A 57,671-nucleotide genomic window follows, 5' to 3' on the forward strand; every position below is an offset into this window, starting at 1 on the left:
ATTATAAAACTAAGCTTACAAAAATTATAGATTTGCAGGCTTATTTGTCATACTTTCGTTTAAAAATAAATCGACACAATTTTAATTAAGTCGTTAAATTATACAAAATAATAAAGCAAAACATACGATGATGCTTGACTTTACGTAGAAAAAATGCATCACAAAACCCGTCCTTGCAACTAATGCAAGGGCGGGTTCTATTGTGTCTAATAATTAATTTTTCTTATCTTCTTTTTTCAATTGGTCAGCCAAGTTAAGAATGTATTTACGTAAAGCATCCTTAGTTTCAGGGTGGGTTAAACCATATTCAATCGAAGTTTCAAGGTAACCTTCCTTGTTACCAACGTCATGACGCTCACCAGTGAAGACGTGGGCAAAGACGCGTTGAGTCTTGTTCAAAGTATCAATGGCATCAGTTAATTGAACTTCACCACCACGACCTGGTTTTTGGGTTTCCAAAATCCCGAAAATTTCAGGTGTTAATAAATAGCGGCCAATAATTGCTAAATCACTTGGTGCCTTATCAATGTCAGGCTTTTCTACAAATGACTTAACGTTATAAAGGTTAGGTGAGATTTGACTTTCTGGATCAATGACCCCGTACTTAGAAACTTCCTTGTGAGGAACCTTCATTACTGAGATCGTTGAAGCATGTGTCTTATCGTAATCGTTGATTAACTGCTTAGTCAACGGAATCTCGTCCTTCATCAAGTCGTCACCTAACATAACGACAAATGGTTCGTTAGCTACAAAGCTACGTGCTCGATAAATCGCATCCCCTAAACCAGCTGGGTGTGGTTGACGAGTGTAGTAAAGGTTAACTCCTAAGTCAGTGATATCTTGCGTTAACTTAAGTAGCTTAGTCTTACCAGTCTGCTTCAAGTCTTGTTCAAGTTCTGGGTTAGCGTCGAAGTGGTCTTCAATTGACCGCTTGGCCTTCCCCGTTACGATTAAGATGTCTTCAATTCCAGACTTCTTAGCTTCTTCAACGATAAATTGAATAGTTGGTTTATCAACGATTGGTAACATTTCCTTTGGCATAGCCTTAGTTGCAGGCAAAAAACGTGTACCTAAACCAGCTGCAGGAATAACTGCTTTTCTAACTTTCATTTATATATTTACTCTTTCCCATTTCAAAAATAACTTTAAACCCATTATACCAGATCATGGCCCGGATTATTTGAAAGAAATTTTAATTGGACTATTGTGCTACTCTGTCTTGCTTTCACAGAATTTTCATGAAGATTAGCTTTTGGTAAAAATAATTGTTTAGTTATCAGATAATTCGCTTATCTGAATGTGAGATGTTAGAATGAAAGTGTTGAAACCGGTTTACTTATTTTCTTAGGGAGAAGGATTTCGCAATGAAGAAAATTATTAATAATCCGCATGATGTCGTGCCAGAAATGGTTAACGGGATGGTTAGATCATATCCGCAAATTATTGAAAAAATTCCTGGTACTGAAGCCGTCGTTCGGGCTGACAAGGAATCAATGAAAGGTAAAGTTGGCATTGTTAGTGGTGGTGGCTCAGGCCATGAGCCCACTCACGCTGGTTATGTTGGTAAAGGGATGCTGAGCGCCGCTGTTTGTGGTCAAGTTTTCACTTCCCCAACTCCTGACCAAATTTACGCTGCAATTAAGGCAGTTGATCAAGGAAAAGGTGTGTTCTTAGTAGTGAAGAATTATTCTGGGGATGTCATGAACTTTGACATGGCCAAGGATTTAGCTGCGATGGACAATATTGAAGTCAAGAACATTGTTGTTGACGATGATATTGCTGTTGAAAATAGTACTTTCACGCAAGGTCGTCGCGGAGTAGCAGGCACCATCTTTATGCATAAGATTTTAGGTGCTGCTGCCCAAGAAGGAGCTAGCCTTGATGAAATCGATGCTTTAGCTAAAAAAGTTTTGCCAAATATCAAAACGATTGCGGTTGCTTTATCAGCTGCCACTAATCCAGAAGTAGGTAAGCCAGGCTTTGTCTTAAAAGAAGACGAAATTGAATATGGTGTAGGTATTCACTCAGAACCAGGTTATCGCCGTGAAAAGATCAAACCTTCTAAGGAACTAGTTGAAGAATTAGTTGGTAAATTAAATGACGAAATGCATCTTGATGGCAATAAGAAGTACGCCTGCCTAGTTAACGGCATGGGTGCTACGCCACTTATGGAGCAATATATTTTTGCCAACGATGTTTTGAATAAGTTGGACGAATTTAAGATTACGCCTGCCTTTATGAAGGTTGGCAACTACATGACTTCAATTGATATGGCCGGAATTTCTTTAACTTTGTTTGAGATCCAAGACGATAAGTGGCTCGACTATTTGAATTATCCAGTAACCACCATTGGTTGGTAGAAAGGATTTAAGCGATGACATTAACAGTTGATACATTAACAGTTTGGATGGATAAATTTGGTAATAAAATTGGTGAAAACAAGCAATATTTGAGTGACTTGGACACGCCAATTGGTGACGGTGACCACGGTTTTAACATGGATCGTGGGATGACGGCCGTTAAAGAAAAGTTAAGTAGCAAGCCTGAGAATGTGACTGATGGTTTGAAGAATATCGCCATGGCTTTAATTTCAACCGTTGGTGGTGCTTCAGGTCCACTTTATGGGACAGCTTTTTTGGAAATGGCCAAAAAGAGTAGTTCAACCACTGATCTAGGTGAATTATTAGACGCTGCCTTAAAAGGAATTGAAATGCGTGGCGGCGCTAATCCAGGTGACAAGACGATGGTCGATGTCTGGGATAAATTAGTTCCAGAAGTTAAGGATGGGACTTTAACTGAGGATAAAATTACGGCAGCCGTGGAAGCAACTAAAGATATGGTGGCTAAAAAAGGTCGGGCATCGTACTTAGGTGAACGTTCTAAAGGTCATATTGACCCAGGTTCACAATCAAGTGGCTACTTATTTGAAGCAATGCTGGAAACGGAGGGCTTATTATGAGCTACGGCCTAACGATCGTTTCTCATGTCCCAGAGATTGCGGAAGGCTTGCCTAAATTATTAAAGCAAGTGGCGAAGGATGTGCCAATGACCACCGCTGGTGGCACTAATGATGGCGAAATTGGGACTAGCATGGAAAAAATCATGAAAGCCTTTGAAGATAATGCCGCTAATGAAATTTTGGCTTTTTATGATCTAGGCAGTGCCAAAATGAATCTTGAAATGGCGATGGAAATGAGCACTAAAAAAGTGCACTTATATGACACGGCTTTAATTGAAGGAGTCTATACTGCTGCTTCTCTTCTACAAGCTGGCGTTGGCCTAGATGAAGTTGAAGCGCAACTGAAACCATTAACAATTAAGGATTAACTAGAAAGAGGTTTACAATGTCTGGTTTTATTGGTGAATTTTTCGGCACCATGGTGTTGATTGTCCTAGGAGTAGGCTGCGGTGCAGCAATTAATTTGAAAAAGTCTTACGCTAAAGGCTCTAACTGGATGTTTGTGGCTTTAGCTTGGGGTATGGCAGTTACCTTTGGGGTATATGTGGCTGCTCACTTAGGTTCAGAAGGTCACTTGAACCCTGCTGTAACTTTAGGCTTTGCCTGCTTTGGCTTTTTCCCTTGGCAAGAAGTCTTGCCTTATTTACTTGGGCAATTCTTGGGTGCTTTTGTGGGAGCAGCGATTGTGATTGTGCAATACTACCCACACTTTAGAGTAACGACTCCCCCTGAAGAAGGTAATCAAGTAGGAATTTTTGCGACTGAACCGGCAATTAGAAATGGTGTCTTTAACTTCTTAAGTGAAATGATTGCCACCTTTATCTTTGTATTTACTTTACTTAACTTAGGCGACTTTGATAAAGGGCTAAAACCAATTGCTGTTGGATTATTAATTATGGTTGTTGGTCAAGCTCTCGGTGGCACAACTGGCTTTGCTTTGAACCCAGCTCGTGACTGGTCACCACGGTTGGCTTACACAATTTTGCCAGTACCTAATAAGTCAGGTGCTGACTGGGCTTATGCTTGGGTACCAATGGTAGGACCAATTGTCGGCGGCATTTTAGCTGGTGGTTTGCAAAGATTGTTACTATAAAAATAAGCGAATAAAAATCGTCCAGAACGTTCTTGTTCTGGACTTTTTCAATATACAAAATTGAGCAAAATAGCCTGTAAAAGCTTATCATTAAACAATCAAAGAAAAAGAAAGATAAGCATGAAAGAAAGAGTTACTATAAAATCATTTGATTTTGTTAAAAAAGTACGAAGTTTGATTTTTTACATGGCATTCTTCCGAATAGTGAAACTACAGACAACAGTTTGGATCTTTACGATACCTTGGTAGGAGAAAATACGCAAAGTATTTTTTATCTATATGCTCAAGCAGATTATTCAGCAGCCTCTAGACAATTAGCAACTCTAAGTAATTTATTGTTAGATGAGCTTTATAATTGTGATCCAATTTTACGCTTGACTCAGAAAGATTGGCTAACTTGGAATCAATTAGATTATCGCTTAAAGGTGCAAACTTTGGCGAAGTGGAATTTAGTTGATGCTGGGATGCAGGAAAAATTATTAAATGAAGGACGCAGTGACTTATATACTGAGCGCGGAGTAGCCCGAAAAATTGTTGATTTTTATCATTTGTTACGCAGTTTTACTCGGCGCTATGATCCGGATGCTTTGCCGGTTAGGAAAACGGGTAATTTTTTCAAGAATAAGAAGTTAACTGCCGAATTAGTGCAAAGTGATTGGCAACTGCCACAAGAAAATCAGCAAGATTATGAGCAATTGTTAGCGCAATTTCAAACAGTCCATTATCAAAATCGGTGGCATTTTTTCTGGCCAGAATATTTAAGTGCCCTGGTGATCTTTTTACTGTTGGCGTGGCTGATTCAGATTCCTATTCATTACCAAATATTGGGTGTGCTAGCTGAAGTGATCGTGATGGGAATTGATAGTGGTTATCAGTGGTATCGACAGCGACAGATTGGTAAACAGCAAAGAGCTTTGAAGCAGCAGCAACAAAAGTTAGTTACAGATTACCAAGCTTTAACTAAGCAAAAAGAAAAAATACTACAAGAAATTAATGGCCAGCAATATCCGTACCCGTTTTATCCGCATGGCTTGCAGAAGTTTCAGTTAGAAAAGACTAACAATGGTCCAATTGTTGTTCGGCGCTTGTATCAATGGCAAGTGCTGCGGGAGCAGTTAGTTTATGATGAAACCAGACGTTTAATGCGTCGGGATGAATTCTCTTCAGTGGCGCCAATTAGGTTGATGATTGATAAGCAGCAGCAGCGTTTTCTTTTGTTAGCTGGTGAAAAAATCCCAGTAGCTGATTATCAAGCAAGTTGAGCAGCAAGTTTTTGACGTGCAAAAACGGCTGCAGCAGCTGATGAAAGAAATCAAGCGCCTGCAATATTTGCCAATTTCACCGTGGTTTAAACCGGAAGTTTTGCGTGATGATGTGGCCTTAGCTATGATTCAGACGGTCAATTGAATGAAGCACTGTTTGAAACGATTGATTCACTGAAAGAAGTGACTATTTTTGCTGGTAAAACAAAGCATCACGCCTTTTTACAATTAGGCAAACGCCTAATTGCTGGAGCAGAATTGATCAAAAAGAGTGTTTCATTAACAGAAAAGAAGAGTTTAATTGAAGTTAAACATGAAGAACGTCGACGAAATCATTACCGAAAACGCCAAGCTAATCGACCAGCAACATCAGACAATAAAAAACGCGCAGATTCAGCTTAAGCAAGAAAAAGCTGAATTTGAGCAGCAAATGGCTAATTTAAAAGGTGAAAAGCGCGGCCGGTTGTTGCGAATGATGGTCATTTTAATGGTGGGGTTAGTAGTCGCAGTTATCAGCTGGTATTTTGGTAATTAAGAGTTGCTTTTTTAGCTAGAATTGGTAGGCTAAATGAAAAGAAAAGGATAGGGTGAAATCATGGCCAAAAAGAAAATGCCAAAAAGGCATCATAAATGGGAATTTATCTTATTACTAGTAATTGCACTGGGCGCTTTTTATACTTGGGGCAAACTCCACTATCAACGTGACCACCAAATTAACCGCATGGTGGCAGAATTGCAACAACCTAAGGCTGATATTACTAGTTATATTGTGCCAAGTAATCCTGATATTGAGGTAAATCGTAAGACTTTAGAGCCATTGCAAGCTTATTTTAAAGAAAATAAAACCGTCGCTAAGCGTTTGGCACGGGATTTAAAAGCGCATAATGGTAACGGGCAAATTGGCTTAATCCGGTCAGGGCGTTACTTTTTACTTTTTCCAAAATATCAATTGCGCGTTGAAGTCTACCATCCTCAAGTTAAGAGTAACCACCTTCATTCACAATTAACGGTTAATGGTAAAAATTTAGGCAAGATGGATGGGGCTGATAATGACTTTTATCAAGATCTAGGTTTGGTTTTCCCTGGGCGGTATCATTTGGCAGTTAAGACGAAAGTGCAAGGTCGTAAGTTAACGGCAGATTCCATCACTAATATTTGGTCGAACCGCACCGTCAACATGATGATTAAGACGGGAACTTTCCAGATTCGTAGTGTGCCAAAGGGAATAGTTTATATTAATGATCATCGAGCTAAAAAACTAGATGACAATGGTCAAGCTACTTTTAAGAATTATCCTTTGGCTAAGGGGATGGAATTATTTATTCAAACTTCTTATGCTGGGCGCAAGATTCGTTCTGAGAAGGTCAAGAACCTGGCTACAGCTATCAATCCTTCATTTAGTCGCAGTGATGATAATGTGAGTGATTATGGCAATGCGCCAGCTTATAATGGAAATGAAAAGGATGCAGTCTATCAAGATGTGGAAGGTGACTACATCGTTAACCCCCACTGGCCCGGCTTGGTTGATCAAGCTGAAGCTGCTAAAATTTTGGCGGCAAATTATTTAAAGGCTGATCATGATAGCTTTGAAAAGGGCAAGGATAATGACAGTTTTAAGCTCTTGAAAAAGCAGAATAAAGTGTTTGCCAAAGGCAAAAAGAAGTTAAAGGTAAAAGTCAAAATTACGCAGATTTTACCGGCAGGCAAGAACTATAGCTTGGTTAATCATCAAGTAATTTATCGCTATCGCGGCCATCATCATAAAAGAGTGAAGAAGACTGTGCAATATAAAAATGCAATGTTCCATCAGGTAAAGGATCAGGGTCAGTTAATTGAAAAGTTAGGAACCAAAATTGTAGGGAGAAGATAGGTTTAATAAAATAGTGAGTATCTAAACGTTCAGTAATTTTTCATCATGTCTTAAAACACCTCTTTGTAATACATTTTGGCAAAAGTTACATAAAGAAAAATGGCTTCATTGAAGAAGCCATTTTTTAGTACTTAAATATTTTTTTGATGCGGCTAACCAAGCCGCGTTTTTTCTTTTTATTAGCAAGTAGTTGTTTGGCCTGCATGACATTTTCTTCATTGGCAGTTTGAGCTTTATTTTTAACTGGTCTAAAGCGACCAGTTTTATTTTCCAAAGCTTCCATCATCATATCAGGTCGCAAGTAGTGTAAATGTTTGTCTTCATAAGAATTAATGAGGAAAACAAGGATGTCATTTACTGCGCATAGAACATGCCAAGCTTGCTCTTTAGTGAAGTGATAATGAATATCATGTACAGCTTCGTTACCCATGCGGCGCACTTCGTCAATCAAGTTAAAGATGCTCAATGGATAATTCAGATTCTCTCTGAGGAAGTTACTATCACTGCGCAAATTTCGATGGTCACCATTGTGCAGAGGATAGTAGCGATTCAAATTTTCCCATTTAAAAATTGCTTTAACGACTGTTTCAATTAACAAACGTGCATTGATCACGACATCCCGATAATCGTCAATTTCATAGAGCTTAGCCAGTCTAGCAGCGCTATCATACTGCTCTTTTAATAAAGAATCATCTTTTAAAAAATCAAAATTTATTTTAATCATAGTTGAGATTTTCTATAAATGCATCTTGTTGTAAGCAGTAACCTTCATTTCACCCGTACTGTTCATAGTCATAATAGTGATAGAAGCATTTTTGGGACCAGGAACAAGGGGAATGTTATCTCCAAAACGAGACCAAATACTACGAATAGTAAAGCCGTGTATTACTAATAAAATATTTTCAGCTCCATCTAATTCGCTGATCAGGTTAAAACCTTTATTCAAACGATCCCAATATTCCTTAGCATCTTCGGCATCATGATACGGATCAGCTTCTTTAATCCAATCTTTAATTGTATCGATTTTTTCTTGGGCAAACATTTCTTGGCGGGTATTATAGCCGTGCGCTCCACCAATCATTCGCCAGGCCATTTCTGAATCTAAACCTTCAAAGTAACCATAGAATTGTTCCCTGAAAAATGGTGAAGCTAAATGTTGTATTTCATTATGGTTGGTATTGTGCTTAATAATGATGTCACAAGTTTCGCTAGCTCGCTTTAAGTCACTAGATAGAGCAATGTCAAAAGGAACGTCTTTTAAAGCTTTACCAGCTTCTTTTGCGCCTGTGATTCCAGCTTCAGTTAATGGGGTGTCGCACCAGCCTTGCATTTTATTGTAACGATTAATATAAGTTTGCCCATGGCGGACAATGTAAATTCTCTTCATTTCTTTATTATTACTCCCTACTTGTCAAAAATACATCACTCTCATTTTAACTAAAAAATCCTTATTTTTATATAGCTTAATCTTCATTGTAAAGTTTTTTAACTGCTTCAATATCAATGGGTTGAATTGTATAAAATGAGCCTTTGGGATACATAACTGAGACACCATTGTTATGGCTCAAACCAATTGCATGTCCTAGTTCATGCTCTGCTGTGTTAACAACGCGATTATAGCTGTAACCATAGAAGACGTTTTGTAAATAAAAACGATTTAGATTAACTGTAGCTTTTAATAAGTGACCTGTTGCTAGATTATAGCTAGTTGAAGTTTCACCAGCAGCACTTGTATTACTTTCATCGACAGCTTTGACTATAATTTGAGCAGCTTTTGCATTATTAACTTGTTTAAAAGTAAAAGCTCCAGTTCGATTCCATAGACTAATTGCATCAAGAGTAGCTGAACGCAAAAGATGGTTATTGTTTAAATCAACATAGATTGTTGCCTCTGGCTTAGACCATCTGTCTGTTACTGCTTTTTTTCCAGTTGTAGCTTGGTCAGTTTGGTCAGGATCACTTAACTTGGGTGGGGCTAAATTCCCAGTTGTGACAATTTGGGACAGTCGTTGATGCAAAGTTTGAAGTGAATCATTTGTAGCTATACGTACATTGGGACTGGTTTGATAAAACCAAATACCAAAGAAAATAATTCCCAGAAAAATAATATTTTGTAGAAAATGGAAAAAGTGTTTCATTTAAATTATCAACTCCACGTTCAAAATTATAAGCATCTTCTCTAAAGAATGCATGAATTTTAGCTTAATTTTTGTTAGCGCAAAGTCCCTAAATTGTAACCGCTATCGAATTCGTGCTAAAATAGTAGGCAGCTTTTTTAGAAAATAGGTGACTTAGATGATAAAAGCGACCGAAGAAAAACAAGAAGAACAAAAACATCTTGATCATGTTATGAATTTGATCAAGACGAAAGAAAAAGACTTAAAAAAATCAATTAAAACCGTTGAAGGTGAAGCACGAGAATTAAATTCTCACTTCTTTGATGATGTGAAGCTCGACTATGATGGCTATTCAACTTCTATGGAAACCGCGCTTTCCATTCACCAGCAACAACAATTATTAAGTGAGCGTGAACACGACTGGCAACACTCAGTGAAGCAATTAGCAACGATTGAACGTTTAGAGAAGAGTCCATATTTTGCCCGAGTTGATTTTAAAGAAAATGATCAAGCAGAACCGGAGACCATTTATATTGGTTTAGGCTCTTTTGCAGATGAAAATGATCACTTCTTAATTTACGATTGGCGGGCACCAATTTCTTCGATTTATTATGATGGAAAACTAGGTGAGGTTTCTTACAATTCTCCTGAGGGTAAAATTACCGTTGACATGACCAAGAAGCGGCAATTTATGATTAAAGATGGTAAGATCGTGAACATGTTTGATACCAACGAATCCATCGGTGATCAAATGCTGCTAGAAGTTTTATCTGAAAAATCCAGTACCCAAATGAAGTCGATCGTGACGACGATCCAGCAAGAGCAGAATAAGATTATCCGTAATACTAGTGCGGAATTACTCTTCGTTCAAGGGGCTGCCGGTTCTGGTAAGACGAGTGCAATCTTACAACGAATTGCTTTCTTGCTTTATCGTTATCGTGGTAATTTGACTTCAAGCGATGTGATCATGTTCAGTCCGAACCAATTGTTTAATGACTATATCAAGAATGTTCTGCCTGAAATGGGCGAACAGAATATGGTACAAATGACTTATTGGCAATTTGTTTCTCGGCGTCTGCCAGGGATGCAAGTTGAAAACTTATTTAAGCAATTCGAGGATCAAACGGCAGATACGGCTACTAGTCAATTTAAGGATTCGGTCAATTTCTTCAACTTGGTGACGCGTTATGCCAAGCATTTAAATCAGCGTGGAGTAATTTTTAAAAATATTTATTTCCGGGACAAGAAGAAACCATATTTTGCTAAGGATAAAATCCAAGAAATTTATTATTCTTTCAATCAAAATTATAAGTTGGCTAATCGAATTGATGCTACTCGTGAAGAATTAATCAAGATGCTTAACCGTAAGATTGCGCCAGAAGTACGAAAGAGTTGGGTTTCTCAAGCTATTGAAAGTTTAAGTAAAAAGCAATTGAATGAATTGTATGATCGTCCTGATCAGGAATTTGCTTCAGAAGCAGAAGAAGAGAAATTCCTAGGGCGCAAGATCGTTTTCAAGGCCTTGCAACCAGTCTTTGAAAAGATTCGCCACAATAACTTTATTAATATGCGGGCACAATATTTGAGTTTCTTACGCGCAGTTCCTAAGATGACTGATTTAAGTAAGTGGCAGATTGATGAAACTACTTGGGCTAAGCATGTGGAAGAAGTGAAAGATAGCTTTAGAAATCACGATATCCATATGAATGATGTTTCTGCTTACCTTTACTTGTATGATCTTTTAACCGGTCGGCGGGCAAACTTTGAAATGCGCTATGTCTTTATTGATGAAATCCAGGATTATACGCCATTCCAACTCGCTTATTTAAAATATAATTTCCCACGGGCCAAATTCACGATGCTCGGTGACTTAAACCAAGCAATTTTTACTAAAGACGAAAGTCGCAGCTTGCTTAAGCAGATTTCGAGTTTGTTTGATCCGAAAAAGACTGACGTGGTGCAATTGACCAAGTCTTATCGTTCAACTAAGGAAATCACTGATTTTACCAAGCAGATTTTGCGGCAGGGAGAAAAGATCGAGGCTTTCAACCGTCAAGGTCCTAAGCCTGCTATTTGGGGCCGGGAAAATGATAGTGAGGCAATTAAAGCCTTGCAAGGAATTTTGCAAAATAATGATCAACAGAAATTCACTACCGCGATTATTACTAAAGATTTAGCTAGTGCCAAGTTTGTTCATGAGGAATTAGCTAAGATGGGGCAAAAGACTAATTTGATTGCTACTGCTAATCAGCGTTTAGTTGCTGGTGACTTGGTTGTGCCTTCATATTTAGCTAAAGGACTTGAATTTGATGCAGTTATTATGTGGGATGCTTCTAAGAAGACTTACCACAAGCTGGATGAAACGCAATTGGTTTACACGATTACTTCAAGAGCGATGTATAAGCTAGATTTGGTTTACACTGGTGAAAAGAGTCCACTTTTACCAAGTGATGGTAAAACTTATGACGAAAAGTAAGTGTAAAAAGATTGACACAAATTTAAACTCAAGCTATTATTAAATCAATGTGATCAACAACTTAGAACAGAAGAAGTAGCCTAAGCGCAATTAATAGAGAGTCTTTGTTGGTGGAAATAAGATAATCGCTTAAGTGAAAACACGTCTGTGAGTTGGCTCCTTGAAATTAGTAGAGAGGTCCGGGGTGAGCCCGTTATAGCTGAAGGTTTATTAACAAACTTAGTAAGATAGTTAATGTGAGTTAACTATGAACATGAGGTGGAACCGCGGATCTTCATATTCGCCCTCTTAGGCCCAATTGGTCTAGGAGGGCTTTTATTTTTGTTAATAAACCTCATGAGGTAGTAGTTCGTGAGGATTACTATGAGATTGAGGTGGAACCACGTTGAGGCGTCCTCTTGAGTGAAAACTCAAGCAGGGCGCCTTTTTGATAAAAAAAGCAGGTGAACTAATGGAATACGTAGGACAAATTATGCCAGCATTACTTGCTGGAACATGGATGACAGTGCGCATTTTCTTTTGGACATTAATTCTAGCCTTACCGCTAGGGATGTTAGTTTCCTTAGGAGAAATGAGCAAAATTAAGCCTTTGAAATGGTTGGTCGAATTTTATGTGTGGATTATGCGGGGCACGCCGTTACTATTGCAATTGATTTTTGTTTTTTATGGCTTGCCCATTTTACATATCGTTTTTCCGCGTTATCAAGCAGCGCTGTTAGCTTTTGTCTTAAACTATGCGGCATATTTTGCGGAGATTTTCCGTGGAGGTTTACAGTCAATCAGTGAAGGACAATATGAAGCTGCCTTAGTCTTGCGTTTAAGCCGCTGGCAGACGATGAGTAAAATTATTATTCCACAAGTGGTTAAAATCGTTTTACCATCAATCTTCAACGAAGTGATTAATTTGATTAAGGATTCATCATTAGTGTATGTTATCGGCTTAGGTGATTTATTGCGGGCTGGTAATGTTGCCATGGCGCGAGATGTAACCTTAGTGCCGCTCTTATTAGTCGGTGTGATTTATTTAGCAATGATTAGTCTTTGTGCCTTAGCGCAAAAGAAGATTGAAAAACACTATAGCTATTACAGATAGAGGTGGAGAAGAATGCTAGAAGTTAAAAAGTTAGCTAAAGCCTTTAATGGCAGACAAATTTTAAAGAACATTTCTTTTACCTTAAATGATGGCGATATTTTGACAATTGTGGGCCCATCTGGTGCTGGAAAAACCACTTTATTGCGCATTATTGCTGGCTTAGAAACAAAAAGCTCTGGTGAAATCTTAATTGATGGTAAGGAGCCAACTTCTGGACAAGTGGGAGTTGTTTTTCAGGACTTCAATTTATTTCTTAATTTAAGTGTTTTAGCCAATATTACTTTAGCGCCACAATTAGTGCTAAAAGAAAGTGACCGGGAAGCTAAAAAGCAGGCCTTAGACTTATTAAAACAACTGCAAATGACAGGTCATGAAGCGCAATATCCTTACCAACTATCTGGGGGACAAAAACAACGGGTCGCAATTGCGCGAGCCTTGGCGATGAAACCGAAAATTTTATGCTACGATGAGCCGACTAGTGCCTTAGATCCAGAATTACGCCAAGAAGTAGAGAAAATGATTTTAGGTTTGAAAAAAACCGGCTTAACGCAATTAATCATTACCCATGATTTAACTTTTGCAGAAAATGTTGCCGATCAAGTATTGCGGGTTAAGCCACTAAGTGAGGGCTAATTATGAAGAAAAAAGTAAGCCTTTTAGCCATCTTATTGTTGGTAGTATTAACTGTTACTGCTTGCCAAAATCGAACTCAAAATAATACTTGGCAAAGAGTAGAGCAGAAGAAGGAAATTGTTGTCGGACTAGATGATTCTTTTGTGCCGATGGGTTTTGTCAAAAAGAATGGCCAGTTAACGGGTTATGACATTGATTTAGCTCGTGAAGTATTTAAGCAATATGGAATTAAAGTCAATTTTCAAACAATTGATTGGTCAATGAATGCGACCGAATTACGCAATGGCACAATTGATTTAATTTGGAATGGTTATAGTATTACTAAACAGCGCCAGCGTAAAGTTGCCTTCAGTATTCCTTACTTGCGCAACGGTCAGGTATTAGTAGTTAAAAAACAAAGTCAGATTCATTCTTTTAAGCAAATGAAGAATAGAATTTTAGGAATGCAGACTGGATCAACGGCTGAGCAATGGTATGAAGGAAAGCAGAAAGTATTACATGCCAAGCAGACTATTTTGTATGATCAAATTCCGAATGCTTTTTTAGATTTGAATGCCAACCGGATACAAGGAATTTTGCTTGATGAAGTTTATGCCAACTATTATATTAAGCATATGGCGCATCAAGAAGATTATGTTGTGTTAACGAATCCTAAGGTTCCCGCTGACTTATTTGCTGTCGGGATGCGCAAAGGTGATCATGAATTAAAAGAAAAAATTGACCAAGCCTTGCGTCACTTGCAAGCGGATGGTCAATTAAGACGACTAAATGAAAAATGGTTTGGCCGTAATAGTAATTATTTGGGGAAATAATGTGGAAAAAGTTGGACAATTTTTAATTAAAACAGTTGATGAAATGACTGGCCGGGAAGTTTTCTGTGTCGAACGACTGCGTTCTGAGGTCTTTGTCAGTGAACAGAAGATAACTTTACCGGAATTAGACGATATTGATTTACACGCTTGGCAGGTCTTTTTATTAAATGAAGAAAAGACTGATGCTCTGTCAACTTGCCGGATTTTTCAAGATCAAAAGTTAGGCTGGATGCTTGGGCGGGTAGCTGTTAATAAGACTACTCGTGGACAGCATTTAGGCAGTCAAATGTTGCAAGCTGTGCATAAGCTGTTGATAAGTCGTAATGTTGAGACTCTTTCATGTCATGCACAAATATCAGCCAAGCCATTTTATGATCAACTCGGTTATCAAGTTGTGGGTGACGTCTTTGATGAAGGCGGCGTTGAGCATGTAATGATGACGAAGAAGTTAGGCTAAGCCTAGCTTTTTTAATTTGGTTAGAATTACTGGAGTAAGCAAATCTAGTAGTAATTGATTGCCGCAATCGGTGAGGTGGAGGTTATCTTCTTGATAAATTTGGTCAAGTACCTGCTTATTTTTACCGTTAGTGATTTGGCTTAAATTTACAAATGGACAATGATTTTCTTGGGCTAAGTTTTGGGCAATGTGGATATTGTTGTTGATAGTTTGAAAATCGAAGAAATTATTCGCTTCTTTGGGATGCCAAGGACCAACAATAATGCATTTTTCTGGGGTAAAAAAGTGGATCATGGTGGATAAATTCTGGCGATAACTCTCAGAGCTGATGCCCCAAGCAGAGGAATCGTTGGTGCCGTATTCAATAACTACTAAGTCAGAATTAGGGTCGACTTGGTCAAGCAGATCAAGTCCTTCAACAGTCGTGGCTCCACTTCTTGAAATGTTTTCCACTTGTGCATAAGAAGCTAGGCGTGCTTGCAGGCCGTCAGTAATTAAAGTGGTATTGCATCGTTTACGAAAGCCATTAAAAAGGGAATCACCGAATAAGGTTATCTTGGTCATAAATTTTCTCCTTGTAGTATATAATGAGAATACAGAGTGAATTTGAAAAGGATAGATCGATGAAAAATTACTTTAATTTTACCCGTGATGAATGGGCCGCAATTAGGCCAGTTGATCACAAGCCGGACATTACCAAAGAAGAACTCGCCCAAGTTAAATCAGTGGGGGATGTAATTGATTTAAATGATGTCCATGAAATTTATACCACTTTGATTAATTATTTGCACTTAATGTATAAGGCTAAGAGAACCGTCCAAGCTGCCCAGATTAATTTTTTACAGCAAAAGCATAAAGTGGCCCCTTTTATTATTGGGATTTCTGGTTCAGTAGCAGTGGGTAAATCAACCACTGCGCGCTTGTTGCAGCTTTTATTGAGTCGGACTTATCCAGAGTTAAAGGTGCAACTGATGACGACTGACGGTTTTCTTTATCCGAATGATGTTTTAAAACGGAAAAACTTGATGTCGCGCAAAGGCTTCCCTGAAAGCTATGATATGCAATTAATTAGTAACTTTTTGGTTGATGTTTTAAGTGGCAAAGAAGATATTGTTTATCCGCTATATTCACAAGAATTAAGTGATATTGTGCCTAATAAATTTGGACATGTAAAACGGCCAGATATTTTAATTATTGAAGGAATTAATACCCTGCAATTACCGGAAAGCGGACAAGTAGTAACTAGTGATTTCTTTGATTTTTCAATTTATATTGATGCACCAGAAGACTTGATTGAAAAATGGTACATGCAGCGTTTTGAAAAAATTATGGAGATTAACAAAAATAAGCCGGAAAACTTTTATTATGATTTGGCTAATGGTCCCCGGGATGCTGCATTGCAGTTAGCAGAGGAAACTTGGCAGATGGTGAACTTAGTTAATTTGCGGGAGTACATTGCCCCAACAAGGACGCGGGCCAGTTTGATTTTGCACAAGACCGATGGGCATTTGATTGATCAAATTTATCTGAAGAAGTTCTAGTTTGGTATACTAGATTTAGTAAAGGAGAAAAAACTGAATGGTAGAAGCAATTAAATTAAAAAAGGGTATGGTCTTTACCAAAGATGGTAAGTTAATTAAAGTGCTAAAGGCTAACCACCACAAGCCTGGTAAGGGTAACACCGTTATGCAAATGGATTTGCGTGATGTTAAGAGTGGCGCGGTTGTGCACAAGACAATGCGTCCAACTGAAAAGGTGGACTTAGTTGATTTAACTAAGAAGAGTGCACACTATCTTTATAGTGAAGGTGACCTTTACACCTTTATGGATTCGGAAACTTATGAACAATATGAAGTTCCTGCCGATGAAATTGGCGATGACAAGTATTACTTAATGCCTAATATTGAAGTACAGCTGGAATTTGCGGATGGCACTGACTTGATCGGGATTGAATTACCATCAACAGTTGCGATGACCGTTAAGGAAACTCAACCAGAAATTAAAGGTGCCACAGTAGCCGGTGGTGGTAAGCCAGCTACAATGGAAACTGGTTTAGTTGTGCAAGTGCCTGACTTCATTAAGGAAGGCGAAAAGTTAATTATCGGTACGGAAAATGGGGACTACAAGTCACGTGCTGATAGTCAACCTAGATAAAAAATAAAAAAATCCTGGAAAGCTTGGCTTTCCAGGATTTTTCATTTATCTAAAATTTCTTTTGTGACCGCATTAATGCGGAGCGTTTGAACTTCATTATCTTTAACAAGCGTGACTGTCCAAATTGGTTCATCATAATTAGTATCATATTCTAATTGCCATTCTTGCGCTTGTCCACCATTTGCGGCTTTAACTGCTAATTGACTAGCTGTTTGCCGAGAAATAAGTTTCTTTAAGTTTAATTCATTAATATCATCATTGAGGTATTCTAGGCGCAAAGTCGATTGACCAATAATTTTGTCATTAGTCGCATCAATGCGGATATTGCAATCCTTTTGTTCATCAAAGCCAGAAATCTCGTAAATGTAACTATTATTTTCGATTTTTAAACTAATGGCAGTTAATTTTGCTTGGCTATAAAGACGGTGAAAATAGGTAATTGCCTTAGTTTGACTAATTTTAAGGGCAGGAGTGTTGGTCGCAGCCAGTGGCGTAGCAGGTTCAGAATTATTTTTCTTGCTGAAGGAAAAATGCTGAACAGGTTTATTTTTGTGCATTAGGTAAATACTACTGCTACTGCCCAGCCCAATTCCTACTAGTAAAACGCCAGTGTACGTAATTATCTTTTTCATTGCTTTATCTATATCTTTCTATTGTATTTTTACAGTCAATTATATGGATAAAGTCTGATAAAAGATATTTTTATGCTTTTTAGTTAAAAGAACAATAAAATTAGAGCTATCAAGGCAGGTGCCAGTTGAATTAGTAAAATCTTTTTGGTAGCAGTAATTCCGCCAAAGATAGCCACGATCATAATGTAAATCATTAATAAACGTAAGACAATTACTAGGGCAACAGGATGCGGAAAGAGTAAAAAGATGCACGCGAAAATTAAAATGCCCAGCATCAAATTGTAAATTCCTTGGTTGGCTAAAGCTGTTTTAGCCGGTGCTTGACTAGTGAAAGAGCGTGGCATATCAAAAGCCTTTGCTTGTCTGTCGTCGCGACCGAAAATTTCAAATAGCCCAATACCAATGTGCTCAAGAGCAACGATAATAACGACAATTAAACTAATTAAATCTAAACCTAAAATTGGATTTGCTTCCATAATCTTCCTCCAAAAAATAATAATGGTTAATTATAAGCGAGAAAAATTATTTGTAAAGTTATGTTGCGTTTGCAACAATAATCACTATAATTTTGTCTATGAGGTGAATCATGAAGGAAGATGTATTACGCCAGATTGGCACAATTGCTCGGGCACTAGATTCGATTGCTAATATTGAGTTTAAAGATTTGGCTCTTAATCGGGGGCAATATTTATACCTAGTACGTATTTCAGAAAATCCGGACATTATTTCAGATCATTTAGCTAGAATGCTCAGTGTCGATCGCTCAACGGCAGCCCGGAGTATCCAAAAATTGATTAAGCATGGTTTGATCCGAAAAGAGAGTGATCTTGAGAATAAAAAAATTCGCCACTTATTTTTAACGGCCAAAGGCGAAACTTTGGCAGACGTGATTGAACATGAAAATCGTTACTCTAACCAAATGGCATTAAGTGGTTTAAATGAAAAAGAGCAACTAATGTTAAAAGAGTTGCTACAAAAAGTCGAAAATAATGTGAGTGAAAATTGGCTGTTTGTCAAAAATGGTGGAAAGAGGGAATACTAATGGATTATACGATTAAACAAGTTAAACCAGCAGATGTAGCTGAATTACAAAAGATTAGTCGGGAGACTTTTAAAACAACCTTTGATGAATATACCGCTCCTGATGATATGGCCCGTTTTTTGAAAGAAGATTATGAAACTGCAAAATTGCTGCGGGAGATCAATAATCCTAATAGTCGTTTCTTTTTCTTAATGGTGCAAGGTGAAGTGGCAGGGTATTTGAAGTTAAATATCGGGGCTGCACAGACCGAAGATTTAAAGCCAAATGCCTTAGAAGTTGAACGAATTTATTTGCGCCAGAGGTTCCAACATCAAGGCTTGGGATTAGTATTGATTAAACTAGCTGAAAAAATTGCCCGGGAAGAACATTACGATTATATGTGGCTGGGCGTATATGAACATAATCTGGTGGCACAGAAATTTTATGCTAAAGACGGTTTTAAGCGAGTGAGTGAGCACACTTTCCAAGTGGGCAGTGATCCGCAGACTGATTTTTTATTGGTAAAAAAGTTATAACAAAAAACCTGGGAAAAATATTTTTCCCAGGCTTTTTTACCTAATTTACTTAATCGTCGTCATCATCATGTTCAGTTTCAACGACTTGCTTAGAATGTGCATCAATTTTAACATCATGTGACTTAGTCCCATCAGAAACTTTGACGTCCCAGTAAGTTTTGCCGTTGTCTTCTTCTAGGTTCCATTCCTTGCTAGTACCATGAGCATGTTTTTCCGCAATTTTACTTGCTTCTTGCCGGCTGATTACACCATTTAAGTCGATGCCTTTTTCATGACGATCGTCTAAGTCTAAGTGCTCAGAATGAGAGTGGGTGATTTTGCCAGTGTGAGCGTCAATTTCAGCAGTATGCTCTTGCTCTTTACTAAAGCCATCAATTTCGTAAACGTAGCTGTTGCCATATGGCTTTAAGTCGATGCTCTTGATTTGGATTTTGCCAAATTTTTGTTCAAACTTGTTTAAAGCTTCAGTTTGACTTACCTTAATATCAACCGTCTTTAACTTAGTTTTGTTTTCGCCAACCACTTTATCAGTCCGCTTTTCAGCACTTGATTGTTTGCTGGATTGGGTGGTTGTTTCATGGCTACTTTCTTTATTAGAACAAGCAGTTGCTCCTAAGCAAAGCATTGCAGCTAAAGCAGCAGTACTAACTAGTTTAATCGTCTTGGTCTTTTTCATATCTATATCTCAGTCTTTCTTAAAAAATTAGTCGTCAACTTCAACTTTAATTACTTTTTTAGTTAAAGCATTAACTTGGACTTCGTATTCTTTGTGACCCTTCTTAAGGGTAATGTCCCAAACACTCTTATTGCCTTCACGGTCTAAAGTCCATTCAGTTGCTTTGGCACCCTTAGCCCGTTTTTGGGCAATTTTAGTTGCGGTTGAACGAGAAATGGTCTTCTTTAAGTTTAAGCTCTTCTTGTGATCGTCTAACTTTTCACTTTCGGTCCGAATTACTTTCCCAGAGCTGGCGTTAATTTTCATTGAATGTTCTTTACTTTTAGTAAAGCCATCAATTTCGTAAACGTAGCGGCCATTTTCTTTTTCTAAGCTAATTGATTCAATCTTAGCATCCTTGAACTTCTTGGTGAATTTCTTAACTACCGCACTTTGAGAAACTTTAATGCTAGTTGCTTGAACAGTAATAGCAGGACTTTGAGCAATTACTGCACCAGTTCCACCAAGTCCTAATAAGACAACACCAGTAGCGGCAAGCCGCTTAATCATTGATTTTTGCATCTATATCACCTTTCTTAAATAGAAAAATCTGTCATAAATTGATAACTATATTATAACAAAATTGCACACTTTACTAACAAAAAAATAGTTTAAGATGCGTGATCTTAAACTATTCATAATAATTATATTCACCTTTAAAAGTGCCATTTTCAACTTCACGAATGAAGTCAGCTAAGTGCTTGTAGTACACAGCTGGGTTATCGACCATGTGGTGGTGACCGCCATCTGGTGTAGTTACTAAGCGTGAGTTTGGAATTTCCTTTTGCATGATCTTAGCAGTAGAAATCGGCATCGTTTCATTTTCACCGAAGGTCAGCAAAGTAGGAACCTTGATATTCTTCAATTGATCTCTGAAGTGCCAATCCTTTAACTTACCAGTGATAACAAATTCATTGTCACCTTGGAAGGCGTGGTAAACAGCGCTGCCACCAATATCCTTCAAGTGGTAAAGTTTAGAAGGTTGCTTGCGGTCGACAAAGTTGATGTTCAAAATTTGCACGTCATCTTGGTAACGCTTGTTGTCATAATCGTTGTTCTTTTCACATTCGTGCATGAAGTCGATCTCAGTCTGTGGCAGAACTTCTTGTCTTCTTCTATTAACTGAAGCAACGTATTCATCGATTTCATCGACCATTGATGAAATGATTGCACCCTTTAAGTGTTGACCATATTTAACGGCATATTCTTGAACTAAGAGTCCACCCCAAGATTGACCGATGAGATAGAAATTATCAAGGCCGAGTTTTTCACGAACTTCGTCAACTTCATCTAAAAAGTATTCGTAAGTCAAATATTTCTTAGCAACTTCAGGGTCAGAGTAGTCAGGTTGGTCTGAATAAAGAGAACCCAGTTGGTCGTACATCGTAACTTGGACATTAAGCCCCTGCTTTTTAAGTTGTTCTGCTGTGTCTTCCCAGTATTCATGGTTACCGCCAGGACCACCGTGAAGAGCGAGTAAATGAATGTCACCTTCACCTTGGGTGTTAGTCCAAAGATGGTAACTGTTGTCTAAAGTAATGATTTTAGTTCCAGTTTTCATTATTTATTCCTTTCATGATTAAAAAATCAAGGTTAAGTTAATTTTACCACCAGCGTTGAAATTTAGAAAAAGTTAAAATTCTCTTCAAATTTTTAATTAAAGTTTGAGAAATGCAGGATCTTACGCGTATAATGGGAAAAAATACCATGGGGGACGAGAATGAGTTTAAAGTACGCCAAAAAAAGCCGAGTTATCATTTTTGCAATCTTAGCGGCTATTAAAGCCTGCAATGTTGTATTTGTGGCTTATATGATTCAGATCATGTTAAATGTCGCTTCTTCAGGATCACATGATTATTGGCATTTGATTAGACTAGCTCTCTTGACTGCAGTTGGACAGCTAGGTTTTATGACGAGTAATTTTATTTATGAAACTGTGAAAATGGGGATTATTCGTGATGTCAATGTGACTTTTAAAAAGGCAAATTTAACTTATTTGGTTGATCAAGGCGCAAGTGATATCAAGAATGGTCTTTCACTGATGACCAATGATTTGAAGCAGATTGAAACTAATCGAGTTAATGCCCAGCTAGATATGATTCTGCAGGGGCTGACTTTTGTTGGCTCATTAGCTTTTGCTTTTTATTCTTCTTGGCAAATGACTATTGTTTTTATCGTGGCAATGATTGCTCCAGCATTTGTTCAAATTATTACCAGTCCAATTATTACGCGCAAGTCTAATATTTGGGCTAATACCAATGCAGTTTATACGCAAAACGTTTCGGATTCTTTAAATGGGGCTCAATCAGCTAAACTTTATAATGTTCGTTCCAATATTGTGACTAGAGCCGTAGGGGCAGCTCAACGAATGGAAACGGCCTTACGGAATATGTCCTTAACACAAGCCTGGTCACTTGAATTAATCTATTCTGCCGCAGAATTATTCTGCTTCATCGTGCCATGTACAATTGGCGGAATTTTAATGATGCAGGGTCAGCTTAAAGTGGGGACTTTAGTCATGATGGTTGATTTAGCAATGAACTTTATTACGCCAGTTGTGACTTTGTTTAACGAGTTTAACCAAGTTAAATCAACAGTCCCAATGTGGCAAAAGACAGTTAAGGCGCTTAATTATCATGCTCAATATAAGAAGGCTAAGATTGGCGAATTTAGCGGAATGGAAATTAAGGGTTTAACTTATGTTACTCATCATGATCACAAGAAGATCTTTGAAGATGTCAGTTTAACTGTTAAGCCTGGAGAAAAGGTATTGTTAATGGCACCTAGTGGTTGGGGCAAGACCACTTTGCTTAAGCTCATTTTAGGATTGAAAAAGCCCAAAACAGGACAAATTCTTTTAAATGGGAATGAAGTCACTGGAAATTGGGAAGCTGCCCATAATTACTATTCGTATGTTAATCAAAAACCATTTATGTTCGATGATACCTTACGCTTTAATATCACTTTAGGCCGGCAAGTGACTGATGAAAAATTAAAGGAAGTCATTCATGAAGCTGGGCTAGAAGAATTAGTAGCCGAGCAAGGTTTAGATCGCAATATTGGTGAAGATGGAAATGGCCTGTCAGGTGGACAAATTCAGCGAGTGGAAATTGCCCGAGCTCTCTTATCTGGGCGGCCAATTTTATTAGCTGATGAAGCAACTAGTGCACTTGATCCTAGTTTGTCACTAGCCATTCATGAGACCTTACTCAAGAATCCCAAGATTGCGGTGATTGAAGTAGCGCACAAAATTTCACCTGAAGAAAAAGCAATGTTCAATAAGATTGTTCATCTTGATAAACGGACAATTGAAACTAATATGAATTAAAAGAAAAGAAGCAAAGATAAGTTTTTGCTTCTTTTTATATAAATAAATATATTGATTTATAATAAATAGTATTAAAAATAATATATTTTTGCTTGCCGTAAAAGCGTTTTCAGAGTATAATAATATCTGTTGAGACATTGAGTTAATTCAAATCGAGGGAGAGATTCTTATGGCAGAACCAAAATGGTTACAAGAAATGAACCGTGACGAATACATTAAAGAAGATTTCGATGCAGCTGGTAAGTCAGTTGCTGGTACAACTGTTGATGGCATCGACAAGAATGATCCAGATTGGCTTGATAAGGCAGCCAAGAAAGTTAACGCTGCAGAAGGTGATGACTACGTTAAGCTTGATTCAGGTTTGTTAACCGTTAACCAACTTAACTGGATGTTACAAAATACCATTGGTGAATTGACTTTTGTTGATGATAATAACCAATTCTTGTGGTACAACCGTCCAAAGGATCCAAATGCTAAGATGAAAGCTAAGCGGACTCCAGACCAAGTTGGGGACACAATGAAGGCCATTCACCCAGATGTCCGTGATGTTATTCCTAATGCTAAGAAGGTTGTGCACACTCTTCGCACTAAAGAAGGCGGCCACGATGAAGTTTACATGCCAGTGCCAACCGGTAACTTGAAGGAATTAGTTCTTCACTACTACAAGCGGGTTGAAGACGACAAGGGCAATTACATTGGGATTTATGAATGGGTCCAAGACCTTTACCCACTTGTTAAGTACTTCTGCGAAACAACTGGTCAAAAGTTAGTAGTTGATGAAGACGCAACTACTGGTGCAACTTACCGTCGTAATTCTGATCCAGATGCAGCAACTGGTGCTTCAACTAAGGCAGCAGCTGCTGAAGAAGAAAAGAAGGAAGAAAAGCCAGATACCACTACTGGTGCTTCTCACCATTAATATTGAATCGAAAAAATAATTAAAAAAGAAGTTCCTGAAATCAGTTTTCAGGAACTTTTTTCTTCTATTATGCTTAGTTAAGGACAACATAACCTTTTTCTAAATGAAGTCAATTATAAATAATAGTAGTTTTATCATGTTCCTTATTACACTGTGTTTTGGTAAAGCGTAGTATAATTAACTTATTATGCAAGCGTTTTTGAGTAAGGGGGCTTTTATTAATGAAATATGCAGAAAAATCACCAGCCTTATGGCAAGCAATTGACAATGAAGAAAAAAGACAAGAAGAAACCATTGAATTAATTGCTTCAGAAAATATCGTGTCTGACGCTGTCCGCGCAGCTCAAGGATCCATCTTAACTAATAAATATGCGGAAGGTTATCCTGGCAAGCGTTACTACGGTGGTTGTCAATATATTGATCAAGTTGAACAATTGGCGATCGATTACGCTAAAAAATTGTTTAACTGTAATACGCTAACGTCCAACCCCACTCTGGTTCACAAGCTAACATGGCCGTTTATAATGCTCTACTGAAACCAGGTGATAAAATTTTAGGCATGGGTATGGATGCCGGTGGTCACTTGACTCACGGAGCTAAAGTTAACTTTTCAGGGAAAGTTTTCCGTTCATACAGCTATGATCTGAACCCAGATACTGAAGAATTAGATTACGACGCTATTCGCAAGACTGCAGAAGAAATCAAGCCACAATTAATCATTGCTGGGGCTTCTGCTTACAGCCGAGTGATTGACTGGGAGGCCTTCAGAGCAATTGCTGATGACGTAGGTGCTTATTTAATGGTGGATATGGCGCACATTGCCGGTTTAGTGGCAACTGGGGCTCACCCAACACCTTTGCCATATGCCGGATGTGGTGACAACTACAACTCATAAGACTTTAAGAGGTCCACGAGGCGGGATGATTTTATCGAACAACTTAGAATTAGGTAAGAAGATCAATTCTGCTGTTTTCCCTGGTACACAAGGTGGTCCTTTGGAACACGTAATTGCCGCTAAGGCCCAAGCTTTCTATGAAGATTTACAACCACAATTTACAACTTATATTGCCCAAGTGGTGAAGAATGCGGCAGCCATGGCTGATGAATTTACCAAAGAAGATAACAATATTCGTGGCGTTTCTGGCGGAACCGATAATCACTTAATGATCATTGACTTAACAGCAACTGACATTACTGGTAAAGAAGGGCAGAACTTGCTTGATTCCGTGAACATTACCACGAATAAGGAATCAATTCCAGGTGATAAGCGCAGTCCGTTTATTACTAGTGGCTTACGGTTGGGAACGCCAGCCATTACTAGTCGCGGCTTTGATGAAAATGATTGTCGCAAGATCGCTCAAATTATCAGCAACGTTTTGAATCATGCAGATGACCCAACGGCTTTAGAGAAAGCTAAAAAAGAGGTCGCAGCTTTGACGAAAAAGCATCCAATTGAATAAATAGTAAGTGGAAGCTTGGAAAAAATTTCCAAGCTTTTTTCTTAGCTTCTGAACACTTATTTTACTTTTGTTATAATAGGTTAAGTTTATTGAAGGAATGAGAAGAAAAGATGAAACAGAAAAAACTACATCAGATTGGGCTTTTTTCTGCCGTAATGTTGGCCTTGAATTCGCTGATTGGTTCAGGCTGGTTATTTGGCTCCGGCTCAGCTGCTAAAATTGCTGGTCCAGCAGCCATTATTTCATGGATCATTGGGGCGGTAATTATTATTGTCATTGCGCTTAATTATATTGAACTAGGAACCATGTTCCCTGAAAGTGGTGGGATGAGCCGCTATGCGCAATATAGTCATGGCCCCTTACTCGGCTTTATTGCAGCTTGGGCAAATTGGATTTCGTTAATTACTTTAGTGCCGATGGAAGCTGTAGCAGCTGTACAATATATGTCTTCTTGGCCCTGGAAGTGGGCAAATTGGACAAAGAATTTAATGCATGACGGAAATATCACTAATCAAGGTTTACTTACCGTCTTTATCTTTATGCTAATTTTCACGCTGATCAATTATTGGTCGGTCAAACTGATGACGCACTTTACGAACCTGATCTCCGTTTTTAAAATTTTATTGCCAACTTTAACGATCATTACTTTGATCTGTAGTGGTTTTCATGTTAAAAATTTTGGCAGTAACTTACATGAATTCATGCCTTACGGTACGCGATCAATTTTTGAAGCAACTTCAATTTCCGGGATCATCATGTCCTATGATGCTTTCCAAACAATTATTAACATGGGTGGGGAACTGAAGAATCCGCGTAAGAATATTGTTCGTGGCGTGTTAATTTCGATGCTTATTACCGCAGCAATTTATATTTTATTGCAAGTAACCTTCATCGGGGCCATTGAACCAAGTCAACTGGCTAAAGTAGGCTGGCGCGGAATTGACTTTAACTCACCATTTGCAGATATTGCTATTATTTTAGGCATTAATTGGTTAGTAATTTTGCTTTATCTGGATGCCTTTGTCTCTCCATTTGGAACCGGTGTAGCTTTTGTGGCGACTGCTTCACGGGCCTTAGCAGCGATGACGCATACTAAGCGCTTACCGCAGTGGCTTGGTCGATTAAATCAAAAGTACTTGATTCCGCGTTTTGCGATGGTGGTGGACTTTTTCTTAGCAGTCATCTTAGTTAGTGTCTTCCGCAATTGGAACTTACTGGCAACGGTCATTGCAGCTGCGACTTTAATTGCTTATTTGACTGGCCCAGTGACCGTTATTGCTTTAAGAAAAACTAATCCTAAACTTAAGCGGCCTTTTGGTCCAGGCTATATGAAAGTTTTAGCGCCAGTGTCTTTTGTGTTAACCAGTCTAGCAATTTACTGGTCGATGTGGCCAACGACGGTGCAAGTGATTTTAGTTATTGCTTTAGGCTTACCTGTTTATCTTTATTATGAAATTAAGTATCAAAATTCCAATTTAAAAGAGCAACTGCAGCATGCTTGGTGGCTGATTATTTATCTGGTCTTTATGACAGTTATTTCTTATTGCGGCAGCCGCGGCTTTGGCGGACAAGATTGGCTCAAATACCCTTGGGATTTCGTGGTAATTACGATTTGTTCCTTGCTTTTTTTCTACTGGGGAATTAAATCTAGCTTAAAAGAGGTCGATCCCTATGCGGCCAAGGTGAATAGTCGAGTAAGTGATTAAAAACAACTTGAAAAATTCCCTTGAAGATGGTATTCTAATTAACGTTAATCGATTAATCTATGATCTGAAAGATGATCATGGCAAAAGGAGAAATAGATTATGAAACAAGGTATTCATCCAGACTATCAAAAAGTTGTATTCATGGACTCAGCAACTGGTGCTAAGTTCTTGGCAGGTTCAACTATGAAGTCAAACGAAACTGTAGATTACGAAGGTAACACTTACCCATTAATCCGTGTTGAAGTTACTTCAGATTCTCACCCATTCTACACTGGCAAGCAAAAGTTTGCTCAAGCAGATGGTCGAATCGAAAAGTTCAACAAGAAGTACGGCTTGAACAAGTAATACCAACGAATCTAGTGGAAGCAGTCCCATTGGGGCTGCTTCTTTTTGTATTGATCCATTGGCAGATGAAGACAAAGAACGTATAATGGTTGCTGGATAAATTTTGTTTATGGGAGCAAAGAATAAATGAAAATGCAATTGGCTGAAATTGCTAAAGCTTTAGATACTACATGTGAAGGCAATGACAAGATTGAAATTACATCGGTAGCTTTTGATTCACGTAAGATCACTAGTGGTGGGCTATTTGTACCACTTGCTGGTGAACGTGACGGACATGATTTTATTGCAAGTGCAGTAAATAATGGTGCTTCAGCTACTTTATGGCAAAAGGGCCACCCTAATAAGCCAGATGATATCGCAGTTTTAGAAGTTGAGGATCCCTTAACTGCAATGCAAACTTTAGCGCACTATTACTTGCGCAAGGTTAATCCAACCGTAGTGGGCATTACCGGTTCTAACGGTAAGACTACAACCAAGGACATGGTAGCGGCAGTTTTATCTAAACGATTCAATGTTCATAAGACGCAAGCTAATTTCAATAACGAAATTGGAGTGCCAATGACCATTTTGGAAATGAAACCTAATACTGAAATCTTGGTTTTAGAAATGGGTATGGATCGTCCAGGACAACTTCATCATTTAAGTGAATTAACTCATCCCGACGTTGCTGTGATTACGATGATCGGTGAAGCTCACATTGAATTCTTTGGCACGCGCGATAAGATTGCTGATGCCAAGATGGAAATTACCGACTTCTTGCGCGAAGATGGAGAATTCATTTATAACGGGGATGAACCATTACTTGCCGAAAGAGCTAAGAAGATTGAGCAAGCTAAGGCGACTTTTGGTTTTAAAGATAATGATACGGTTTATGCTACTGCCTTTAGAAGTTATAAACATCATGCTACTTTTACGGTTAATAATTCAGAGCAAACTTTCGCCATTCCAATGATCGGTAAACACAATGTTTCTAACGCCATGGCCGCTTTAAGTGTGGGTCGTCATTTTGGTGAAAGTGATGAAGAAATTGCTGTTTCTTTGGCTAACTTTACCCCAACTGCTAACCGGATGGAATGGGAAAAAGGTGATGTGGGCGAAGACATCATGAGTGATGTGTATAACTCTAACCCAACGGCTGTACGGGCAGTTCTGACTAGTTTTGGTCAAATTGAAATGCCAAATGGTGGTCGCCGAATTGCAGTTCTTGGCGATATGCTGGAATTGGGCAAGAAGTCAGCTGAACTTCACCGCGGCTTAGCCGATACCTTAGCCCCACAAGTAATTAATGAAGTTTACTTGTTTGGTAGTGAAATGAAGAACTTGTACAATTCCTTAGAAGACAAGTATGATCAAGCACATTTGCATTATTATGATCAAGATCATATGCAACACATGATTGATGACTTGAAGAATGATATTAAGCCAGATGATATTGTGGTCTTAAAGGGTTCACACGGGATGCATCTGGAAAAAGTCGTCGATCGACTTAGATAATAGGAGAAAAATTTTAGTGAAATTTACGGAATTAGGATTAAACGAAGCGTTACTGAAAGCAATCAAGAGATCAGGATTTGAAGAAGCAACTCCAATTCAAGCTGAAACAATCCCGCTTGCTTTAGCTGGTAAAGATGTAATTGGTCAAGCTCAAACTGGAACAGGTAAGACTGCTGCTTTTGGTTTACCTTTATTACAACAACTGGAAAAGCAGCACAACTCGATTCAAGCGGTCGTGATTGAACCAACGCGAGAATTGGCTATTCAAACGCAAGAAGAGTTGTTCCGCTTGGGCAGAGAAGAAAAGGCCCATGTGCAAGTAGTGTACGGCGGAGCTGATATTGGCCGCCAGATTCGATCATTGAAGCATCATGTGCCTGCCATCTTGGTTGGTACCCCAGGACGTTTACTTGATCACTTAAAACGTAAAACCATTAATCTTGATGAAGTGAAGACCGTTGTCCTTGATGAAGCAGACGAAATGCTTGATATGGGCTTTATTCAAGATATTGAAAGTATTTTGAATTATGCTAAGAACCGCAAGCAAACCTTGCTCTTTAGTGCAACAATGCCCAAGCCAATTTTGCACATTGGTGAAAAGTTCATGAATGATCCAGAAATCGTGCGGATTAAGGCCAAGGAATTAACTGCTGACTTGATTGATCAATACTTTGTTCGAGCAAAAGAATCCGAGAAGTTTGACATTATGTGCCGTTTAATTGACGTTCAAGGTCCAGATTTAGCCTTAGTCTTTGGGCGGACTAAGCGCCGGGTTGATGAATTGACTCATGGTTTACAAGCTCGCGGTTATAATGCTGCCGGTATTCATGGTGACTTGTCACAAGCACGCCGGATGGCAGTCTTGAAGCGGTTTAGAGCTGGTAAGTTAGATATCTTAGTTGCAACAGATGTGGCTGCGCGTGGGCTTGATATTTCTGGCGTAACTCATGTTTATAACTACGATATTCCGCAAGATCCTGACTCTTATGTCCACCGCATTGGCCGTACCGGTCGTGCCGGACAAAACGGAATTTCAGTTACTTTCGTTACGCCAAATGAAATTGGTTATATGCGGACCATTGAACAATTGACTAAGAAAAAGATGAGTCCGCTTCGTCCACCAACAGATGACCAGGCTTTACGTGGTCAATTAAAGCAAGCGCGTGAACAAATTGAAGATTTGCTCAAGGGAGACTTAAGTAAATACGAAGATGACGCTAATGAATTGTTGGAGAATTACTCTGCCTTAGATTTAGTGTCTGCCTTTTTGAAGAATCTAGCTAAAGATTCAACTGCCATTAAGGTTAAGATTACTCCCGAAAAGCCATTACCATTCAAGGGCGATGGCCGTCGGCATCGTCGTGGTGGTAACCGGCGTCATTTTGACCATGGCAAGAAGAACTACCGTCATGGTGGCAAGCGCCGTGAAGGTGGCCGCAGAAATGACCGTGGTCATCGCGGCCGTGGAAATGGTCATGATTTCGTGATTAAGAATAAAAAAGATTAATTTTTTTCATTAATTAGTGAGTTGTAAATTTGCAGCTCCTTTTTTGTACTATAATGTTTTCTTGTGTGAGATGAATCGATGATCAAAGGAATTGGAATTGATAGTGTTGAAGTTGACCGGGTCAAAAAGATTGTAGACCGCGGGGATAGTTTTGCTAAAAAGGTTTTGACACCTAATGAATTTGCCCAGTATAAGAAGATGAAAGGGAAGCGGCAAGTTGAGTATTTAGGCGGTCGTTTTTCACTAAAAGAATCCTTTTCTAAAGCAATGGGAACCGGTCTTGGAAAGTATGTTGTTTTTCAAGATGTGGAAACCTTGTGGGATGAATTTGGTCATCCGGTAACAACTGCCAAAGTATATGATGGCAAGATATTTTCAAGCATCACACATGATAATCACGAAATTATTACCTTAGTAGTGTTGGAGGATAAATAATGATTGCAGGTATTCACCGCCCAGCTGTAGTCCGGGTTAATTTGGGTGCAATTAAAGCAAATATTAGTAATGAAAAAAAGCATTTGCTGCCAGGACAAAAATTGTTTGCTGTGGTCAAAGCTAATGCTTATGGCCATGGAGCAGTAGCAGTGGCTAAAGCCGCAGAAGAAGTTGGAGTTGACGGCTTCTGTGTTGCTATTTTAGATGAAGCTTTAGAATTAAGGCAAGCTGACGTAGTAAAACCAATTTTGGTCTTAGGGGTAGTTTCACCTGAGTATGCTCCATTAGCCGCAGTCAACGACATTTCTTTGACTGTACCTAATTTAGACTGGCTTAAAGAAGCAGAAAAGTTTTTAGAAAAAGAAAACTTACAATTAAAGATTCACTTAGGGATTGATTCAGGCATGGGACGGATTGGCTTCAATGAAGATGAGGAATTCATTGCTGCTAATCACTTCTTAGAAAACGATTCTCATTTCTTCGTGGAAGGGATGTTTGCGCACTTTGCTTCTGCCGACAGTAGTGATGATACTTACTTCAAGCACCAAGTAGCTAAGTTCAAGCACATGGAGAGTTTATTAACTGTTAAACCTAAGTGGATTCATGTGGATAACACCGCTGCAAGCATTTTTAATAAAGATATCCACAGCGACATTGTTCGTTTTGGGATCGGTATTTACGGTTTGAATCCATCTTCTAATCCCAATAGTCCTGATTTAAAATCAGGAATTCTACTCAAGCCAGCCTTGTCTTTTGTCAGTGAATTAACCCATGTAAAGACAATTCATCTCGGCGATGGAGTTGGTTATGGTTCGACCTTTGTAGCGGATGAAGATACTATTATCGGGACGGTGCCAGTTGGCTACGCCGATGGCTGGATTAGAAAGTTCCAAGGCTTCAAGGTTAAAGTGGGCGATGAATATTGCCCAATCGTTGGTCGGGTCTGCATGGATCAATTTATGGTGAAGATGCCTAAAAAGATGCCAGTAGGCACGAAAGTAGTGTTAATTTCTGATGATCCTGTTGCTCCAAATAACATTAAAGCTGCAGCTGATTATGTGGATACCATTCACTACGAAGTTGCTTGTTTATTAAGTGATCGCTTGCCAAGAGAATATTATGAAGAATAAAAAGTCTGGGGAAAAATGATTTTTCCCCAGACTTTTTTGTACATTCTATTCTAGAATTAGTGTTTCTGACCACTTTTGTTATTCTTGTGGATCGTTAATGAAGACACCAGGATTTTCATCACTCATGATTGTAATTCCGGCTTGTAAGTCTTCAATTTCAGCTACAACGTAGCCTTTTCTTTGCAACTTATCCACAACTGTTTTCATGGTTGTGTCGGATACACCGGCAGGCAAGGTGAACAAAGTTCTTCTAACAAAGTCACCACCTAGTTCACCAGCAGCGGCATCCAAAGTCATGACACTAGCCATATTGGTGTATTTAGAAATAATCTTAGACATTTTAACTAAGTTACCACGACCGTTATCAGATAAAACCGTTAAAACGTAGGAACCATTCTTAATGTTCCAAGCATCAGATAACATTCTTAATAAGCTAGCGTGAGTTAAAATTCCGTAGAACTTATTATCTTCATCAAGGACAGAAATGTAAGGTAAGTCCTTAATGTTGAAGAAGACTTTGAAAAATGGTGAGTTAACCTTAATGGTCTTAGTCGCATTCTTCAATAAGTAAGTTACAGGAAGACTCATATCACCGCCTTGGGATTTATGACGGTAAATGTGCATCTTATAAATGTTTCCCCGGAAAATTGTGCCAGTATCATCAAGAATTGGCACACATCTAAAACCTGAGTCTTCAAGGATCTTCAAAGCTTCTTCCAAAGTTGCTTTTTCATTCACTGTTGTCAGGTAATCTTTTTTAAGAACTAAAGATTTGATCAGCATCGGCCTGCCTCCATATACGAAAATATTGTCATAATTATAGCATAAATATTGCCTAAATTAAATCTTAATTAAACTGTAATGAATACTCTCTTTATTTTAGCAATAGTTGAGCCAATAAAAAAGCACCTTCTGTAAAGAAGATGCTTTTTTATTAAAATTCAGGATTATTGACGAACCTTAACGCCAGTTTCCTTGAAGGCCTTGTCCATAACCTTCTTCAATTGATCAGCTGAAGCAGTCATCAATTCTTGTTCTTTGTCAGTCAAAGGCATTTCGATAATTTGTTCAAGACCCTTGCGACCAACAACAGCAGGAGTACCGATATGAAGGTCGTGTAAACCATATTGACCATCCATTGGTACTGAAAGTGGAAGAACACGGTGTTCATCGTTCAAAATTGCCTTAGTAATGAAGGCAGCAGCAGTACCGATACCGTAGAAGGTAGCACCCTTCTTGTTAATGATGTCGTAAGCCATGTTCTTAACTTCTTGGTGCATGTCTTCAAGCTTAGATTCAGGCATGTTGTGAGCCTTAAGCCAGTCAGAAACCTTCACACCACCAACATTGTTGTAGCTCCATACTGGAAATTCAGTATCACCGTGTTCACCAAGCATGTAAGCATTAACTGAACGTGGGTCAACGCCTTCCATTTGGCCGATAACTTTTTGAAGACGACCAGAGTCAAGTGAAGTACCTGAACCGATAACCCGATCCTTAGGGAAGCCTGACATCTTCCAAGTTGCGTGAGTCAAGATGTCAACTGGGTTAGCGATTACTAAGAAGATACCATCAAAACCAGATTCAACAACTGGTTCAACGATTGATGATAAGATCTTCAAGTTCTTGTTAACAAGGTCAAGACGACTTTCACCTGGCTTTTGTGGAGCACCGGCAGTAATTACAACCATGTCAGCGTCTTTAGCGTCTGAGTAGTCAGTTGAGTAGATGTGCTTTGGGAAAGTCCAAGGGGTAGCATCGCCCAAGTCGATAGCGTCACCTTCAGTACGTTCCTTAACGATATCAACGATACCAACTTCTTCAGCGATACCTTGTTGAACTAATGAAAATGCGTAAGTAGAACCTACAGCACCGTCACCAACTAAAATAACTTTACGAGGTTTTTCTTCTCTTGCCATAAATAAAAAATCTCCTTTTATATGTTGTGATTTATTTAACAATTGCATTATACCATGATTTACCCTAACTTGTGCTATTATGGATTGGACTATTTTGTTAATAAGGGGTTTAAAAAGATGAAAATAATTGCAGGTTTAGGTAATCCAGGTAAAAAATATGATCGTACTAAGCACAATACCGGCTTTATGACCATTGACCATTATCTTGATGAAAAAGGTTTGACACTAGATAAGGATAAATTTGAAGGGCACTGGACTAAGCAAAAGATTAATGGTGAAGATGTAATCATTCTTGAACCACAAACTTATATGAATGATTCTGGTCGCTCAATTAGTCAAGTAGCTAATTTCTTTAAAGTCAAGCCTGAAGATGTCTTAGTTGTGCAAGATGATATGGATATGCCAATAGGTAAGATTCGCATCCGGGCAAATGGTAAATCTGGTGGTCATAATGGGATTAAGAGTATTATTCGCGATTTAGGAACCGAAAAGTTTAATCGTTTGAAAATCGGTATTCGTCATCCGCAAAACGCAACTGTTGTTTCTTGGGTTTTAACTCCATTTAATGAAGAACAACAAAAGCTCATGGATGATGCCTTTGCCACTAGTGTCGACATTATCGATGACTTTATCAGTGGTCATGATAGTCAATATTTGATGAATAAATATAATTAAAATGCAATTAACAGAAATTATTGGACAAGATCAAGACTTAAATAATTTTTTTGCGCAAAGCAAAAAAGTCAAAAACTCACTCATCACTGGCGCTAATGCCGGTGCTTTTAGTCTGCTATTAAAGCAATTAGTTCTGCAGACTAAAGTGCCTGTCATTTTAGTGGCTGAAAATGAACATAAGGCGCAGAACTTATACGGGGAATTGAGCAGTATTCTTCCTGATGATGTCGTGCAAATTTTTTCAGTGGATGGGACAATTGCTACGCAAACCATGGTAGCTTCACCAGATGAGTTGAGCAACCGTATCCAGGCTTTGAACTTATTGTTGACAGGTAAACCAGGGATTGTGGTTACCACTCCGCAAGGGCTGCAATATAAGCTCTCTCAGCCAGAAGCTTTTGCTCAAGCTAAGTATGAATTTGCACCAGGAAAGGAATATGAATTAACTAAGTTAAATTCCTGGCTGGTCAAAGCTGGTTATCGCAAAGAGGCCTTGGTAGCGCGACCAGGTGAATTTGCCATTAGAGGGGATATTGTCGATATTTATCCCTTAGATGCCGAAAATCCCATTCGGATGGAATTCTTTGGTGATGAAATTGACACCATCAAGGAATTTGACCTAACCACACAGCGCAGTCAACGAGAAATCGAACAGGTGACAATTTCTTTAGCTTTAGATCGCGTCTTTTCAACTGAAGAAATTGCGGCTGCTGCTCAAGAGATTGCTAAGGACATGCAAGACGCACCAACTGCAGATAAGGATGTTAAAGACCATTTTACTCAGGTCTTAGACGAACTAAATGCTGGCGGTCTACCACAGAACTACGCCTTTTTAGTGGACTATTTAATCAAGAACCCTAGCAGTTTGCTAGATTATTTACCAAAAAATGGGTTACTGTTCTTAAATGATTTACCCCTTATTAAGCAGTCTGTAACAGACGTTGATGAACAAAACGCGGCCTTTATTGCCGACGAGTTAAAGACCGGGGCGATGCTGCCAGAGCAGAAGTTACGTTTCGACTTTGCGCAAGTGATGAAAAAAGACCAACATCATCGCATCTACTTTTCACTGTTTCAACGCAGTATGGGCCGAATTCTCTTGGGCCAAATTTTGAATTGGCAAACGCGTGAACCAGAACAGTTCTTTAGTCAGATGCCCTTGATTAAGTCGAAAATTGAATCAGCCCAAAAAGCTGGGCAAACCGTCATTTTACAAGCTGATAATGAAAAAAGAGCTAAACAGATGGCTCAAACTTTGGCAGATTTTGATCTAGAAGTGCCAGTAGTTGAGCCAGATAATTTGCTAGAAAAACGGACACAGATTGTAGTCGGCGGCTATGTGACCGGCTTCACTTTACCAAGTGTTAACTTAGTTTATTTAACTGAGCGAGAATTGTTTAATAAACGTCCACAGCGCAAAAAGCGAATTAAAACTTTAGAAAATGCCCAGCGCTTGCGGAATTATACTGGGTTAAAACCTGGCGATTATGTAGTGCATGTTAATCACGGGATTGGTCGTTTTGAAGGAATCAAGACCCTTGAAAATAACGGTAAAAAGCGTGACTATATCACTATTACCTACCAGCATGGTGATCAATTATTCGTTCCTGCTGATCAATTAGGACTGGTCCAAAAATATGTAGCTTCAGAAGGTAAACGGCCCCATATTAATAAATTAGGCGGTTCTGAATGGGCTAAAACTAAACGCAAGGTCCAATCAAAGGTTGAAGATATTGCCGATGATTTAATTGAACTTTACGCTAAGCGTGAATCTGAAAAAGGTTTTGCCTTTTCTCCAGACGATGATTTGCAGCGGCAATTTGAAGATGCTTTTCCTTATCCAGAAACCGCCGACCAATTGCGGTCGATTAAGGAAATTAAAGCTGATATGGAAACGCCGAAGCCGATGGATCGTTTGCTTGTCGGGGATGTTGGCTTTGGTAAAACGGAAGTGGCTTTGCGAGCCGCTTTTAAGGCGATTCAAGATAATAAGCAAGTTGCTTTCTTGGTACCAACAACGATTTTGGCCCAGCAACACTATGAGACAATCCAAGATCGATTTAAGGACTTTCCGGTTAACACTGCGATGTTGTCACGTTTTCAAACACCAGCCGAAGCCAAGGAAATTATCGCTGGTTTAAAAGAAGGGAAGATTGATTTAGTCGTCGGAACCCACCGAATTTTATCTGATGATGTCCAGTTTAAAGATCTCGGCTTATTAATCGTCGATGAAGAACAGCGTTTTGGCGTTGAACATAAGGAAAAGCTCAAGCAATTAAAGGCCAATATTGATGTTTTAACTTTGACAGCCACGCCAATTCCGCGGACTTTACACATGTCGATGGTTGGGGTCAGAGATTTATCAGTGATGGAGACACCGCCGCAAAACCGTTATCCAATTCAAACTTATGTCATGGAACAAATTCCAAGTGTAATTAAAGATGCATGTTTACGGGAAATGCAACGTGATGGGCAAGTCTTTTATTTACATAATCGCATCGGTGATATTGATGAGGTGGTTGAACGGCTGCAAAAATTGTTACCGGATGCCCGAATTGCCAGTGCTCATGGCCGGATGAGCCAGAATCAACTGGAAGATATTTTATACCGCTTCTTGAACCGTGAATTTGATATTTTGGTAACAACGACCATTATTGAAACTGGGATTGACATGCCTAACGTCAATACGATGATTATTGAAGATGCCGATCATTACGGCTTAAGCCAGCTTTATCAATTGCGGGGCCGGATCGGTCGTAGTGCGCGTTTAGCATATGCTTACTTCTTATATCAGCCGAATAAAGTCTTAACTGAAGTTGGAGAAAAACGGTTAGATGCAATTCGTGACTTTACAGAGCTGGGTTCAGGTTTTAAAATTGCAATGCGCGACTTATCGATTCGCGGTGCCGGTAATATGCTCGGGGCGCAGCAACACGGCTTTATTGACAGTGTTGGTTATGACCTTTACTCACAGATGTTAAGTGATGCCATTCAAGCACGGAAGGGCAAGAAGAAGGTTAGAAAATCGAATGCAGAAATTGATTTAGGCCTAGAAACTTATATTCCAAGTTCCTATATCGCTGATCAAGAAGAGAAGATTGAATTTTATAAGAAAATCAAAATTGCTAACGACCAAGATGAATTAGCTAAGATTGAAGATGAATTGATCGACCGCTTTGGTGACTATCCTGCAGCGGTTGAAAATTTGTTAGATGTTGCGAGTCTAAAAATTGCGGCTGATTTAGCAGAAGTCTTAACGGTAGTTAAAACTGCTAAGCAAAAGGTGAAAGTTGAATTCAATCCTGCTGCTTCTAAAGAATTAGAAGGGCCGAATATCTTTAAGGCACTAGAGCATGTCAGTTTGAAAGCCCGCATTAGTATGACCCAGCAAAAGCGGATGGTCGTCTTGTTAGAATTGCCAGATGAAATTAATCATCGGGTATTGTTTAATGAATTGAAGACGTTTTTGAATAGTGCAAGTGACATTATTCAGCGTTAATGATTGAGGTAAAAGATGAGAATTGATAAATTTTTAAAAATTTCACGCTTGGTGAAAAGAAGAACCGTCGCTAAAGAAATGGCGGAGCAAGGCCGGATTAAAGTGAATGACCGCGTAGTAAAATCTAGTTACGATGTTAAGCTTGGCGATATTATTGAAGTTGGCTATGGTACGCGTCAAGTTAAAGCTAAGGTATTAGACATTCGCGAAACCACTAAAAAAGCAGAAGCAAGTGAATTGTACGAATTAGTCGACTAATCATGACATTTAATAAGCACGCTGCTATAATAAGATTAGTGTTTTTACAGCAATAGGGGATAAAAATTATGAATGGACCACAGTTATATGATGAAAATAATCCGGTGCAGATTGCTCGCCGGCGTGAAGAAAAATTAAAGCGAATTCAAGAAGCACAAGTTCGCCAAATTCATCGCCGTCGCCGGACTACGATTTTAGCAGTTTTTGCAATTATCTTTGTATTTTTGGGTGTGCAAATTGGCATTAAGCTTTCACAAGAAAGTCGCTTAAATCAGCAAGTACAAACTTCCAAAACTTCATTGACTAAATTAAAACATGAGCATCAGAAATTAAAGGCTAAGCGTAATAATTTGAAAGATCCAGATTATGTCGCTAAGTTAATTCGCTCAAAATTCTATTATTCTAAGGCAAACGAAAAGATTTATCACGTACCTGAAGGAAACGATAACTAATGAAATATCAAGTTGGTGATCGAGTTACTGGCGAGATTAATAATATTACTGACTTAGGCATTTTTGTAACTTTGCCCGGTCATCGCTCAGGGTTAATTCATCATAGTGATTTTGGTAATGATTGGCTACGGCAACGTAATATGCACCGCGTTCATGAAAAAGTGCGGGTCGTGGTGGTTCACACGTATAAAGGTCGCTTAGGACTTTCCTTAATGTGGGTGAATGATCCTGAATTAGTTGACCAGCATAACCGCTTTTCCAAGGTTAAGCTAGATAAATTTGAAGCAGTTTTAACCGATGTGGTCAAAGAATCGCAAACTGAGATTAAGAAATTACAAGAAACTTTACATGAAAATTAATGTGAGTGGGAAGAAACTACTCGAGAAATAGCCGAGATAGTGTAGAACTAAATTAAAGCACGTAGTGCTTAATTTATGTTCGTAACTATAGTCGGCTATTTCTGTTTCTGACCACGATAATTCTGGAATGGAGAATGCAAAAAAGGTCGGAAAAAATGAATTTAAATACTTTTTTTAAAGAAAAAAACTTACCTTTAACAGGTAAGACCTTAGTAGTGGCGGCTAGTGGCGGCCCAGATTCAATGGCCTTAGTTGATCTATTAGTGCAGTTAAAGAAAAAACGAGCTTTTCGGTTAATAGTCGCCCATTTTGATCATCAATTGCGTGCTGATAGTCAGGAAGAGACTGCTTTACTTAAAGCATATTGTCAAAAGCAGGGCTTACTACTGAAAAATGGTAGCTGGGATCGTGACTTACAGCCAGAAACCGGTATTGAAGCAGCAGCTCGGACAGTGCGATATCAGTTTTTAATTAAAGTGATGAAGGAAGTGAAGGGAGATTATCTCTTAACGGCTCATCACGGGAATGATTTACTAGAAAATATTCTTCTGAAATTCATTCGCTCTGGTAATCCAGAGGAGATGAATAGTCTGCAAGCCGTCGGCCAGATGCAAGGCTATCCTTTGCTTCGACCTTTATTAGGCTATGCCAAATCTGATTTACTAGCTTATGATCAAGAACATCATTTGCGCTTTATTGAAGACAGCACTAATTTTGAGGATGAAACTTTACGTAATCGACTGCGCCATTATCTTGTTCCACTGCTGAAAAAAGAAAATTCCCACATTTTAAATAATGCGCATCGCTTTAGCCAAGAAACTCAGCTCTTAGTTCAGCTAAGTCAAAAAGAATTAGCGCACTTGCCAGCGCCAAAGTTGGTTCTTAATTATTTTTATCGTTGGAATAAGGCAGATTTGGCCGCTTTAAGTGAAACTCAACGTCTATATTATTGGCAACAATTTATTTGGAAAAAATGGCAGCGCCGGGTTGGTCCAGAATTAAATGGCTTTAGCTTGTTGGCTTATCAAAATTATTATTATTTGTGGCAGCATAATTTGCCACAACTGGAATCACGGCAAAGCATTAAGCCTGGTCAAATTTTTACTTTTCGCCAGCAACAATTTATTTTGACGCTCAATCAGCAAGAAAATGGGGAAAGAGTCGGAGATTTTTGGTCCAATGAAAGTAACTTTAAAGTAGGGTCTTTGCCAACTGGAACTAAGTTGCTATTAAAAAATGGTCAGCATGTCAAGGCTAAGAAAATGTTTGCGGCAGCGGGCATTCCTTTGTTTTTGCGGCCATTTTGTTTAACTGTTTTTAATGCTGAAGAAGCGGCAATTTTTGTTGAAAAAGCTTATCAAGATCAAACTTGGCAAGCTGATAATAAACATTACTATCTCTACCTTTTAAAAAAAGTGTAAGAATAGCTAAAAGATTAGAGTGATAGCCTTTTTTGTGTTACACTTTTAATCGTATATCTTTTAGAAACTTTGCGGAGGTTTTTTATGAAGAATAACCGGAATCGGCTGTTATCAAATGGCCTGTTCTATATAGTTGTGTTCCTTCTACTCCTATGGGGAATCAACTGGGCTCTAGGCGGTTCTAACAATTCTGGTAGCACGCAAAATATTAGCTACTCTCAATTTGTGAAGGATTTACGTCAAGGCAAAGTTAAAAACTTTAGTGTGCAACCTGCAAATGGTGTTTACTCTGTTTCAGGTAGTTACAAGAAAGCACAAAAAACAAAGAGTCAATCAAATAATAATAGCTTTGACTTTTTCAATGGCAGCTCAAGTCGTGAAGTAACACGCTTTTCAACGACGATGCTCCAAAATGATTCCAGTGTTTCGGCAGTACAAGACTTAGCCCAAAAGAATAATGCTAGAATGACGACCCAAGGAGAATCACAATCAGGCAATTGGATTTCAACAATTGTGATGCTTGTACCGACTATTTTGTTTATCGTCATGCTTTGGATGATGATGAGCCAAAGTGGTACGGGACGTGGTAATGGCGGCATTATGAACTTCGGTCGCTCTCACGTTAAGCCAGAAGATCCTGCTAAGAACAAGGTTCGTTTCTCTGATGTAGCCGGAGAAGAAGAAGAAAAGCAAGAATTAGTTGAAGTTGTTGAATTTTTAAAGAATCCAGCAAAATATACTAAATTAGGTGCCAGAATTCCATCTGGGGTTTTACTTGAGGGTCCTCCTGGTACTGGTAAGACTTTACTTGCACGAGCAGTCGCAGGTGAAGCTAACGTACCATTCTACTCAATTTCAGGATCTGACTTTGTGGAAATGTTCGTTGGTGTTGGTGCTAGTCGTGTACGTGACTTATTTACTAACGCTAAGAAGAATGCGCCAAGTATTATCTTTATCGATGAAATTGATGCCATTGGTCGTCGACGCGGTAATGGCATGGGTGGTGGTAACGATGAACGTGAACAAACCTTGAACCAATTATTGGTTGAAATGGATGGGTTTGAAGGCGATGAAGGTGTCATCGTTATTGCTGCTACTAACCGTTCTGATGTGTTGGACCCAGCTTTGCTTCGTCCAGGACGTTTTGACCGTAAAGTTTTAGTTGGTCGGCCTGACGTGCGTGGTCGTGAAGCAATTTTGAAGGTTCATGCCCGTAACAAGCCATTAGCACCTGATGTTGACTTAAAGGAAGTTGCCCGTCAAACTCCTGGTTTTGTAGGTGCGGACTTAGCTAACGTCTTAAATGAAGCTGCTTTGGTAGCTGCTCGCCGGAATGGTACTGAAATCACTGCCTCGGATATTGATGAAGCGGAAGACCGAGTAATTGCTGGTCCAGCTAAGAAAGACCGTCTGATTTCTGAAAAGGAAAGACGGCGGGTTGCTTTCCACGAAGCTGGTCACTCAATCTGTGGTTTAGTATTAAGTGATTCAAGAACTGTGCGAAAGGTAACCATTGTGCCTCGTGGTCGTGCCGGTGGGTACAACATTATGCTTCCTAAAGATGACCAATTCATTTTGACCAAGAAACAATTATTTGAACAAATTGTTGGTTTAATGGGTGGTCGTGCTGGTGAAGAAGCAACCATTGGCGACAAGTCAACAGGTGCATCTAACGACTTTGAACAAGCTACCCAAATTGCTCACAGTATGGTCGTTAACTACGGAATGACTGAATCATTGGGGATGGTTGAGCTTGAAAAAGAAGGCGAAGCTAACCCATATGGTATGAAGCCATACAGTGAAGCTACTGCCGCTAAGATTGATGAAGCAGTTAAGAAGATCTTAGATGAAGCTCATGCCAAGGCACTTGAGATCGTCAAGGATAATCGTGAAAAGCACCAAATTATTGCTGAAGCGTTACTTAAGTACGAAACTTTGAACGAAAAGCAAATCTTGTCATTATTCAAGACTGGTAAAATGCCAGAAAAGAATGAAGAAGAATACCCAAGTGAGTCTAAAGCTTCAACTTATGAAGAAGCTAAGGCTGCTGCTGAAAAACGTGAAGTTGAAAAGGCAGAAAAGAAGGATTCTGAACAAGCAATTGCTAAGCAAGAAGAAGATGCTTTAGACACTCCATCAGAAAAGAATCATGAAGTTGAAGAGAATAATCCAGAAAATCCTGAAAAGCAGGATGATCCTACTCCTTCAACTAATGATACAGATGAGCATTCAGATAACTAAAGAAAAATGGGGCCTGTAACGGGCTCTATTTTTTTAGAGAGAAGGATCGATATGAACGATTATTTAGTAAAAGCAATTGATAAGACAAAAAACTTACGCTTATTGACGGTGACTGCCAAAGATTTAGTCAGCGAAGCCCAACAAAGACATGATACTTGGTCAGCTTCTTCTGCTGTCTTAGGTCGGACCTTGGTTGGTAGTTTATTACTAGCTGGGGCTGAATTAACTGATAAAGAAGAATTAACAGTGCGCTTATTAGGTAATGGTCCGGTAGGCCCAACTATTGTTACTGCGCAAGCAGACTTGACCGTTAAAGGCTATGTGAAGAATCCGCATATTGCCTTGCCACCTAAAAAAGATGGGCACATTGATGTTAAGCAGGCTGTGGGTCAAGGCTGGTTTGAAGTAACTAAAGATTTAGGTTTAAAGGAACCATACACTGGTCAAGTACCAATTGTTTCTGGTGAAATTGCTGAAGACTTTGCCTATTATTTAACTAAATCTGAACAAATTCCTTCTGCAGTTGGTTTATCAGTCTTTGTTAACCCAAATAATACTATTGGTGAAGCTGGTGGGTTTATGTTACAAGCTTTGCCTGGTGCCAGTGATGAGTTAATTACACGGACGATTAAGCGGATTAAAGAATTGCCAGCTTTGTCAACTTCCTTCTTAGACGGAATGACACCAGAAGATTTGGCGCGGAAGATTTTAGGCACGGATTGTAAACTACTAGAAAAAGATAATGTAGCTTATAAGTGTGATTGTTCTAAAGAAAAATATGCTGGCATCTTGGAAACTTTGAAGACTTCGCAATTGCAAGCAATGATTAATGAAGATCACGGTGCAGAGCTGACTTGCAGCTTTTGCGGGAATAAATATCATTACACTGAAGATGAATTAAAAGATATTTTAGCCAAGAAGAATGCCGAAAAAGATTATTAATTGACAAAAATAAGGCCCTCTGGTTTGCCCTTAGGGGCTTTTTTGTTACAATATTGGAGTATTTGAAAGGATGATTTGGTGGATAATAGCTGGAAAATTCGCGATATCACCATTCCAAATCGAGTAGTTGTGGCACCGATGGCCGGAGTTTCAAATTCTGCCTTTCGGGTTGTCTGCAAGGAATTCGGCGCGGGATTGGTTGTGTGTGAGATGATTTCTGATCACGGCATTATTTATCGCAACAAGAAGACTTTAAGAATGATGCAAGTTGATCCGCGTGAGCACCCAATGAGTATTCAGATTTTTGGGGGAACGGAAGAAACCTTATTGCAAGCAGCACAATATGTTGATGAGCACACTGATGCTGACATTATTGATATCAACATGGGGTGTCCGGTGCCTAAGGTTACCAAAACTGATGCTGGAGCTAAATGGTTACTTGACGCCAATAAGATTTATCAGATGGTACATGCAGTTGTCCAAAATGTGTCTAAGCCAGTAACAGTTAAGATGCGGATTGGTTGGGATATGAAGCATGTCTTTGCAGTTGAAAATGCTTTAGCAGCTCAAGAAGCAGGTGCTTCAATGATTGCAATGCACGGGCGCACCCGTAAGCAGATGTATCAAGGAGAAGCTGACTGGGAAGTTTTGCATGATGTGGCCCAAGTGCTTGATGTACCATTTGTGGCTAATGGTGATATTAAGACGCCAGAATTAGCTAAGAAGGCGTTAGACGAAATCGGTTGTACTGCCGTCATGGTAGGTCGGGCCGCACTTGGTAATCCTTGGATCTTGAAGGACATGGTACATTATTTAGAAACCGGTGAAAAGTTAACTCCGCAAACCGTACGTGAACGTGTCGAGACAGCTGAACATCAGCTTGATGGTCTGGTAGAATTAAAAGGTGAAAAGATTGCTGTTCCAGAATTTCGGCAACAAGCTGCATACTATTTGAAGGGAATTCCCCGTTCAGCCCGGACTCGTGCTAAAATAAATGAAGTCTGGACACGTCAAGAAGTATATGACCTGCTTGATAATTTTGTAGATGATTATGAAAAGCGGCAAGCAGCACGGGATGCTCGCCGTAATGCTGTGAACGAATAATGGAGGAAAAATAAATTGGCAAAGAATGAAATGAACGACCAATTAATTGTTCGTCGCCAAAAGATGAACGAATTACGTGAAAATGGTATTGAACCATTTGGAATGAGAAAGTTTGATCGTCAAGATTTGGCTCGTACTTTGGAAGAAAAGTATGGTAAAGATGACAAGGACGAATTAAACCAAGACATGCCTAAGACCAAAATTGCTGGTCGTATGCTAGCAAAACGTGGTAAGGGTAAGGTTGGTTTTGCAGACCTTTACGACCGGACTGGTAAGATCCAAATTTACGTACGTAAAGATATTGTTGGCGAAGACAATTACAAGATTTTCAAGAAGGCCGATATTGGTGATTTCTTGGGAATTGATGGTGAAGTCATGAAGACTGACACTGGTGAGTTGACTATTCGTGCTACTCACGTAACCTTCTTATCTAAGGCCCTTCGTCCATTGCCAGATAAATACCATGGTTTAAAGGATGTTGAACAAATTTACCGTCAACGTTACCTTGACCTCATCACTAACCGTGAAAGCTACATGCGCTTTGTTCACCGGACTCAAATTATTCAAGCTGTCCGTAACTACTTGAACAATTTGGACTTCTTGGAAGTAGAAACTCCAGTATTGCACAACATTCCAGGTGGTGCTGAAGCTCGTCCATTCATTACCCACCATAACGCTTTGGATATTGACCTTTACATGAGAATTGCGCTTGAATTGCCACTTAAGCGTTTGATTGTTGGTGATATGGAACGTGTTTACGAAATCGGCCGGGTCTTCAGAAATGAAGGTTTGGACACCCACCACAACCCAGAATTTACTGAACTTGAAAGTTACGCTGCTTACTGGGACTTCCATGACGTCATGGATGAAGCAGAAGGGATTATTCGTGCTGCTGCTAAGGTTGTTTCAGATGATGGTAAGGTTACTTACCAAGGCACTGAAATCGACTTAGGCAAGCCATTCCGCCGCGTTCACATGGTTGATTTAATTAAAGAAAAGACCGGTGTGGACTTCTGGAAGCCAATGACTGATGAAGAAGCTAAGAAGATTGCCGAAGAACATGATATTCACTGCGAAAGTTTCTGGAAGGTTGGTCACATTATTAATGCCTTCTTTGAAAAGTACTGTGAAGAAACAATTGTTGATCCAACCTTTGTTTACGGTCACCCAGTAGAAATTTCTCCACTTGCTAAGAAGAATGCTGACGACCCAAGATTTACTGATCGTTTTGAAATTTACATCATGGGTGAAGAATACGGTAACGCCTTCTCAGAATTGAATGACCCAGATGACCAACGTGAACGTTTCGAAGCGCAAATGGCTGAACGTGAAGCTGGTAACGACGAAGCTGACATGATCGATGAAGATTACCTTCGTGCCATGGAATTTGGTATGCCTCCTACAGGTGGTTTGGGAATCGGTATCGACCGTTTGGTAATGCTTTTGACTGATGCCCCAGCTATTCGTGATGTGCTTTTGTTCCCAACAATGCGTCCAGAACGTGTTGAAAGTGTCGAAGCTGAAGTTAAGGCTGACATGGAAAAGAAAGCTAAGAAGAACTAATAACGGGCTTCTGGCGCGTTTTAGAAGTAAAGATTAGGTTTGCTTTTGATCTTCAAATTGTTAGTAAATTTAAGGTGTATACACCAAAAATACACCAATTTTGAAAATAGTTTGGAAGAAAGCTGACAAAATAGTTCCTTATTTATGCTTAATTGCATGAATAAGGGACTTTTTTTATAATTAAATTATGTTTTTGCTTAGGGAGTGAGCTACTTGAATTTGATGAACTTTTTAATAGCTGTATCTTTTTTTATCATTGGAGTTATTGTAGGCGTTAACTTTAGGGACAAAATATATGCTAAGTTTGATATTGCAAGAAAAAAATACAATGAGAATAAAAAAGAAATAATTGCTTGTATCATTTTCCTATTGGCGGGGATTCTTATTGGTGTATTAATTACTTTAAATCGTAAATCAAATTCAATGAGTTTATTGGCAGAATGGATTAGTGGTATAGGTACTTTATCAGCTGTAGTTGTATCTTTATGGTTGGCAACTGGAAGAAAGTCACGATTAAAAATTAATCATGGTCAAAACTTTAATAAATTTGAGCAGAAAGAAATTTATTTTGTAGCTTATAATTTAAGCGATGAAGCAATGACTTTAGAGTTTTATGGTGTTAAGAAGATAGGCGATAAATTATTTGAAAGAGTGACTGAAGACCAGCCGCAAAGAGTCAAAGCAGGTGATTTTCAAAAGAAAAGTTTAACCCTTGACTTTATTAAGCAAAAATTGAATATTGATGACGATTACAAGGGTAGTATTGTATCGTGCTTTGCGGAACCGGATGGTACTAAACATTGCGAAGTCATTAATTGGAAAGAAGAAATATCTAAATTTGAAAAGTTAGATCAAAAAATTAAGGCTGAAAAAGAATAATTTAAGTATTGGTCAAAAAGCAAGTATGAACTTTTATGAGGTGTTTTAATGGCAAATCAAAACTTAACTAATGCTAAAAAAGCCAAAAAAGATGAATTTTATACCAGATGGGAAGAAATAGAAAAAGAAGTTAACGCATATATTGAATACGATAAAAATGTATTTAAAGGGAAAACAATTTTATTGCCAGCTGATGATCCATTTGAGAGCAATTTTTTTAAATATTTTGCTGTGCACTTTAATTATTATGGTTTAAAGAAACTTATTGCAACCAGTTATGATTCAAGCCCAGTTGTTAATCAACAGCTCTCTTTATTTGGGGATGATGAGAATGAAGAGAAAACTGGAAAAGCTTATAAAATCGAGTTAACGCATGTTAATGATTTTGATCATGATGGTGTATTTAATATTCAAGACGTTGAACAGTTCTTAGAAGCCGAAAAAATGAATTTAAATAGTTCTAAAGGTTCTAAGGTTCTAAGCTATTTGCATGGCGATGGTGATTTTGTCCCTGGAGATTTTAGAAGTAAAGAAGTCACTAAACTAAGAGATGAAGCAGATGTCATTATTACTAATCCACCTTTCTCATTGTTTAGAGAGTTTGTTAAATGGGTAGATCCCGAAAAAAAGCAACTTTTAATAATTGGTAATGTTAATGCAATAACTTATAAAGAAATTTTTCCATTAATTAAAAATAATCATTTATGGTTAGGATCTAGCATTCATTCAGGCGATAGACCATTTTATGTACCAGATAATTATCCGTTAAATGCATCTGGTGCAGGTGTTGATGAAAATGGACGTAAATATATTAGAGTTAAAGGTGTTCGTTGGTTTACTAATTTAGATCATGGGCGTAGACACCAGCCTCTGAATTTAATGTCTATGGCAGATAATGTAAAATTTAGTAAGCATAAACAGGTGAGAAATCATCAGTATCAGAAATATGAAAATTATGATGCAATAGAAATACCATTTACGGACGCTATACCTAGTGATTATGAGGGTGTAATGGGGGTCCCTATAACTTTTTTAGATAAGTATAATCCAGAACAATTTAAGATATTGGGTATGTGTGAAAATAAGGATTTATATCATTTAAAAACAAGAGTGTTTACTACTGATGAATGTCATAAGGCTTATGAAGATAAGTTTCATAAAGAGGGGACTTATGATTTGAATGCATCAGGAGTCGTAAAAAAAGATGGAAAATTTGAAAAGGTCTATCAGAGAATATTAATTAAAGGGATAAAATAATATGCGGACTACTTTAAAGCAGTATAAGATAAAAAATATAGTAGATGGATTTGTTTACAATGAATACGAAGGAAAAGGACTGTTTGGCTTATCTGGTAAATTAACAATACAGCCTGAATATCAAAGAAATTATATTTATGCTGAAAAGAATCGTGAAGAAGCTGTTATTGACTCTCTTTTAAAAGGTTATCCTTTAGGTCTTATTTATTTTAATAAAGCTGGAAAAGATAGACTTGAAGTTTTGGATGGACAACAAAGAATTACATCCATTGGTAGATTTACTACTGGTAAATTCGCTATTAATATAAATGGCAATGAAACTTACTTTTCAGGATTAAGCCAAGATCAAAAAGATAAGATTATGGACTCTTCTTTACTAGTTTATATTTGTGAAGGCACGGAGAGTGAGATTAAAGAATGGTTTAAGACTATCAATATTGTTGGTGTACCACTTAATTCTCAAGAACTATTAAATGCTATTTACTCAGGTCCATTTGTAACCAAAGCCAAAGAAGAGTTTTCTAATAGTCAAAACGCTAATATTCAAAAGTGGAGCGCATATATTAAAGGTGTAGCCAATAGACAAGATTATTTAAAAACGGCTCTTAAGTGGGTTAGTCAAGATCATATAGATGAATATATGTCCAAGCATCGTTATGATGACAATATAAATGAATTAAAGACCTATTTTAATGCTGTAATTGATTGGGTCTCTGGTGTATTTACTTCAGTTGAAAAGCCAATGAACCAACCAAATTGGGGTGAATTATATGAACAGTATCATAAAAATGCATATGATCCTGAAAAAGTTAATGATCGTGTACAAACTTTAATGGCTGATTCTGACGTTACCAAGAAGGTGGGCATATTTGAATATATCTTAGGTGGGGAAAAAGAACCTAAACTTTTGAGTATTAGGAAGTTCTCTACTAATGATAAAAAGACAAGATATAGCGAACAGACAAATAAAGCTAAAAAGGATAAAACTTCTAATTGTCCAATATGCCAGACGGATAAAGAATACAAGCATACAGATCATATTTGGAAATATACAGAAATGGAAGGAGATCATATAATTCCATGGTCTAAGGGTGGTAGAACTGAGCTTTCCAATCTTCAAATGCTGTGCAAGCATCATAATAGTATGAAGTCGAATTATTAGAATTTATAAGCAATCATAATAAAACATCTCTTGAATTTTATTCAGAAGATTAAAAAGAGTTGATACTTCTCTTGGGCGTATCAACTCTTTTTTGTATAGAAATTATAATTTAGAGTGCAATTTATCAATTAGTTAAAGTAATTATTTTGTACATTTTTTACCGGGAAACCCGGCATCTTTTCTTTTTTTATAGACATAGTACATTAATAAAAAAGATGATTAAAAATTGATTTTAGAGGATTCTGTAGACAAATTTAGAGTACTTTGCGTTTAATTATTTCTTAAATATTGAAGAAACACATAGTAATTTTGTTTTTTTGCCCATAGTCAAAAGATTTATTAGCTTAATAATAAATAGCCATCTATTGACTTTAATAATGTCTGTACTGCAATTAATTGAAGTGAACGTTCATAAATAGCAGGAGCAGAATCTATGTATTTTTTGATATCTTTAGACAACAGTTCTGTATTTACTAACGTGATTAATACATCAGGATTCATTACTTGGTTATAAAGTTCTAGTGTCAAATTAAAGGGTCTCAAATTGTTTTGACGCGAATACTCTAGTAGTTGACAAAACAAAATCGCCTCAAACAATTGATCCCATCTTGCGTGGCTACTTGATTCATTTCTCATAGTAGTGTATTGAGACCTTTTAGACATGAGTTGTTTCTTAAAGTTCTTTAATTTAGGTTCTGTTACCTCTAAATTGTATTCCTTTATTCTTTGATATAGGAGATCAATCAAGTAGCTGCGTGGTGCTACTATTTCATAGAATTTTTCGGGTGTACCCTTGATAAGCCATGAAATAGCTTTTCTAATTATCGGATCAGTGGGACTTGCATTGTAATGTCTCCATTTGTCAACTAGATCGTTTGAGAGAATAAAATTAGCTGGGTCGGTTAATTCATGTTCTCTTACTATTTCGTCTAATTTTTGACAAATTCTTTCGTTTCCGATGTTTAAACTGTTTAGTGCTAACCCTAAGTTAGTTATTTTCTTCTTTAATGTTTTTTTGCTTTTCTGCTTTTGCATTTTAAATCAAAAGCAGGCGCCTACTTATTTGCCTTTCTTAAGATTAAATCGATTTGATCTTAGTATAGGGGAAAAATGTAGGTGGTTATTATATACTCTGAGGAGCAGAAAATGGTCTGTAAATAAATACCCGTGTCCAAAATTGACACGGGTATTTATATATTTTCAATTTTTAATATAGCTTAAGATTAAAACTGTAAACAATGTTAATTGATTTTTCTAAAAGGAGAAAAATAAAATGACAAAAAAATTCAAACCAACCGTAGACTTGAACTCTGCTCTTCAAGGTATTGCTTTCAAAGTGATCGGAAAAGGAGTAAGAACAGCGTACTCTGATTCTGCTAAATCAAAAGATGATGTAGCGGAATTTCCAGCCTATGTCCGTGTAACTGTTGTTAAGGATCCAACTGGGGTCAACACAGATGCAGAGCTCCAAATCAAGTTACATAGTGCAGAAAACGTAGAAGTAGGTCAGAAGCTTGAGATCGGTCCTAATAAGATGAAGATTGTGGACGGTCAGTTAGTTTTCTGGTCTAACAAGTCAACGTATCACGGTAGAGATTGGATCTTCACCAACGTATCAGCCAAAGGAGTTCGTATCGATGCGTGGAATTAGAACGTCCATCTGCAGATACTTGGAAAATGCGTGCAACTCTGCACTATCAGAGGACGTATCTTCTTACTCACAACAATTACTGATCTTGGAATCTGAAGACACAACTGGAATTATTGCAATATTTCCGATGCCGTCTTCATTTGTCTACAATAAGGAAAATTATTACAAGCTGTATGACATCATTTCTGTTGCTGCTTGGCCTGACTATACTTGTCTTCGGCCGAACGCAATGCAGATTGTCAATATAGATGGTCGGTCATTGTCAACAGCACGTGGTTTCTTTTTTCCATGGCAAAAAGGACATTCTGAGCGTTTAACAGGATCAATTGAGTCGATACTCAAACAAGTTGATTTGAGTAAGGGGATTCCAGTGATGACTAATCTTAGAATTCCATCCGACATTAATTCTATTATCGTCTCAGGTAATACTGGAAGCGGTAAGAGTCTTGCAGTTCAATCAATCAGTGAGTTCCTCTTACACACGCCAAATACGCGATTGATCTACATTGATCCCAAGAAAAGCGCTGGTGCTCGTTGGGCTAGAGGACATCCTGAAGTTAAGCTCGTGATTCCGCACGATGGTGAAAGACTAGAGGAATACCTAATTAGAGTAACAGAGCTACTTTCATCTGAAGTACGGCGGATCTTCAAGAATCAAGATGAACTTTATAAATTTTCGGATAAGGTAGATACCAATGCCCAGGAGATTAATCAACCTAAGACATGGATTATCTTAGAAGAATTGGAGGCTCTTGAAGTCTTCGGAACCAAGAAAGAGCTTGAAAGTCTAATGCATCAGATACTGTTGATATGTCTTCTTGGCCGAGAGGCATATACCAATATTCTGATTTCAATGCAGGTACCGAGGAACGACATACTTCCTATCCCAATCAGATCGCAGCTTTTGTGTAGAATCCAACTCGGCAGAATTGACAAGTCAACTACAACTTACCTCTTTCCAGATTTAGATCATATAATGATGCCTTTTCGTGGGCCAGGGGTAGGTATTTGCGATATTAATTCAGGTGGCGTGCAACCAATTGCAATGCCCACGATAATATATTAAGGAGGTTAAGAAATGCTTTTATTAACACAAACTACAGAAACACTAGATCCAACTTTAAGACGGATTCTAACGGAGAATACTCAACCTACCTTTTTTGTATTGTTTGATGACTATCTTCAAAGCTTTCTTCAGTTTTTGATTTCATCACTTACTGCTGTCTTTTTCATGGTGCTGGCAGTATGGTTAATTTCAAGATTGGTTAAGTATTGGCATTCTGATCCTATCAGATCTCATGAAGTTCAACGTTGGTTGCAGGTGGAGAGTGATGATCGGATTAGAACAGTTCAGTCCAAAGTTAACTGGATTGTTAAAGGTTCTACGGTTCGCTTCGTTAAAAACCAAGTAATCATTCGAATTCCTACTAAAGGTTGGTGGCAAGGAACCGAACATATCGATTGTCAAAGAGAAGTAAGACATAGATTGGATTCACCAGAATTTAGAGAACTATTAAGTACACATTACGCAGGGTATCGTTTTGGCGATCTTGTAGTTAATCGGAATTGTTATGTTATTAAAGGTGAAGCTTACTAGACTTTGCTAGAAAATTAAAGCCAGCCTTTTGACCTTAAAGGTCAAAAAAGAACTGGCTTTTATAATGTGACATAACAGTAAACTTAATAATATCAACGGCTAAGGGCTTGTTTGTTAGCCGTTTTAAGATCGTGACTTTGTGTCATAAGATAAGGGGATGAAAGTATTGAGTGAGTTAAAATCGCACAATTGGATGTTCGTTCAACAAAAAGTTTACTTGAAAGTATCACCCGAACAATTTCAAGAAATTCTTGAAAATAGTGGTGCAGAAAAATGGGCTTATATTTTTCATGACAAAGATGAAGGGGTAGAACCGCATTTTCATGTAATTCTGCATTATAAGAACGCTTCTAGGGTGAGTACTGTAGCCAATCTTTTTAAAGATGACGAAGAACGTGTTCAGAGATGGGATGCTCGTTGGAATAATGCTTGTGGTTACCTCATCCACATGACTAAAAATTCAGCTGAAGATGGTAGATATCCATATGACATTAGTGAAGTAACAGCCAATTTTGACTATGCTGAAAAGATTAGTCAAATTCAAAAAAGAGTTTCTGGCACAAAAAATATTACAAAAGTGATTGAACAATATGGAAATCATGAAATTACTCGTCAAGAGTTGGAGCTGAAGATTGGTGATGCTGAATTAGCTAAAAATCATGTTTGGATTAGTCGAATTGAGGATTTAAATGCTAAGCGTGAACACGAAAAGTTCTTAAGAGAATTTGAAGGTAAAGCTCAAGAAACAATTTGGCTTTGGGGTTCTGCTGGAGTTGGTAAATCGTGTTATGCAGATTACTTAACTCGAAATAATGAAACGGCAAAATTAGGTTCAAGTAGAGATTACTTTCAAGATTATCATGGTGAAAACTATGTAATATTGAATGATCTACGTCCTGATGAATTTAGTTTTGCAGATCTATTGAGAATAACAGATCCATATCAACACGATAAATCTGCACCAAGAAGATATCATGACTTAAAACTAAATCTAAAAATGTTAGTAATTACTACGCCGTATTCGCCAGAAGATTTTTACGACTATTGTAGAGTTAAAAGTTATAAGATTGATACCTTTAAGCAGTTAAGTCGTAGAATCCATGCGATACATATTACTCCTGAATTTATGAAGCAGGTTATGCCAGAAGAATTTCAGGATAATGAGTGGCTGGGTTTTGACTAAATGGGGTGTACTAATTGACTAAAGAAAGTGTGCCTATCTGGCATAAAACAAACTTAACAATTGAAGAAGCAGCTGCTTATTCCAATATTGGGTTACACAAGTTGAGAGAAATTACAGATGATGAAGATTGTAATTTCGTATTGTGGGTTGGAAACAAACGGTTGATTAAGCGGGTGCTGTTTGATAAGTACTTAAAAGATACTTATTCAATTTAGTAATACTGACTGGCATGCTATAATAAGGCATGTCAGTTTTCTTCTACTTAAAGGAGACTTAAAGTGGTAAGAAGACGTAAAGATAGCAAAAATCGAGTTTTAAAGACTGGTGAAACTGAAAGAAAACAAGGTGGTTATCAGTTTAGATGGACTGCAGAAGATGGTAAGCGTCATTATGTTTATGCTAAGGACTTAAAAGAACTCCGAGCTAAAGAAAAAGAAATTGTTCAGGATGTTGATGACGGTATTAGAACAGATAATTTGAACATTACGTTAAATGATATGTTTAATATCTGGAAGAGTATTAAACAAGGATTGAAGCCTAATACTTTCAATAATTATAAGTACATGTACAATCACTTTGTTAAAGAGAGAGTGGGTACACGTAAAGTTAGAATGTTGCACAGTACTGATATTAAAAGATTTTATAATCATTTGGTTGATGTAGATGGTCTTAAGGTTGCTACTGTTGGAACAATACATTTGATTATTCATCAAGTCTTGCAATTGGCTGTTGAAGATGACATTCTACGCAAGAATGTTAGTGATAACGGCTTAAAAGAATTAAAGAAGGTTCGTGGTTTACATAGCAGTAAGCGGAGAGCTTTAACTGTTGAACAACAGAATTTATTCTTGAATTACATTAAAAACAGTTCTAAATATAAACATTGGTATCCAACCTTTGCTGTAATGTTAGGTAGTGGCTTACGGGTTGGAGAACTAACAGGATTGCGCTGGCGAGACATTGATTTTAAGAATAATTTGATCAATGTTACCCATACTCTGGTTTTCTATGAACGATCTAAAGCTAAAAGAACGGGCTTTGGTATTAATACGCCAAAGACACCAGCAGGCTATAGAGCAGTTCCAATGATTGAGACGGTTAGGGATGCATTATTAGAGCAGAAACAATATTTAACAGATAATAATCTTAAATCTGTTGATATTATTGATGGCTTTCAAGACTTTGTGTTTATTAATCGTTTTGGGCATGTTCAACATCAAGGAACCTTAAATAAAGCAATTAAGCGGATCATTAGGGATGCTAATTTTGATGCTTTAGATAAAAATCCTTCTATTAAGGAAGAAAACTTGTTACCTAATTTCAGTTGCCATAGTTTGAGACACACTTTTACTACTCGGTTGATTGAATCGGGGATGAATGTAAAGGTGATTCAAGAGGCGTTAGGTCACTCGGATATTCAGACTACTTTGAATGTGTATGCTGATGTAACTAAGGAGTTAAAACAAGAGCAGTTTAATCAATTTGAAGATTTTATTACTCAAAATGAGTGATACACCATAGTACACCAAAAATACACCAAAAATACACCAATTTTCTGATAAGTGGTGTAGATTTATGAACGGATATGACAGGTGCAAGCGACAGAAGTATATTAATGAAGAGATTTGAAGATTTATGAGTAAACTAATGTCTTTTCCCAACCATGCGTCCAGAACGTGTTGAAAGCGTTGAAGCTGAAGTTAAGGCTGATATGGCTAAAAAGAATAAAGAAAATAAATAATTAGATTTTTTTCAAAAGGTATTTGCAAATGATCATAACTTTGCTATAATACTTTTTGTACTGCGGAAGTAGTTCAGTGGTAGAACATCACCTTGCCATGGTGGGGGTCGCGGGTTCGAATCCCGTCTTCCGCTCTAAGATAAAGGCTCACGGTTGTGAGTCTTTTTTTGTGCCTATTTTTGTTAAAAATAAAAAGTGATTTTTTTCAAAAAAGGTATTGCAAAGTGAACGAGGTTTGCTATAATTATATTTGTTGTTGCGGAAGTAGTTCAGTGGTAGAACATCACCTTGCCATGGTGGGGGTCGCGGGTTCGAATCCCGTCTTCCGCTCCAAGATAGAAGGCTCACCGAATGGTGAGTCTTTTTTTACGGGAAATGGCTCAGCTTGGTAGAGCGCTGCGTTCGGGACGCAGAGGTCGCAAGTTCAAATCTTGTTTTCCCGATTATTTGAAAAGTAAAGAGTCTAGGTTTTACCTAGGCTTTTCTTTTGAGTAAAATTAGCTTACAAATAATAAGTATTATACTAGTAGAAGCTCAGTGAGTTTGTTATAATGACGTAAACCTTTTAAGGGAGTTGAAGTAAAATGGCAGCCGCACAGGAAGAACAATATCAATTACTAGTTAAGCAAGCCGCCGCATTGATTGATGGTGAAGATGATTGGATTGCTAATGTCGCTAATTTATCAGCTTTATTATTTTCAGAATTAGCTAACGTTAACTTTGCTGGAGTTTATCGTCTTAAAAATAATGAATTAATTCTTGGACCGTTTCAAGGCAAACCTGCCTGTGTCCACATTGCTCTGGGCAAGGGCGTGTGCGGGACCACGGCTCAAGCAGAACAAACGCAAATAGTTAAAGATGTTCATCAATTTTCTGGGCATATTGCTTGTGATAGTGCTTCAAATTCAGAAATTGTGGTACCAATCTTTAAAGCAGGAAAACTTTGGGGCGTCTTTGACTTTGATTCAACTGAATTTAATAATTTTGACCAACTTGATCAAAAATATTTAGAAAAAATTGCCCAACTGATTTTTGCTCATTAAGCTATATTGTTTTACATCTAAGGTGTAAATCACTAAAATAATGAGCGTCGATTTTTGAGGTGGTGTTAATATGGAAAATTCTTACAGTAAAAATGCTAATCAAGTTTTAGAAATTGCACGTGAACAAGCACAGAATTTCCATCATCGATTAATTGGGACCGAGCATGTTCTGCTTGCCTTAGTAATTGAATCTGATGGTAAAGCCGGAAAGCTTTTACGTTCTTGGGGCTTAACGCCAACTAATGTCCGGGAAGAAATAGAACGTTATACTGGTTACGGTTCTGCAGCTAATACGAATTATATGGAATTATCGCCACGTCTGACTTTGGCTTTAGATTATGCAAAAAGAGCTGCTGATCGCAATGGTGATCATGAAATTCAAACCGGTCATTTACTTTTAGGCTTAGTGGCCAGTGAACAAGTCTTATCAGCGATGATTCTTAAGAGTTTAAACGTTGATATTGAGCACTTACGGGATGATATCGAAGATATTCTGAATATGAGTGAAGACTTTGATGATTCGAATAATTGGCGTGGGAGTGATAGTCAATCAGTGAATAGTACAAATAAA

59 protein-coding genes, 3 tRNA genes, 1 pseudogene and 1 other annotated feature (1 of these 64 running past the window's edge) are annotated in these 57,671 nt (G+C 38.1%); of the genes and pseudogenes, 50 read left to right on the forward strand and 13 right to left on the reverse strand.

Translation table 11 applies throughout. The features are described 5' to 3' along the window. Positions 1 to 213: 213 nt before the first annotated feature. Positions 214 to 1,110, reverse strand: coding sequence for a UTP--glucose-1-phosphate uridylyltransferase GalU (galU, locus tag EJK17_RS05980; protein WP_103660894.1), 897 nt, complete (start codon positions 1,108 to 1,110; stop codon positions 214 to 216). 254 nt (positions 1,111 to 1,364) lie between these two features. Here galU and dhaK point away from each other — a divergent pair, with 254 nt between their 5' ends. From dhaK to EJK17_RS06015, 8 genes are all read left to right on the forward strand, one after another. Beyond that, positions 1,365 to 2,360, forward strand: a complete 996-nt coding sequence (gene dhaK, locus EJK17_RS05985) for a dihydroxyacetone kinase subunit DhaK (RefSeq protein ID WP_103660893.1) — start codon at positions 1,365 to 1,367, stop codon at positions 2,358 to 2,360. A 14-nt stretch (positions 2,361 to 2,374) separates the two neighbouring features. Continuing rightward, positions 2,375 to 2,959, forward strand: a complete 585-nt coding sequence (gene dhaL / locus EJK17_RS05990) for a dihydroxyacetone kinase subunit DhaL (protein WP_103660892.1) — start codon at positions 2,375 to 2,377, stop codon at positions 2,957 to 2,959. Continuing rightward, entirely contained in the window at positions 2,956 to 3,327 is a 372-nt protein-coding gene (gene dhaM, locus EJK17_RS05995; RefSeq protein ID WP_103660891.1) for a dihydroxyacetone kinase phosphoryl donor subunit DhaM, read from the forward strand. The genes dhaL and dhaM overlap by 4 nt, the downstream gene beginning before the upstream one ends. Positions 3,328 to 3,344: 17 nt before the next feature. After that, a complete protein-coding gene (locus EJK17_RS06000) occupies positions 3,345 to 4,052 on the forward strand; it encodes an MIP/aquaporin family protein (protein ID WP_103660890.1) in 708 nt (235 codons plus the stop codon). A 224-nt stretch (positions 4,053 to 4,276) separates the two neighbouring features. Then, entirely contained in the window at positions 4,277 to 5,314 is a 1,038-nt protein-coding gene (locus EJK17_RS06005; protein WP_103660889.1) for a hypothetical protein, read from the forward strand. A gap of 16 nt (positions 5,315 to 5,330) precedes the next feature. After that, positions 5,331 to 5,459: a hypothetical protein gene (locus EJK17_RS12015; protein WP_255409162.1), complete on the forward strand. Its 129-nt coding sequence runs from the start codon at positions 5,331 to 5,333 to the stop codon at positions 5,457 to 5,459. Beyond that, positions 5,456 to 5,716, forward strand: coding sequence for a hypothetical protein (locus EJK17_RS06010; RefSeq protein WP_127796282.1), 261 nt, complete (start codon positions 5,456 to 5,458; stop codon positions 5,714 to 5,716). Before EJK17_RS12015 ends, EJK17_RS06010 begins: the two co-directional genes overlap by 4 nt. A gap of 193 nt (positions 5,717 to 5,909) precedes the next feature. Next, entirely contained in the window at positions 5,910 to 7,184 is a 1,275-nt protein-coding gene (locus EJK17_RS06015; protein WP_236629290.1) for a TcaA 3rd/4th domain-containing protein, read from the forward strand. Between the two features lie 124 nt (positions 7,185 to 7,308). On the opposite strand, the gene EJK17_RS06020 is transcribed toward EJK17_RS06015, so the two are convergent. The 3 genes from EJK17_RS06020 to EJK17_RS06030 all read right to left on the reverse strand — a co-directional run bounded on the left by EJK17_RS06020 (position 7,309) and on the right by EJK17_RS06030 (position 9,322). Next, entirely contained in the window at positions 7,309 to 7,908 is a 600-nt protein-coding gene (locus tag EJK17_RS06020) for a DUF4145 domain-containing protein (RefSeq protein ID WP_103660887.1), read from the reverse strand. A gap of 12 nt (positions 7,909 to 7,920) precedes the next feature. After that, positions 7,921 to 8,571: a histidine phosphatase family protein gene (locus EJK17_RS06025; RefSeq protein WP_103660886.1), complete on the reverse strand. Its 651-nt coding sequence runs from the start codon at positions 8,569 to 8,571 to the stop codon at positions 7,921 to 7,923. 76 nt (positions 8,572 to 8,647) lie between these two features. After that, entirely contained in the window at positions 8,648 to 9,322 is a 675-nt protein-coding gene (locus tag EJK17_RS06030; RefSeq protein WP_103660885.1) for a matrixin family metalloprotease, read from the reverse strand. Positions 9,323 to 9,479: 157 nt separating this feature from the next. Here EJK17_RS06030 and helD point away from each other — a divergent pair, with 157 nt between their 5' ends. From helD to EJK17_RS06055, 5 genes are all read left to right on the forward strand, one after another. Further along, positions 9,480 to 11,777, forward strand: coding sequence for an RNA polymerase recycling motor HelD (gene helD, locus EJK17_RS06035; RefSeq protein ID WP_103660884.1), 2,298 nt, complete (start codon positions 9,480 to 9,482; stop codon positions 11,775 to 11,777). A 53-nt stretch (positions 11,778 to 11,830) separates the two neighbouring features. Continuing rightward, positions 11,831 to 12,068, forward strand: a binding site (T-box leader). 160 nt (positions 12,069 to 12,228) lie between these two features. Beyond that, positions 12,229 to 12,870 carry an amino acid ABC transporter permease gene (locus tag EJK17_RS06040; protein ID WP_103660883.1) on the forward strand — a complete coding sequence of 214 codons (642 nt, stop codon included), beginning with the start codon at positions 12,229 to 12,231 and terminating at the stop codon, positions 12,868 to 12,870. A gap of 12 nt (positions 12,871 to 12,882) precedes the next feature. Further along, entirely contained in the window at positions 12,883 to 13,503 is a 621-nt protein-coding gene (locus EJK17_RS06045) for an amino acid ABC transporter ATP-binding protein (protein ID WP_103660882.1), read from the forward strand. 2 nt (positions 13,504 to 13,505) lie between these two features. Continuing rightward, positions 13,506 to 14,315, forward strand: a complete 810-nt coding sequence (locus EJK17_RS06050; protein WP_103660881.1) for an amino acid ABC transporter substrate-binding protein — start codon at positions 13,506 to 13,508, stop codon at positions 14,313 to 14,315. Next, positions 14,272 to 14,772 carry a GNAT family N-acetyltransferase gene (locus EJK17_RS06055; protein WP_103660880.1) on the forward strand — a complete coding sequence of 167 codons (501 nt, stop codon included), beginning with the start codon at positions 14,272 to 14,274 and terminating at the stop codon, positions 14,770 to 14,772. Before EJK17_RS06050 ends, EJK17_RS06055 begins: the two co-directional genes overlap by 44 nt. Here the strand turns inward: EJK17_RS06055 and EJK17_RS06060 are convergent. Beyond that, complete coding sequence (locus tag EJK17_RS06060) at positions 14,764 to 15,336, reverse strand: SGNH/GDSL hydrolase family protein (RefSeq protein ID WP_103660879.1); 573 nt, start codon at positions 15,334 to 15,336, stop codon at positions 14,764 to 14,766. The two genes, EJK17_RS06055 and EJK17_RS06060, sit on opposite strands and share 9 nt — an antisense overlap. Positions 15,337 to 15,395: 59 nt before the next feature. On the opposite strand from EJK17_RS06060, the gene coaA reads away from it, so the two are divergent. After that, positions 15,396 to 16,313, forward strand: coding sequence for a type I pantothenate kinase (gene coaA, locus EJK17_RS06065; protein WP_103660878.1), 918 nt, complete (start codon positions 15,396 to 15,398; stop codon positions 16,311 to 16,313). A gap of 37 nt (positions 16,314 to 16,350) precedes the next feature. Further along, positions 16,351 to 16,926 (forward strand): elongation factor P, encoded by a 576-nt coding sequence (efp, locus tag EJK17_RS06070; RefSeq protein ID WP_103660877.1) that lies wholly within the window; start codon positions 16,351 to 16,353, stop codon positions 16,924 to 16,926. Between the two features lie 41 nt (positions 16,927 to 16,967). Here the strand turns inward: efp and EJK17_RS06075 are convergent, their stop codons facing one another. Together EJK17_RS06075 and EJK17_RS06080 are read right to left on the reverse strand one after the other, a co-directional pair. Further along, on the reverse strand, positions 16,968 to 17,558 hold the full coding sequence (locus EJK17_RS06075; protein ID WP_103660876.1) for a PepSY domain-containing protein: 591 nt from the start codon (positions 17,556 to 17,558) through the stop codon (positions 16,968 to 16,970). Between the two features lie 83 nt (positions 17,559 to 17,641). Continuing rightward, on the reverse strand, positions 17,642 to 18,034 hold the full coding sequence (locus EJK17_RS06080; protein WP_103660875.1) for a DUF1304 domain-containing protein: 393 nt from the start codon (positions 18,032 to 18,034) through the stop codon (positions 17,642 to 17,644). A gap of 110 nt (positions 18,035 to 18,144) precedes the next feature. Here EJK17_RS06080 and EJK17_RS06085 point away from each other — a divergent pair, with 110 nt between their 5' ends. Together EJK17_RS06085 and EJK17_RS06090 are read left to right on the forward strand one after the other, a co-directional pair. Beyond that, positions 18,145 to 18,600: a MarR family winged helix-turn-helix transcriptional regulator gene (locus EJK17_RS06085; RefSeq protein WP_127796283.1), complete on the forward strand. Its 456-nt coding sequence runs from the start codon at positions 18,145 to 18,147 to the stop codon at positions 18,598 to 18,600. Continuing rightward, positions 18,600 to 19,115, forward strand: a complete 516-nt coding sequence (locus EJK17_RS06090) for a GNAT family N-acetyltransferase (RefSeq protein WP_103660873.1) — start codon at positions 18,600 to 18,602, stop codon at positions 19,113 to 19,115. Before EJK17_RS06085 ends, EJK17_RS06090 begins: the two co-directional genes overlap by 1 nt. A 49-nt stretch (positions 19,116 to 19,164) precedes the next feature. Here EJK17_RS06090 and EJK17_RS06095 read toward each other — a convergent pair whose 3' ends face one another. The 3 genes from EJK17_RS06095 to EJK17_RS06105 form a co-directional block, all read right to left on the reverse strand. Next, complete coding sequence (locus EJK17_RS06095; protein WP_103660872.1) at positions 19,165 to 19,791, reverse strand: PepSY domain-containing protein; 627 nt, start codon at positions 19,789 to 19,791, stop codon at positions 19,165 to 19,167. A gap of 27 nt (positions 19,792 to 19,818) precedes the next feature. Beyond that, positions 19,819 to 20,352, reverse strand: a complete 534-nt coding sequence (locus EJK17_RS06100; protein ID WP_103660871.1) for a PepSY domain-containing protein — start codon at positions 20,350 to 20,352, stop codon at positions 19,819 to 19,821. A 109-nt stretch (positions 20,353 to 20,461) separates the two neighbouring features. Next, the gene (locus EJK17_RS06105; protein ID WP_103660870.1) at positions 20,462 to 21,391 is read right to left on the reverse strand and encodes a prolyl aminopeptidase; all 930 of its coding nucleotides are present in this window, start codon (positions 21,389 to 21,391) and stop codon (positions 20,462 to 20,464) included. Between the two features lie 159 nt (positions 21,392 to 21,550). Here EJK17_RS06105 and EJK17_RS06110 point away from each other — a divergent pair, with 159 nt between their 5' ends. The 9 genes and pseudogenes from EJK17_RS06110 (at position 21,551) to alr (ending at position 32,154) form a co-directional block, all read left to right on the forward strand. Then, on the forward strand, positions 21,551 to 23,158 hold the full coding sequence (locus EJK17_RS06110; protein ID WP_103660869.1) for an ATP-binding cassette domain-containing protein: 1,608 nt from the start codon (positions 21,551 to 21,553) through the stop codon (positions 23,156 to 23,158). A gap of 169 nt (positions 23,159 to 23,327) precedes the next feature. After that, on the forward strand, positions 23,328 to 24,077 hold the full coding sequence (locus tag EJK17_RS06115; protein WP_103660868.1) for a PAS domain-containing protein: 750 nt from the start codon (positions 23,328 to 23,330) through the stop codon (positions 24,075 to 24,077). Between the two features lie 221 nt (positions 24,078 to 24,298). Continuing rightward, positions 24,299 to 25,537: pseudogene (gene glyA, locus EJK17_RS06120) on the forward strand (serine hydroxymethyltransferase). Positions 25,538 to 25,647: 110 nt separating this feature from the next. Next, entirely contained in the window at positions 25,648 to 27,243 is a 1,596-nt protein-coding gene (locus EJK17_RS06125; RefSeq protein WP_103660867.1) for an APC family permease, read from the forward strand. Positions 27,244 to 27,342: 99 nt separating this feature from the next. Beyond that, positions 27,343 to 27,588, forward strand: a complete 246-nt coding sequence (locus tag EJK17_RS06130; RefSeq protein ID WP_103660866.1) for a type B 50S ribosomal protein L31 — start codon at positions 27,343 to 27,345, stop codon at positions 27,586 to 27,588. A gap of 126 nt (positions 27,589 to 27,714) precedes the next feature. Then, the gene (locus tag EJK17_RS06135) at positions 27,715 to 29,082 is read left to right on the forward strand and encodes a UDP-N-acetylmuramoyl-tripeptide--D-alanyl-D-alanine ligase (RefSeq protein WP_103660865.1); all 1,368 of its coding nucleotides are present in this window, start codon (positions 27,715 to 27,717) and stop codon (positions 29,080 to 29,082) included. 16 nt (positions 29,083 to 29,098) lie between these two features. Then, complete coding sequence (cshA, locus tag EJK17_RS06140) at positions 29,099 to 30,589, forward strand: degradosome RNA helicase CshA (RefSeq protein ID WP_103660864.1); 1,491 nt, start codon at positions 29,099 to 29,101, stop codon at positions 30,587 to 30,589. A 78-nt stretch (positions 30,590 to 30,667) separates the two neighbouring features. Continuing rightward, the gene (acpS, locus tag EJK17_RS06145; protein ID WP_103660863.1) at positions 30,668 to 31,024 is read left to right on the forward strand and encodes a holo-ACP synthase; all 357 of its coding nucleotides are present in this window, start codon (positions 30,668 to 30,670) and stop codon (positions 31,022 to 31,024) included. Then, positions 31,024 to 32,154: an alanine racemase gene (gene alr / locus EJK17_RS06150; protein ID WP_103660862.1), complete on the forward strand. Its 1,131-nt coding sequence runs from the start codon at positions 31,024 to 31,026 to the stop codon at positions 32,152 to 32,154. The genes acpS and alr overlap by 1 nt, the downstream gene beginning before the upstream one ends. Positions 32,155 to 32,232: 78 nt before the next feature. Here the strand turns inward: alr and cbpA are convergent, their stop codons facing one another. Then, on the reverse strand, positions 32,233 to 32,937 hold the full coding sequence (gene cbpA / locus EJK17_RS06155) for a cyclic di-AMP binding protein CbpA (protein ID WP_103660861.1): 705 nt from the start codon (positions 32,935 to 32,937) through the stop codon (positions 32,233 to 32,235). A gap of 164 nt (positions 32,938 to 33,101) precedes the next feature. Next, positions 33,102 to 34,073: an L-lactate dehydrogenase gene (locus EJK17_RS06160; RefSeq protein ID WP_103660860.1), complete on the reverse strand. Its 972-nt coding sequence runs from the start codon at positions 34,071 to 34,073 to the stop codon at positions 33,102 to 33,104. Positions 34,074 to 34,190: 117 nt separating this feature from the next. Between EJK17_RS06160 and pth the strand changes: the two genes are divergently transcribed. The 13 genes from pth (at position 34,191) to EJK17_RS06225 (ending at position 49,885) form a co-directional block, all read left to right on the forward strand. Beyond that, complete coding sequence (pth, locus tag EJK17_RS06165) at positions 34,191 to 34,748, forward strand: aminoacyl-tRNA hydrolase (protein ID WP_103660859.1); 558 nt, start codon at positions 34,191 to 34,193, stop codon at positions 34,746 to 34,748. Between the two features lies 1 nt (position 34,749). Continuing rightward, the gene (mfd, locus tag EJK17_RS06170) at positions 34,750 to 38,247 is read left to right on the forward strand and encodes a transcription-repair coupling factor (RefSeq protein ID WP_127796284.1); all 3,498 of its coding nucleotides are present in this window, start codon (positions 34,750 to 34,752) and stop codon (positions 38,245 to 38,247) included. 15 nt (positions 38,248 to 38,262) lie between these two features. Next, entirely contained in the window at positions 38,263 to 38,505 is a 243-nt protein-coding gene (locus EJK17_RS06175; protein WP_103660857.1) for an RNA-binding S4 domain-containing protein, read from the forward strand. A 65-nt stretch (positions 38,506 to 38,570) separates the two neighbouring features. Further along, positions 38,571 to 38,957, forward strand: a complete 387-nt coding sequence (locus EJK17_RS06180) for an FtsB family cell division protein (RefSeq protein ID WP_168180747.1) — start codon at positions 38,571 to 38,573, stop codon at positions 38,955 to 38,957. Beyond that, positions 38,957 to 39,316 (forward strand): S1 RNA-binding domain-containing protein, encoded by a 360-nt coding sequence (locus tag EJK17_RS06185; RefSeq protein ID WP_103660855.1) that lies wholly within the window; start codon positions 38,957 to 38,959, stop codon positions 39,314 to 39,316. The genes EJK17_RS06180 and EJK17_RS06185 overlap by 1 nt, the downstream gene beginning before the upstream one ends. 155 nt (positions 39,317 to 39,471) lie before the next feature. Then, a complete protein-coding gene (gene tilS, locus EJK17_RS06190; protein ID WP_127796285.1) occupies positions 39,472 to 40,737 on the forward strand; it encodes a tRNA lysidine(34) synthetase TilS in 1,266 nt (421 codons plus the stop codon). 84 nt (positions 40,738 to 40,821) lie between these two features. Beyond that, the gene (gene ftsH, locus EJK17_RS06195) at positions 40,822 to 42,978 is read left to right on the forward strand and encodes an ATP-dependent zinc metalloprotease FtsH (RefSeq protein WP_103660853.1); all 2,157 of its coding nucleotides are present in this window, start codon (positions 40,822 to 40,824) and stop codon (positions 42,976 to 42,978) included. A 51-nt stretch (positions 42,979 to 43,029) separates the two neighbouring features. After that, on the forward strand, positions 43,030 to 43,920 hold the full coding sequence (gene hslO / locus EJK17_RS06200) for an Hsp33 family molecular chaperone HslO (RefSeq protein WP_103660852.1): 891 nt from the start codon (positions 43,030 to 43,032) through the stop codon (positions 43,918 to 43,920). A 78-nt stretch (positions 43,921 to 43,998) separates the two neighbouring features. Beyond that, positions 43,999 to 45,024 (forward strand): tRNA dihydrouridine synthase DusB, encoded by a 1,026-nt coding sequence (dusB, locus tag EJK17_RS06205; RefSeq protein WP_168180745.1) that lies wholly within the window; start codon positions 43,999 to 44,001, stop codon positions 45,022 to 45,024. Between the two features lie 15 nt (positions 45,025 to 45,039). Further along, on the forward strand, positions 45,040 to 46,587 hold the full coding sequence (lysS, locus tag EJK17_RS06210; RefSeq protein ID WP_103660850.1) for a lysine--tRNA ligase: 1,548 nt from the start codon (positions 45,040 to 45,042) through the stop codon (positions 46,585 to 46,587). 213 nt (positions 46,588 to 46,800) lie between these two features. Then, positions 46,801 to 47,466 carry a hypothetical protein gene (locus tag EJK17_RS06215; protein ID WP_103660849.1) on the forward strand — a complete coding sequence of 222 codons (666 nt, stop codon included), beginning with the start codon at positions 46,801 to 46,803 and terminating at the stop codon, positions 47,464 to 47,466. A gap of 48 nt (positions 47,467 to 47,514) precedes the next feature. Then, the gene (locus EJK17_RS06220; protein ID WP_103660848.1) at positions 47,515 to 48,723 is read left to right on the forward strand and encodes an adenine-specific methyltransferase EcoRI family protein; all 1,209 of its coding nucleotides are present in this window, start codon (positions 47,515 to 47,517) and stop codon (positions 48,721 to 48,723) included. Between the two features lies 1 nt (position 48,724). Beyond that, on the forward strand, positions 48,725 to 49,885 hold the full coding sequence (locus tag EJK17_RS06225; RefSeq protein ID WP_103660847.1) for an HNH endonuclease family protein: 1,161 nt from the start codon (positions 48,725 to 48,727) through the stop codon (positions 49,883 to 49,885). Between the two features lie 339 nt (positions 49,886 to 50,224). Here EJK17_RS06225 and EJK17_RS06230 read toward each other — a convergent pair whose 3' ends face one another. Beyond that, entirely contained in the window at positions 50,225 to 50,920 is a 696-nt protein-coding gene (locus EJK17_RS06230) for a hypothetical protein (RefSeq protein WP_103660846.1), read from the reverse strand. A gap of 238 nt (positions 50,921 to 51,158) precedes the next feature. Between EJK17_RS06230 and EJK17_RS06235 the strand changes: the two genes are divergently transcribed. The 11 genes from EJK17_RS06235 to EJK17_RS06285 all read left to right on the forward strand — a co-directional run. Beyond that, positions 51,159 to 51,536 carry a hypothetical protein gene (locus tag EJK17_RS06235; RefSeq protein WP_103660845.1) on the forward strand — a complete coding sequence of 126 codons (378 nt, stop codon included), beginning with the start codon at positions 51,159 to 51,161 and terminating at the stop codon, positions 51,534 to 51,536. 127 nt (positions 51,537 to 51,663) lie between these two features. Next, positions 51,664 to 52,602: a DEAD/DEAH box helicase family protein gene (locus EJK17_RS06240; protein WP_236629289.1), complete on the forward strand. Its 939-nt coding sequence runs from the start codon at positions 51,664 to 51,666 to the stop codon at positions 52,600 to 52,602. A gap of 12 nt (positions 52,603 to 52,614) precedes the next feature. Next, the gene (locus EJK17_RS06245) at positions 52,615 to 53,133 is read left to right on the forward strand and encodes a hypothetical protein (protein ID WP_103660843.1); all 519 of its coding nucleotides are present in this window, start codon (positions 52,615 to 52,617) and stop codon (positions 53,131 to 53,133) included. Between the two features lie 166 nt (positions 53,134 to 53,299). Continuing rightward, on the forward strand, positions 53,300 to 54,316 hold the full coding sequence (locus tag EJK17_RS06250; RefSeq protein ID WP_103660900.1) for a Rep family protein: 1,017 nt from the start codon (positions 53,300 to 53,302) through the stop codon (positions 54,314 to 54,316). Between the two features lie 14 nt (positions 54,317 to 54,330). Beyond that, a complete protein-coding gene (locus EJK17_RS06255) occupies positions 54,331 to 54,531 on the forward strand; it encodes an excisionase (RefSeq protein WP_103660842.1) in 201 nt (66 codons plus the stop codon). A 63-nt stretch (positions 54,532 to 54,594) separates the two neighbouring features. Then, the gene (locus EJK17_RS06260) at positions 54,595 to 55,827 is read left to right on the forward strand and encodes a tyrosine-type recombinase/integrase (RefSeq protein WP_103660841.1); all 1,233 of its coding nucleotides are present in this window, start codon (positions 54,595 to 54,597) and stop codon (positions 55,825 to 55,827) included. A 292-nt stretch (positions 55,828 to 56,119) separates the two neighbouring features. After that, positions 56,120 to 56,191 (forward strand) — tRNA-Gly (locus tag EJK17_RS06265). Positions 56,192 to 56,315: 124 nt separating this feature from the next. Next, positions 56,316 to 56,390: transfer RNA gene (locus tag EJK17_RS06270), tRNA-Gly, on the forward strand. A gap of 36 nt (positions 56,391 to 56,426) precedes the next feature. Beyond that, a tRNA-Pro gene (locus EJK17_RS06275) sits at positions 56,427 to 56,500 on the forward strand. A 141-nt stretch (positions 56,501 to 56,641) separates the two neighbouring features. Continuing rightward, complete coding sequence (locus EJK17_RS06280; RefSeq protein WP_103660840.1) at positions 56,642 to 57,100, forward strand: GAF domain-containing protein; 459 nt, start codon at positions 56,642 to 56,644, stop codon at positions 57,098 to 57,100. A gap of 70 nt (positions 57,101 to 57,170) precedes the next feature. Beyond that, positions 57,171 to 57,671, forward strand: the 5' end (the start) of a protein-coding gene (locus EJK17_RS06285; protein ID WP_103660839.1) for an ATP-dependent Clp protease ATP-binding subunit. Its footprint extends 1,980 nt past the window's final position; the window shows 501 of its 2,481 coding nt (coding positions 1-501); its start codon is at positions 57,171 to 57,173; its stop codon lies off the right edge, out of view.

The sequence above is a fragment of the Lactobacillus xujianguonis genome (genome assembly GCF_004009905.1).
Classification (GTDB): domain Bacteria; phylum Bacillota; class Bacilli; order Lactobacillales; family Lactobacillaceae; genus Lactobacillus; species Lactobacillus xujianguonis.

Coding starts and splice junctions, on each gene's coding strand:
- galU (WP_103660894.1), bottom strand. CDS start 1,110: ATGAAAGTTAGAAAAGCAGTTATTCCTGCAGCTGGTTTAGGTACACGT.
- dhaK (WP_103660893.1), top strand. CDS start 1,365: ATGAAGAAAATTATTAATAATCCGCATGATGTCGTGCCAGAAATGGTT.
- dhaL (WP_103660892.1), top strand. CDS start 2,375: ATGACATTAACAGTTGATACATTAACAGTTTGGATGGATAAATTTGGT.
- dhaM (WP_103660891.1), top strand. CDS start 2,956: ATGAGCTACGGCCTAACGATCGTTTCTCATGTCCCAGAGATTGCGGAA.
- EJK17_RS06000 (WP_103660890.1), top strand. CDS start 3,345: ATGTCTGGTTTTATTGGTGAATTTTTCGGCACCATGGTGTTGATTGTC.
- EJK17_RS06015 (WP_236629290.1), top strand. CDS start 5,910: ATGGCCAAAAAGAAAATGCCAAAAAGGCATCATAAATGGGAATTTATC.
- EJK17_RS06020 (WP_103660887.1), bottom strand. CDS start 7,908: ATGATTAAAATAAATTTTGATTTTTTAAAAGATGATTCTTTATTAAAA.
- EJK17_RS06025 (WP_103660886.1), bottom strand. CDS start 8,571: ATGAAGAGAATTTACATTGTCCGCCATGGGCAAACTTATATTAATCGT.
- EJK17_RS06030 (WP_103660885.1), bottom strand. CDS start 9,322: ATGAAACACTTTTTCCATTTTCTACAAAATATTATTTTTCTGGGAATT.
- helD (WP_103660884.1), top strand. CDS start 9,480: ATGATAAAAGCGACCGAAGAAAAACAAGAAGAACAAAAACATCTTGAT.
- EJK17_RS06040 (WP_103660883.1), top strand. CDS start 12,229: ATGGAATACGTAGGACAAATTATGCCAGCATTACTTGCTGGAACATGG.
- EJK17_RS06045 (WP_103660882.1), top strand. CDS start 12,883: ATGCTAGAAGTTAAAAAGTTAGCTAAAGCCTTTAATGGCAGACAAATT.
- EJK17_RS06050 (WP_103660881.1), top strand. CDS start 13,506: ATGAAGAAAAAAGTAAGCCTTTTAGCCATCTTATTGTTGGTAGTATTA.
- EJK17_RS06055 (WP_103660880.1), top strand. CDS start 14,272: ATGAAAAATGGTTTGGCCGTAATAGTAATTATTTGGGGAAATAATGTG.
- EJK17_RS06060 (WP_103660879.1), bottom strand. CDS start 15,336: ATGACCAAGATAACCTTATTCGGTGATTCCCTTTTTAATGGCTTTCGT.
- coaA (WP_103660878.1), top strand. CDS start 15,396: ATGAAAAATTACTTTAATTTTACCCGTGATGAATGGGCCGCAATTAGG.
- efp (WP_103660877.1), top strand. CDS start 16,351: ATGGTAGAAGCAATTAAATTAAAAAAGGGTATGGTCTTTACCAAAGAT.
- EJK17_RS06075 (WP_103660876.1), bottom strand. CDS start 17,558: ATGAAAAAGATAATTACGTACACTGGCGTTTTACTAGTAGGAATTGGG.
- EJK17_RS06080 (WP_103660875.1), bottom strand. CDS start 18,034: ATGGAAGCAAATCCAATTTTAGGTTTAGATTTAATTAGTTTAATTGTC.
- EJK17_RS06085 (WP_127796283.1), top strand. CDS start 18,145: ATGAAGGAAGATGTATTACGCCAGATTGGCACAATTGCTCGGGCACTA.
- EJK17_RS06090 (WP_103660873.1), top strand. CDS start 18,600: ATGGATTATACGATTAAACAAGTTAAACCAGCAGATGTAGCTGAATTA.
- EJK17_RS06095 (WP_103660872.1), bottom strand. CDS start 19,791: ATGAAAAAGACCAAGACGATTAAACTAGTTAGTACTGCTGCTTTAGCT.
- EJK17_RS06100 (WP_103660871.1), bottom strand. CDS start 20,352: ATGCAAAAATCAATGATTAAGCGGCTTGCCGCTACTGGTGTTGTCTTA.
- EJK17_RS06105 (WP_103660870.1), bottom strand. CDS start 21,391: ATGAAAACTGGAACTAAAATCATTACTTTAGACAACAGTTACCATCTT.
- EJK17_RS06110 (WP_103660869.1), top strand. CDS start 21,551: ATGAGTTTAAAGTACGCCAAAAAAAGCCGAGTTATCATTTTTGCAATC.
- EJK17_RS06115 (WP_103660868.1), top strand. CDS start 23,328: ATGGCAGAACCAAAATGGTTACAAGAAATGAACCGTGACGAATACATT.
- EJK17_RS06125 (WP_103660867.1), top strand. CDS start 25,648: ATGAAACAGAAAAAACTACATCAGATTGGGCTTTTTTCTGCCGTAATG.
- EJK17_RS06130 (WP_103660866.1), top strand. CDS start 27,343: ATGAAACAAGGTATTCATCCAGACTATCAAAAAGTTGTATTCATGGAC.
- EJK17_RS06135 (WP_103660865.1), top strand. CDS start 27,715: ATGAAAATGCAATTGGCTGAAATTGCTAAAGCTTTAGATACTACATGT.
- acpS (WP_103660863.1), top strand. CDS start 30,668: ATGATCAAAGGAATTGGAATTGATAGTGTTGAAGTTGACCGGGTCAAA.
- alr (WP_103660862.1), top strand. CDS start 31,024: ATGATTGCAGGTATTCACCGCCCAGCTGTAGTCCGGGTTAATTTGGGT.
- cbpA (WP_103660861.1), bottom strand. CDS start 32,937: ATGCTGATCAAATCTTTAGTTCTTAAAAAAGATTACCTGACAACAGTG.
- EJK17_RS06160 (WP_103660860.1), bottom strand. CDS start 34,073: ATGGCAAGAGAAGAAAAACCTCGTAAAGTTATTTTAGTTGGTGACGGT.
- pth (WP_103660859.1), top strand. CDS start 34,191: ATGAAAATAATTGCAGGTTTAGGTAATCCAGGTAAAAAATATGATCGT.
- mfd (WP_127796284.1), top strand. CDS start 34,750: ATGCAATTAACAGAAATTATTGGACAAGATCAAGACTTAAATAATTTT.
- EJK17_RS06175 (WP_103660857.1), top strand. CDS start 38,263: ATGAGAATTGATAAATTTTTAAAAATTTCACGCTTGGTGAAAAGAAGA.
- EJK17_RS06185 (WP_103660855.1), top strand. CDS start 38,957: ATGAAATATCAAGTTGGTGATCGAGTTACTGGCGAGATTAATAATATT.
- tilS (WP_127796285.1), top strand. CDS start 39,472: ATGAATTTAAATACTTTTTTTAAAGAAAAAAACTTACCTTTAACAGGT.
- ftsH (WP_103660853.1), top strand. CDS start 40,822: ATGAAGAATAACCGGAATCGGCTGTTATCAAATGGCCTGTTCTATATA.
- hslO (WP_103660852.1), top strand. CDS start 43,030: ATGAACGATTATTTAGTAAAAGCAATTGATAAGACAAAAAACTTACGC.
- EJK17_RS06220 (WP_103660848.1), top strand. CDS start 47,515: ATGGCAAATCAAAACTTAACTAATGCTAAAAAAGCCAAAAAAGATGAA.
- EJK17_RS06225 (WP_103660847.1), top strand. CDS start 48,725: ATGCGGACTACTTTAAAGCAGTATAAGATAAAAAATATAGTAGATGGA.
- EJK17_RS06230 (WP_103660846.1), bottom strand. CDS start 50,920: ATGCAAAAGCAGAAAAGCAAAAAAACATTAAAGAAGAAAATAACTAAC.
- EJK17_RS06235 (WP_103660845.1), top strand. CDS start 51,159: ATGACAAAAAAATTCAAACCAACCGTAGACTTGAACTCTGCTCTTCAA.
- EJK17_RS06240 (WP_236629289.1), top strand. CDS start 51,664: ATGCCGTCTTCATTTGTCTACAATAAGGAAAATTATTACAAGCTGTAT.
- EJK17_RS06245 (WP_103660843.1), top strand. CDS start 52,615: ATGCTTTTATTAACACAAACTACAGAAACACTAGATCCAACTTTAAGA.
- EJK17_RS06280 (WP_103660840.1), top strand. CDS start 56,642: ATGGCAGCCGCACAGGAAGAACAATATCAATTACTAGTTAAGCAAGCC.